The organism is Acetobacteraceae bacterium, from assembly GCA_004843165.1.
GTDB lineage: Bacteria > Pseudomonadota > Alphaproteobacteria > Acetobacterales > Acetobacteraceae.
The window spans coordinates 229189-286859 of sequence record CP039459.1 but is presented as its reverse complement, the minus strand read 5'-3'; the positions used below and the strand labels follow the sequence as shown (position 1 = coordinate 286859).

Annotated in this window: 52 protein-coding genes and 2 tRNA genes (2 of these 54 only partly in view); 36 read left to right on the top strand and 18 right to left on the bottom strand. The window is 42.4% G+C overall.

Translation table 11 applies throughout. The annotated features are described in order from the left end of the window. From pnp to FAI41_01400, 3 genes are all read left to right on the top strand, one after another. Positions 1 to 1133, top strand: partial view of a polyribonucleotide nucleotidyltransferase gene (gene pnp, locus FAI41_01410; protein QCE32350.1) — the 3' portion only. The gene continues 988 nt to the left of window position 1, outside the view; only the last 1133 of its 2121 coding nucleotides appear in the window; the start codon falls outside the window, past its left edge; the stop codon is at positions 1131 to 1133. Between the two features lie 34 nt (positions 1134 to 1167). Next, complete coding sequence (locus tag FAI41_01405; GenBank protein QCE32349.1) at positions 1168 to 2604, top strand: nitronate monooxygenase; 1437 nt, start codon at positions 1168 to 1170, stop codon at positions 2602 to 2604. A 143-nt stretch (positions 2605 to 2747) separates the two neighbouring features. After that, a complete protein-coding gene (locus tag FAI41_01400) occupies positions 2748 to 3116 on the top strand; it encodes a hypothetical protein (GenBank protein ID QCE32348.1) in 369 nt (122 codons plus the stop codon). A gap of 8 nt (positions 3117 to 3124) precedes the next feature. Here FAI41_01400 and FAI41_01395 read toward each other — a convergent pair whose 3' ends face one another. Next, positions 3125 to 4288, bottom strand: a complete 1164-nt coding sequence (locus tag FAI41_01395) for a coproporphyrinogen III oxidase (GenBank protein QCE33750.1) — start codon at positions 4286 to 4288, stop codon at positions 3125 to 3127. Further along, positions 4281 to 4955 (bottom strand): YggS family pyridoxal phosphate-dependent enzyme, encoded by a 675-nt coding sequence (locus FAI41_01390; protein ID QCE32347.1) that lies wholly within the window; start codon positions 4953 to 4955, stop codon positions 4281 to 4283. Before FAI41_01390 ends, FAI41_01395 begins: the two co-directional genes overlap by 8 nt. A 117-nt stretch (positions 4956 to 5072) precedes the next feature. Here FAI41_01390 and FAI41_01385 point away from each other — a divergent pair, with 117 nt between their 5' ends. The 3 genes from FAI41_01385 to FAI41_01375 all read left to right on the top strand — a co-directional run bounded on the left by FAI41_01385 (position 5073) and on the right by FAI41_01375 (position 10462). Further along, on the top strand, positions 5073 to 6368 hold the full coding sequence (locus FAI41_01385; GenBank protein ID QCE32346.1) for a methyltransferase domain-containing protein: 1296 nt from the start codon (positions 5073 to 5075) through the stop codon (positions 6366 to 6368). 176 nt (positions 6369 to 6544) lie between these two features. Next, the gene (locus FAI41_01380; protein ID QCE32345.1) at positions 6545 to 8863 is read left to right on the top strand and encodes an HlyD family secretion protein; all 2319 of its coding nucleotides are present in this window, start codon (positions 6545 to 6547) and stop codon (positions 8861 to 8863) included. Continuing rightward, a complete protein-coding gene (locus tag FAI41_01375) occupies positions 8864 to 10462 on the top strand; it encodes a DHA2 family efflux MFS transporter permease subunit (GenBank protein ID QCE32344.1) in 1599 nt (532 codons plus the stop codon). A 20-nt stretch (positions 10463 to 10482) separates the two neighbouring features. Here the strand turns inward: FAI41_01375 and FAI41_01370 are convergent, their stop codons facing one another. Beyond that, entirely contained in the window at positions 10483 to 11154 is a 672-nt protein-coding gene (locus FAI41_01370) for a TetR/AcrR family transcriptional regulator (protein QCE32343.1), read from the bottom strand. Between the two features lie 103 nt (positions 11155 to 11257). Here FAI41_01370 and FAI41_01365 point away from each other — a divergent pair, with 103 nt between their 5' ends. Beyond that, complete coding sequence (locus tag FAI41_01365) at positions 11258 to 13219, top strand: TolC family protein (GenBank protein ID QCE32342.1); 1962 nt, start codon at positions 11258 to 11260, stop codon at positions 13217 to 13219. 57 nt (positions 13220 to 13276) lie between these two features. Here the strand turns inward: FAI41_01365 and FAI41_01360 are convergent, their stop codons facing one another. The 5 genes from FAI41_01360 to ruvX form a co-directional block, all read right to left on the bottom strand. Then, entirely contained in the window at positions 13277 to 14227 is a 951-nt protein-coding gene (locus FAI41_01360) for a DUF2272 domain-containing protein (GenBank protein QCE32341.1), read from the bottom strand. 24 nt (positions 14228 to 14251) lie between these two features. Continuing rightward, positions 14252 to 15250 carry an aldo/keto reductase gene (locus tag FAI41_01355; GenBank protein ID QCE32340.1) on the bottom strand — a complete coding sequence of 333 codons (999 nt, stop codon included), beginning with the start codon at positions 15248 to 15250 and terminating at the stop codon, positions 14252 to 14254. Positions 15251 to 15353: 103 nt separating this feature from the next. Then, entirely contained in the window at positions 15354 to 16346 is a 993-nt protein-coding gene (locus tag FAI41_01350; GenBank protein QCE32339.1) for a cation transporter, read from the bottom strand. Between the two features lie 14 nt (positions 16347 to 16360). Next, the gene (locus FAI41_01345; GenBank protein QCE32338.1) at positions 16361 to 17389 is read right to left on the bottom strand and encodes a cation transporter; all 1029 of its coding nucleotides are present in this window, start codon (positions 17387 to 17389) and stop codon (positions 16361 to 16363) included. Positions 17390 to 17512: 123 nt separating this feature from the next. Beyond that, positions 17513 to 18019: a Holliday junction resolvase RuvX gene (gene ruvX / locus FAI41_01340; protein ID QCE32337.1), complete on the bottom strand. Its 507-nt coding sequence runs from the start codon at positions 18017 to 18019 to the stop codon at positions 17513 to 17515. A gap of 151 nt (positions 18020 to 18170) precedes the next feature. Between ruvX and gatC the strand changes: the two genes are divergently transcribed. The 13 genes from gatC to FAI41_01275 all read left to right on the top strand — a co-directional run bounded on the left by gatC (position 18171) and on the right by FAI41_01275 (position 30240). Continuing rightward, entirely contained in the window at positions 18171 to 18458 is a 288-nt protein-coding gene (gatC, locus tag FAI41_01335) for an Asp-tRNA(Asn)/Glu-tRNA(Gln) amidotransferase subunit GatC (GenBank protein QCE32336.1), read from the top strand. Next, positions 18455 to 19969 carry an Asp-tRNA(Asn)/Glu-tRNA(Gln) amidotransferase subunit GatA gene (gene gatA, locus FAI41_01330; protein ID QCE32335.1) on the top strand — a complete coding sequence of 505 codons (1515 nt, stop codon included), beginning with the start codon at positions 18455 to 18457 and terminating at the stop codon, positions 19967 to 19969. The genes gatC and gatA overlap by 4 nt, the downstream gene beginning before the upstream one ends. Continuing rightward, positions 19966 to 21426, top strand: coding sequence for an Asp-tRNA(Asn)/Glu-tRNA(Gln) amidotransferase subunit GatB (gene gatB, locus FAI41_01325; protein ID QCE32334.1), 1461 nt, complete (start codon positions 19966 to 19968; stop codon positions 21424 to 21426). Before gatA ends, gatB begins: the two co-directional genes overlap by 4 nt. Before the next feature lie 128 nt (positions 21427 to 21554). Next, positions 21555 to 21644, top strand: a tRNA-Ser gene (locus tag FAI41_01320). A 122-nt stretch (positions 21645 to 21766) separates the two neighbouring features. Next, a complete protein-coding gene (locus FAI41_01315; protein ID QCE32333.1) occupies positions 21767 to 21937 on the top strand; it encodes a DUF1737 domain-containing protein in 171 nt (56 codons plus the stop codon). Positions 21938 to 22142: 205 nt separating this feature from the next. After that, on the top strand, positions 22143 to 23612 hold the full coding sequence (locus FAI41_01310) for a hypothetical protein (protein ID QCE32332.1): 1470 nt from the start codon (positions 22143 to 22145) through the stop codon (positions 23610 to 23612). A gap of 2 nt (positions 23613 to 23614) precedes the next feature. Next, positions 23615 to 24622, top strand: coding sequence for a DUF4435 domain-containing protein (locus tag FAI41_01305; GenBank protein ID QCE32331.1), 1008 nt, complete (start codon positions 23615 to 23617; stop codon positions 24620 to 24622). A 493-nt stretch (positions 24623 to 25115) separates the two neighbouring features. Beyond that, positions 25116 to 25340 (top strand): hypothetical protein, encoded by a 225-nt coding sequence (locus tag FAI41_01300; protein QCE32330.1) that lies wholly within the window; start codon positions 25116 to 25118, stop codon positions 25338 to 25340. 35 nt (positions 25341 to 25375) lie between these two features. Further along, positions 25376 to 25591 carry a hypothetical protein gene (locus FAI41_01295; GenBank protein QCE32329.1) on the top strand — a complete coding sequence of 72 codons (216 nt, stop codon included), beginning with the start codon at positions 25376 to 25378 and terminating at the stop codon, positions 25589 to 25591. 189 nt (positions 25592 to 25780) lie between these two features. Further along, complete coding sequence (locus FAI41_01290) at positions 25781 to 27073, top strand: DEAD/DEAH box helicase (protein ID QCE32328.1); 1293 nt, start codon at positions 25781 to 25783, stop codon at positions 27071 to 27073. A 115-nt stretch (positions 27074 to 27188) separates the two neighbouring features. Continuing rightward, positions 27189 to 27401: a hypothetical protein gene (locus tag FAI41_01285; protein QCE32327.1), complete on the top strand. Its 213-nt coding sequence runs from the start codon at positions 27189 to 27191 to the stop codon at positions 27399 to 27401. Positions 27402 to 27466: 65 nt separating this feature from the next. Further along, on the top strand, positions 27467 to 29386 hold the full coding sequence (locus FAI41_01280) for an ABC-F family ATP-binding cassette domain-containing protein (GenBank protein ID QCE32326.1): 1920 nt from the start codon (positions 27467 to 27469) through the stop codon (positions 29384 to 29386). 17 nt (positions 29387 to 29403) lie between these two features. Next, positions 29404 to 30240 (top strand): hypothetical protein, encoded by an 837-nt coding sequence (locus tag FAI41_01275; protein QCE32325.1) that lies wholly within the window; start codon positions 29404 to 29406, stop codon positions 30238 to 30240. A 170-nt stretch (positions 30241 to 30410) separates the two neighbouring features. Here FAI41_01275 and FAI41_01270 read toward each other — a convergent pair. Beyond that, positions 30411 to 30499: transfer RNA gene (locus FAI41_01270), tRNA-Ser, on the bottom strand. A 172-nt stretch (positions 30500 to 30671) separates the two neighbouring features. Here FAI41_01270 and FAI41_01265 point away from each other — a divergent pair. Both FAI41_01265 and FAI41_01260 read left to right on the top strand, forming a co-directional pair. Beyond that, positions 30672 to 31694 carry a hypothetical protein gene (locus FAI41_01265; protein ID QCE32324.1) on the top strand — a complete coding sequence of 341 codons (1023 nt, stop codon included), beginning with the start codon at positions 30672 to 30674 and terminating at the stop codon, positions 31692 to 31694. Between the two features lie 90 nt (positions 31695 to 31784). Then, on the top strand, positions 31785 to 32225 hold the full coding sequence (locus FAI41_01260; protein QCE32323.1) for a hypothetical protein: 441 nt from the start codon (positions 31785 to 31787) through the stop codon (positions 32223 to 32225). A 64-nt stretch (positions 32226 to 32289) separates the two neighbouring features. On the opposite strand, the gene FAI41_01255 is transcribed toward FAI41_01260, so the two are convergent. Then, a complete protein-coding gene (locus tag FAI41_01255; protein QCE32322.1) occupies positions 32290 to 32874 on the bottom strand; it encodes a hypothetical protein in 585 nt (194 codons plus the stop codon). A gap of 125 nt (positions 32875 to 32999) precedes the next feature. Here FAI41_01255 and FAI41_01250 point away from each other — a divergent pair, with 125 nt between their 5' ends. The 7 genes from FAI41_01250 (at position 33000) to proP (FAI41_01220) (ending at position 40307) form a co-directional block, all read left to right on the top strand. Beyond that, a complete protein-coding gene (locus FAI41_01250) occupies positions 33000 to 33752 on the top strand; it encodes an HAD-IB family hydrolase (protein QCE32321.1) in 753 nt (250 codons plus the stop codon). A 6-nt stretch (positions 33753 to 33758) separates the two neighbouring features. Continuing rightward, positions 33759 to 34118 carry a hypothetical protein gene (locus FAI41_01245; protein QCE32320.1) on the top strand — a complete coding sequence of 120 codons (360 nt, stop codon included), beginning with the start codon at positions 33759 to 33761 and terminating at the stop codon, positions 34116 to 34118. Between the two features lie 56 nt (positions 34119 to 34174). Further along, positions 34175 to 35089: an SDR family NAD(P)-dependent oxidoreductase gene (locus FAI41_01240; protein QCE32319.1), complete on the top strand. Its 915-nt coding sequence runs from the start codon at positions 34175 to 34177 to the stop codon at positions 35087 to 35089. An 18-nt stretch (positions 35090 to 35107) separates the two neighbouring features. Continuing rightward, complete coding sequence (locus FAI41_01235) at positions 35108 to 36097, top strand: hypothetical protein (GenBank protein QCE32318.1); 990 nt, start codon at positions 35108 to 35110, stop codon at positions 36095 to 36097. A 42-nt stretch (positions 36098 to 36139) separates the two neighbouring features. After that, on the top strand, positions 36140 to 37009 hold the full coding sequence (locus FAI41_01230) for a hypothetical protein (protein ID QCE32317.1): 870 nt from the start codon (positions 36140 to 36142) through the stop codon (positions 37007 to 37009). A gap of 216 nt (positions 37010 to 37225) precedes the next feature. Next, positions 37226 to 38746: a glycine betaine/L-proline transporter ProP gene (gene proP / locus FAI41_01225; protein QCE32316.1), complete on the top strand. Its 1521-nt coding sequence runs from the start codon at positions 37226 to 37228 to the stop codon at positions 38744 to 38746. A gap of 46 nt (positions 38747 to 38792) precedes the next feature. Beyond that, positions 38793 to 40307, top strand: a complete 1515-nt coding sequence (gene proP / locus FAI41_01220; GenBank protein QCE32315.1) for a glycine betaine/L-proline transporter ProP — start codon at positions 38793 to 38795, stop codon at positions 40305 to 40307. 67 nt (positions 40308 to 40374) lie between these two features. Here the strand turns inward: proP (FAI41_01220) and FAI41_01215 are convergent, their stop codons facing one another. The 3 genes from FAI41_01215 to pyrF form a co-directional block, all read right to left on the bottom strand. Beyond that, positions 40375 to 40623: a hypothetical protein gene (locus tag FAI41_01215; GenBank protein ID QCE32314.1), complete on the bottom strand. Its 249-nt coding sequence runs from the start codon at positions 40621 to 40623 to the stop codon at positions 40375 to 40377. A 216-nt stretch (positions 40624 to 40839) separates the two neighbouring features. Continuing rightward, positions 40840 to 41361: a hypothetical protein gene (locus FAI41_01210; protein QCE32313.1), complete on the bottom strand. Its 522-nt coding sequence runs from the start codon at positions 41359 to 41361 to the stop codon at positions 40840 to 40842. Between the two features lie 76 nt (positions 41362 to 41437). Beyond that, positions 41438 to 42205 carry an orotidine-5'-phosphate decarboxylase gene (gene pyrF, locus FAI41_01205; GenBank protein QCE32312.1) on the bottom strand — a complete coding sequence of 256 codons (768 nt, stop codon included), beginning with the start codon at positions 42203 to 42205 and terminating at the stop codon, positions 41438 to 41440. A gap of 147 nt (positions 42206 to 42352) precedes the next feature. Here pyrF and FAI41_01200 point away from each other — a divergent pair, with 147 nt between their 5' ends. The 7 genes from FAI41_01200 to FAI41_01170 all read left to right on the top strand — a co-directional run bounded on the left by FAI41_01200 (position 42353) and on the right by FAI41_01170 (position 49931). Beyond that, on the top strand, positions 42353 to 44980 hold the full coding sequence (locus tag FAI41_01200) for a hypothetical protein (protein QCE32311.1): 2628 nt from the start codon (positions 42353 to 42355) through the stop codon (positions 44978 to 44980). A 1-nt stretch (position 44981) separates the two neighbouring features. Beyond that, positions 44982 to 45998, top strand: coding sequence for a 4-hydroxythreonine-4-phosphate dehydrogenase PdxA (gene pdxA, locus FAI41_01195; protein QCE32310.1), 1017 nt, complete (start codon positions 44982 to 44984; stop codon positions 45996 to 45998). A 5-nt stretch (positions 45999 to 46003) separates the two neighbouring features. Beyond that, positions 46004 to 46729: a pyridoxine 5'-phosphate synthase gene (locus FAI41_01190; protein QCE32309.1), complete on the top strand. Its 726-nt coding sequence runs from the start codon at positions 46004 to 46006 to the stop codon at positions 46727 to 46729. Between the two features lie 104 nt (positions 46730 to 46833). Beyond that, positions 46834 to 47058, top strand: a complete 225-nt coding sequence (locus FAI41_01185; protein ID QCE32308.1) for a DUF3126 family protein — start codon at positions 46834 to 46836, stop codon at positions 47056 to 47058. Positions 47059 to 47072: 14 nt separating this feature from the next. Further along, a complete protein-coding gene (locus tag FAI41_01180; GenBank protein ID QCE32307.1) occupies positions 47073 to 47837 on the top strand; it encodes a HesA/MoeB/ThiF family protein in 765 nt (254 codons plus the stop codon). A 24-nt stretch (positions 47838 to 47861) separates the two neighbouring features. Next, the gene (locus FAI41_01175) at positions 47862 to 48245 is read left to right on the top strand and encodes a hypothetical protein (GenBank protein QCE32306.1); all 384 of its coding nucleotides are present in this window, start codon (positions 47862 to 47864) and stop codon (positions 48243 to 48245) included. 33 nt (positions 48246 to 48278) lie between these two features. After that, complete coding sequence (locus tag FAI41_01170; GenBank protein QCE32305.1) at positions 48279 to 49931, top strand: hypothetical protein; 1653 nt, start codon at positions 48279 to 48281, stop codon at positions 49929 to 49931. A gap of 158 nt (positions 49932 to 50089) precedes the next feature. Here FAI41_01170 and FAI41_01165 read toward each other — a convergent pair whose 3' ends face one another. The 5 genes from FAI41_01165 to FAI41_01145 form a co-directional block, all read right to left on the bottom strand. Then, positions 50090 to 50743, bottom strand: a complete 654-nt coding sequence (locus FAI41_01165) for a glutathione S-transferase (protein QCE32304.1) — start codon at positions 50741 to 50743, stop codon at positions 50090 to 50092. Between the two features lie 55 nt (positions 50744 to 50798). Next, positions 50799 to 52598, bottom strand: coding sequence for an aminopeptidase P family protein (locus FAI41_01160; GenBank protein QCE32303.1), 1800 nt, complete (start codon positions 52596 to 52598; stop codon positions 50799 to 50801). Between the two features lie 130 nt (positions 52599 to 52728). Further along, positions 52729 to 54525 carry a DUF262 domain-containing protein gene (locus FAI41_01155; protein ID QCE32302.1) on the bottom strand — a complete coding sequence of 599 codons (1797 nt, stop codon included), beginning with the start codon at positions 54523 to 54525 and terminating at the stop codon, positions 52729 to 52731. A 65-nt stretch (positions 54526 to 54590) separates the two neighbouring features. Beyond that, positions 54591 to 55505 carry a 50S ribosomal protein L11 methyltransferase gene (locus FAI41_01150; protein QCE32301.1) on the bottom strand — a complete coding sequence of 305 codons (915 nt, stop codon included), beginning with the start codon at positions 55503 to 55505 and terminating at the stop codon, positions 54591 to 54593. Between the two features lie 24 nt (positions 55506 to 55529). Further along, on the bottom strand, positions 55530 to 57671 hold the 3' portion of the coding sequence (locus tag FAI41_01145; GenBank protein QCE32300.1) for a DNA helicase II. The gene runs 45 nt beyond the window's last position; only the last 2142 of its 2187 coding nucleotides appear in the window; the start codon falls outside the window, past its right edge; it ends in the stop codon at positions 55530 to 55532.

The following is a 57671-nucleotide window of genomic DNA, read 5'->3' as shown; positions in this document are numbered from 1 at the left end:
TTGGCACATTGCCACGCACACACGGTTCTGCACTCTTCACACGTGGAGAAACACAGGCTTTGGTCGTTGCAACCCTTGGGACAGCACAAGACGAGCAAATTATTGACGCATTGCCGGGCGAATATCGTTCACGCTTCATGCTTCATTATAATTTCCCTCCATATTCTGTCGGTGAATGTGGCCGCATGGGGTCCCCTGGACGTCGTGAAATTGGTCATGGTAAGCTTGCATGGCGTGCTTTGACCCGTCAGATTCCGTCAAAAGACGCTTTCCCATATACAATCCGTGTTGTTTCTGAAATTACGGAAAGTAATGGCTCCTCTTCCATGGCAACGGTTTGCGGCACTTCTTTAGCGCTTATGGATGCCGGTGTACCATTGGCAGAACCTGTTGCGGGGATTGCAATGGGGCTTATCAAAGAGGGCGATAAGTTTGTGGTTTTGACAGATATTCTTGGAGATGAAGATCATCTTGGGGATATGGATTTCAAAGTTGCAGGAACCAAAAACGGGATTACGGCGCTTCAGATGGATTTGAAAATCACCTCCATCACACCAGCAATTATGGAGCAGGCTTTAGCGCAAGCGAAAGACGGTCGCCTTCATATTCTCGGTGAAATGAGCAAAGCGCTCACAGCAGGTCGGAGTGAAGTTGCAGGCAATGCGCCACGCATCGTGACGATGACTGTGCCCCGTGATAAAATTCGTGATGTGATTGGCCAAGGTGGTAAAACGATCCGTGAAATCACAGAACAATCAGGTGCAAAAGTTGATATTTCTGATGATGGCACTGTCACAATTTCTGCGGGTGATGAGTCACAGGCAAATGCGGCAAAACAACGGATTGAAGCTTTGACTTCTGATCCTGAAGTTGGTCGGATTTATGATGGCAGCGTTGTTAAAACAACAGATTTTGGTGCCTTTGTGAATTTCTTAGGCCCAAAAGATGGTTTGGTGCATATTTCTGAACTTTCAACGCAACGTGTTGCGCGGACAACTGATATTGTCAAGCAAGGCGATAAGGTGAAGGTGAAGGTTATTGGTTTTGATGATCGTGGCAAAGTAAAGCTTTCTATGAAAGAAGTGCCACAGTCAGATGCTGAAAGCGCTCCCGCTTCAGATGTTCAAGACTAATTACTGATTTAATCCTCCCGGGTGTAACTTTCATATGAAAAAGCTAAACTCCCTTCGTTTATCAGGCATGGATTGTCTCCCTCTTATTGAGGGAGGCAAGGGTGTCTCTGTTTCTACAGGTATTTCTGCTGGAAAATGGGCAGAGGCCGGTGGTGTTGGAACAATGTCTGCAGTTAATGCAGATTCATATGATGATCAGGGGAATATTATTCCTCAGATTTACCGTTCCTCTACGAGAAGAGAGCGTCAGATAGAGCTTATTAATTACGCTATTAAAGGCGGAATTGCTCAGGCTGAAATTGCCCATGAGATTTCAGGGGGAAAAGCACCTGTTCATGCAAATTTCCTTTGGGAAATGGGCGGTGCGGAAGAGGTTATTGCGGGAATTTTGGAAGAGACAAAAGGTCTCATTCAAGGGATCACGTGCGGTGCAGGCATGCCTTACCGTCTTTCAGAAATTGCTTCCCGCTTTAATGTCTATTATTACCCAATTGTTTCTTCTGGGCGTGCTTTTAATGCGCTTTGGAAACGTTCTTTTTCAAAGCAAACAGAACTTCTCGGCGGTGTGGTCTATGAAGATCCATGGCGTGCAGGGGGGCATAACGGACTTTCCAATACAGAAAACCCGTTAAAGCCGGAAGACCCTTATCCACGTGTTTTAGAGCTTCGTAAGGTTTTAAATGCTTATGGACTGAATGATCTTCCGATCATTATGGCAGGTGGTGTTTGGAATCTTTCCGAATGGGAAGATTGGATTGACAATAAAGAACTTGGCCCTGTGGCTTTCCAATTTGGAACCCGTCCTTTATTGACCAAAGAAAGTCCTATTCCGGCGATTTGGAAAGAAAAACTCCGTCATTTGAAAAAAGGCGATGTTTTCCTAAACCGTTTCTCACCAACCGGATTTTATTCCTCTGCGGTGAATAATGCTTTTATCCAAGAGCTTCGTGGGCGTTCTGAACGTCAAGTGTCTTTTAAACGTCAGGAAGAGGGTGAGTTTACATCTTCTTTCGTTTTAGAGGGTGCAAGAAGTCGAGAGGTTTTTCTTCGTTCGGCAGATTTAGAAAAAGTTCTAAATTGGCAAAAGGAAGGCCATACGCAAGGGTTGCGGACACCTGATGCAACATTGGTTTTTGTTGCGCCAGAGCGTGCCGAAGAGATTTTAAAAGATCAAAATGCTTGCATGGGTTGCCTTTCGCAATGTCATTTCTCTGGTTGGAGCCAGAGAGCTGTTGTCGCTGGAAAACCGAGTGCATTACGTCCCGATCCACGCTCTTTCTGTATTCAAAAAACGCTTCAGACGGTTGCACATTTGCCTAATGTCGTGAATGCGGAAACAACTGATGCGATGGATCATAACTTAATGTTTGGCGGAACGAATGCTTGGCGTTTTGCTCAAGATCCTTTCTACGCCAATGGATTTATTCCAACGGTTAAGGAATTGATTGAAGCCATTCAAATCGGAAAATAATCCTTTTTAAAAGCGTATAGATTATAAAAAAGAGCCTGATTTTCAGGCTCTTTTTTATATTTCTCTTCAGAATTTCTATTGCCCCCCACCCCGAAAAAAGTAAACTGCAATAGGGGTGGGGGGTGTTATTTAGGAGTAGAATTATGTCAAATTTTTCTAAGATTAAAACAGTAATCAAAGAGATACTTAGAAAAAAAGCAAGGCGCAAAAAACAAATTACCTACACTGAGTTAAGTCAAGAGGTTGATAGGCGGACAGGAGAGTATATAGATCCTCATAGTCCGATTTTAGCTCGTATGTTAGGAGAAATTTCAACAGAAACATATAATCTAGGGCAAGGTATGTTATCAATTCTTGTTATCAGAAAAGATAACAGTTCTCCAGGAGACGGATTTTTTGAGCTGGCAGCAGAGTTAGGAGAAAACATTTCTAAGAAATCACCGGAAGATGATAAAACTAAGTTTGAAATAGAGCAGTTTTATCAGGTTTGTGATTTTTACAAATCAAAATAAATAACTCTTTAATCTCCCAACAATCCCCCTAAAATGGCATTGAGGCGTAATCTGCCTTGCATGGTGGGAGCAAGGTGTGTGTCGGAGAGTGTTAAAAATCCCTCTTCGATACAGGCTTTCAAAAATGGCTGGTTGAGATTTTCTAAAAGATTTTGTCCTGTACGTTCTAAAAATCGTTCAAAAGAAATCCCTTCACAAAGCCGGAGGCCTGTTAAAATAGCCTCTTCAATAATCTCTTCTTGGGTGAGGGTAAATTCTTCCTCAATCCCATTTCCTTTTTCTTGAATGTGTTCCATCCAAAATTTAGGCGCTTTAAGACAAGAGCTGGCAATGGTTTTGCCATTTTCTCGAAAACGTCCGTGCGCACCGGCCCCAACACCCATATAATCCTGATAATGCCAATAGGCTAGATTATGACGGCTTTCCTGACCTTTTTGGGCATAATTAGAAATTTCATACGGAAAGATCTGATGTTCTGCTAAAAGATTTTCCGTAAGTTCATACATTTCTGCCCCTTGCTCATCAGGGGGCAGAGAGATTTTTTTCTTTTTATAAAGGGCGGCGTAAGGTGTCCCAGATTCAATGGTGAGCTGATAAAGGGAAAGATGATTCGGCTTGAAAGAAAGGGCTTCTTTTAATTCCTTTTCCCAAGCCGAGACGCTTTGCCCTGAACGGGCATAAATCAGATCAAAAGAAACACGATCAAAAACGCTCCGTGCCATTTCCAAAGCCTGCAAAGCCTCTGAGACGCTATGTTCCCGGCCAAGCGTTTTTAAATCTGTAGGGTTAAGACTTTGAATACCGAGGGAAAGACGATTAACGCCAGCCTCATGGAAAGATTTAAATTTTTCTTTTTCAGAGCTGGTCGGATTTGCCTCTAACGTGATTTCAGGCATTTCCTCTTGATGCGGCAAGGCCGAAAGACTTAAAGAAATGAGTTTTTCGACAAGGGAAGGTTTCATTAAAGAAGGTGTTCCGCCACCGAAAAAGAGAGAGGAAATATGGGTATAACCGGCTAATTTTGCCCGTTTTAAAGTGTTTTTCAATTCTATAATGAGCGCCTCTCCCATCGCATCTGCGGAGAGGTTGCGCTGTATATGAGAGTTAAAATCGCAATAAGGGCATTTGGAAAGACAAAAAGGCCAGTGAAGATAAAGGGCAAGATTAGACAGGACGTGCTCCAAAAATAGCGGTTCCAACACGCACAAAGGTTGCGCCTGCTGCGATGGCAAGTTCAAAATCAGATGACATACCCATAGAAAGCTCTTTTAAGCCATGTCTTTTTGAAAATTCGGCAAGATGTTGAAAATAAGGCAAGGCAGGTTCGCCATGCGGCGGGATGCACATGAGGCCTTTGACTTTGTCGCCAAATAAAGATTGTGCATGTTCGATAAAATCGTCTGCTTCTTCGGGAGAAATACCAGATTTTTTTTGTTCATGGCCAATATTGATCTGCACAAATAAATCCGGAAGCTTGCCTGTTTTCTCAGAGGCTTTTTTCAAAGCTTTGCAAAGATTAGGCCGGTCAAGTGTGTGAATCGCATCGGCGAATTCACAGGCCATAACAGCTTTATTCGTTTGAAGCGGGCCAATGAGATGAATTTTTATGTCTGGATATTTTGGACGGAGAAAAAGAGATTTTTCCTGCGCCTCTTGAACATAATTTTCTCCAAAAATTCTTTGTCCGGCTTGTAAGGCTTCTTCCAGCGCTGAAATGGGATGAAATTTGCTGACAGCAATTAATTTCACCTTATGGGGATTACGCCCATTTTGTTCACAGGAGTGGCGGATTTTTGAGTGAATCTGTTCTAAATTTTGAGAGATGGAAAGAGGGGACATAAAGAATGAGGCATGCTTTAAAAATGAAAATGTTCTAAAATCCATTTTAGAGCAATTTCCTCTTAGCGGAAAATAAATAAGGTCCTAAAAATATTTATGTCAGATTTCAGACGCCCAATGATAAAAAAAAATCAAAATAAGCATTTTAAAAATAACAAACCAAAAACAACGCCTGATCCGGCACGGGATGCTGCTTGGAAGGCTTTAGGCTATATTCTGGGCGAACGTGAGCCTTTGGAACTCGCTTTAGAGAAAGCTTGCGCTGCGGACATGCTGCCACGAGATCGTTCCACAGCCCATTGGATGATTGCTGGAACTTTGCGTCATTTGGGTGTTTTAGAAGAAATTTTAAAAGAAAATCTGAAAAAAGAGCCGCCTTTTCCTGTTTTCCGTGCGCTGTTACTGGGCGCGGCGCAAATTCTCTTTTTAGACGTTCCGTCTTATGCGGCTGTTGGAAGCACCGTTGATCTTTTAAGGCGGCAGAGTTTTGTGCCTTTTACGGGGCTTGCCAACGCAATTTTGCGGAAAATTGTTCGAGAAGGGGAAAGCGTTCTAGAGACTCTGGATCAGCCCCGTTTAGACACCCCAGCTTGGCTTTGGAAATCATGGGGGAAAAGGGCAAGGGTGATTTCAGAGAGCTATTATGAAACAGCTCCTCTAGATATTACCCTCAAAGAAGGCGCAAAAGAGCCAGAAGGAGCAGAGCGCCTGCCAAATGGGAGTTATCGCTTCCCTGCAGGCACTTCTGTTACGGAAATTGAAGGTTTTGATGCAGGAAGTTTCTGGGTTCAGGATGCGGCGGCTTCAATGATTGCGCCCCTGCTGGGCGATGTTAAAGGGATGGAAGTGGCTGATATTTGTGCCGCTCCCGGGGGGAAAACGGCACAGCTTGCAGCTTCTGGTGCAAAAGTGATTGCTTTAGATAGGGATGCGCATCGTCTAGAGCGTTTAAAAGAAAATATGGAGCGCCTGCAATTAGAGGTGACTTGCGAACAGGCAGATGCGCTGGAATGGCAGCCGGATCATTTACTCGAGGCAATTTTATTGGATGCCCCTTGTTCGGCGACCGGAACGCTTCGACGTCATCCAGATGTTTTGCGTCTAAAAAGACAGCAGGACGTGCGTGCCTTAGCAGAGGGGCAGGCTCTTTTTATTGAGGCCGCTGGTAGAATACTGAAAAAAGGCGGAAAATTGCTTTATGCGGTATGTTCTCTGCAAGATGAAGAGGGGCCGCATCAAATTGAGGCTGCTTTAAAAAAAGGCGGTTGGAAACATATACCGTTTTCAAAGGAAGAGCTTTCTTTTTTGCCTGAGTCTTTAACAAAAGAAGGCTATTTTCGAACACATCCTGCGATGTGGCAGGAAAAAAAAGGGATAGATGGTTTTTTTGCCGCATTACTGATAAAAGAGTAAGGCTTTCCTTCTTTCTTACAAGAAGGAGTAAGTTGGGTGGGGAGCTTTACAGAAATAACGAAATGATTTGTCAGATAAATTGAAATAGACTTGCTCTATGACAATAAATAGGGCATTCCAAAATTCTGACCGATTGGTCATTTTTAAAAAACGCTGTTAGTTTTTTTGGAGTATTGATGGCGCAGGACGAAGATAAATCTGAAAAAAACAGCGGAGAGAATGCGCATCATTCCTCGGATTCACACAATATTTTCTCGCAGGAGAGCCTTTTGACGGAAGAACAAATTGCGCTCTCTAAGGCCTTAGAAGAAGTTGGTGAAGAAAACCAAGAGGCCAACAAAGCGAAGAAAAAACGTCGCTTTTTGATCATTGGTGTTTTATCTGCTGTTGCCATTTTCTTTTGGTGGTATCTTCATCGGAATGAGCAAGAGACAGATGATGCTTATACAACAGGACGTAAAGTTGCGATTGCACCGCATGTATCAGGTTATGTTTATGAGCTGTTAGTTAACGATAACCAGTTTGTGCATAAGGGTGATCCACTGATTCGCATTGATGGGCGGGATTACCTTACGCAGCTTCATAACGCACAAGCACAATTAGCACAGGCGCAAGCCAATTTTGAGGCGGCTGTTTTATCCGCCGAGGTCGCCCGTAAAAATTTCCCTGGACAGCTTATGTCTGCACAGGGAGAAGTTGCAGATGCGCAGGCCAATTTATTTAAAGCACAAACAGATTATGCCCGTCAGCATCGTGTTTTACGTGCAGCGACCAGTCAGTCTGATATTGATGCCTCTACGGCACAGTTGGAAAGCGCAGAGGCTAAAATGGCAGAGGCAAAAGGCCATTTAATTCAAGCCCAGCCTGTTCAAGCAAGAGTTAAGACATCCCAAAAGCAGGTATCGCAAGGGGAAGCTCAGATAAAATCAGCTTTAGCCGCTTTAGAAAAGGCGCAGCTTGATGTTGGCTGGCTCACAGTGCGTGCGCCTTGTGATGGTTGGATTTCTCAACGTTCTATCGAGCGGGGGAATTTTGTTCAGGCAGGACAGCATATTCTTTCCATCGTACCAAAAGAAGTTTGGATCGTTGCCAATTATAAAGAGACACAGCTTACCAAAATGCGTGTGGGACAAGAGGTGAGTATTCATGTGGATGCCTATCCAAATCTTTCTTTAGAAGGGCATGTTGATAGTTTTCAGATGGGGACGGGGGAGAGTTTCAGTACGTTCCCACCTGAAAACGCAACCGGTAACTTTGTGAAAGTTGTGCAGAGGGTGCCGGTTAAAATCTTGATTGATAAGGGTCTTAAAGAGGATCTTCCGCTTCCTTTGGGGCTGTCAGTAACGACACTTGTTGATGTTGGTTATGAGCCGATTGATCCGCCGAAGGTAAAGCCTCCAAAAGATGGTGCAGGAGATGGAAGTTTTAATCTTGAGACAATGGCAGAAAAGGCGTTTTCAGGAAAAAAATCCGATCAGATGGATAAGAAGTTTACGGGAACAAAAAATCTTGATCTCGCATCTCCTTCAGCCTCATCGCCGTTTGCCTCTACAGATCAAGATAAGGCGATGGATCAAACGCTTTCGTCTGTTGAAAAAGGAGAAGATCTTTCAAAACCTGTCTCTTCGATTGCGGATATTGCAGAGAAAGCGGGGAAAGAGGTGGTGCCCGGTCAAACCCTAAAAGATCAGGGAAATATCGGGAAAATCTTATCCAAAGCGATTCCTAAAGATCTTCCACCGCCGCCATCGCCTCCTAAAGCAAAGACAGTTTCTCAGGCTGCGGATAATTTACCTTCTTTGGGGGATATGGAAACGATTAAAAACAAAGCGCTCGCAAAACTTGCAGAATTAGGGGTTTCCAAAGAGGCTTTGCTGGATGGTTTTCAAGAGACGGAATCTTCTCTTGAAAGTAAAAATCATGATCCGCTACACTTAAAAGACCCGAATACGCAGGCCGCTTTGCAAAGAATGGCAAAAGAAGCTTTGGAAGGTGTTAAAACCTTGCCAATTTCGCCTGCAAAAAAAGCTGAAATTGAGAAAAAAGTGCAGGATATGGCAGAAACGAATGCCAAAGCATGGGGAATTTCGCCAGAGAGTAGAGCGCTTGTTAAAAATGCGATCAAACAAGCCACTTCGGGCGGAGACCGTAAATATGCAATTGATCCGGAGCTTGAAAAGGAATTGATTAAGGCCGCAACCAGTCGGGATGGCAAGCATCCAAGCCCCCATACTGGCCAAGAGGCAGAGGATACGGTCGCAGGAAAAGCCAATGCGGCTAGCCCTCCCGGCAGTTCGATAGAGAATAAACAAAACGGGCAGAATTATGGCATAGATTCGGAAAAATCAAATGATGATTTCCATATACCGGATCTTAAAGTCGAAAATGGCAAGCCGAATGAGACGCTTATACATGATAATGATTTTGATACAGGGAATGTAAAGACTGAGGGAAATGCACTGGGTGGAAATCCCTTAGGAGCAGGTATCCGCTAAATGGCTGAAACTTTGCAAGAAGCTGTGGATCAAACACAGGAAAAAAAGGCATGGAAGCCGAAATATAACCCTTGGCTTGTGGCTGTTATTGTGACCATGGCGGCCTTTATGGAGGTTTTAGATACAACGATTGTCAATGTTGCACTGCCGAACATCGCCGGGACGCTTGGTATTTCCTATAATGATGCGACATGGGCTTTGACATCATATCTTGTGGCTAATGGGATTGTTTTGACTATTTCAGGCTGGATGGCTCGGACAATCGGACGCAAAAAATATTTCTTAATCTGTTTGGCTGGTTTTACCCTTTGCTCATTATTGTGCGGTGTTTCCAGTTCTTTGGCGATGCTTGTTCTTTGCCGTTTGCTACAGGGATTTTTCGGTGGTGGGTTACAGCCTGTTCAGCAATCTATTATTTTAGATTCTTTTCCACCGGAAAAACGTGCGGCCGCCTTTAGTCTAACGGCGATTGCAACGATTGTTGCCCCGGTTCTTGGCCCCTTGTTAGGTGGTTGGCTGACGTATAATTACGCTTGGAAATGGATTTTCTTTATCAACGTTCCCTTTGGGATTATTACCTGTGTTTTGGTCGGAATTTTTGTGGAAGATCCGCCATGGGAAAAGCCTATCAAAAGCCAGATTGATATTATTGGGATTGCCTTGGTTTCTTTAGGGCTTGGCTGTTTGGAAATTATGGCTGACCGAGGGGAGGAGTTGGATTGGTTCGGATCTCATTTTATTGTGTTGATGGCCGTTATCGGCGTTTCCTGCACGGTTGGGGCAATCCTTTGGCTCTTACATGCTAAAAATCCATTATTGAATTTGGATGTTCTCAAAGATCGCAATTTTGCGGTCGGTACGGTCTTGGTAGGGGCAATGGGGGTTGTGCTTTATGCTGGCGCCATGCTTGTGCCCCAATTTGCGCAACAGATTATGGGATATACGGCAGAACGTGCGGGTATGATTATGGCGCCGGGCGGTGTTTTTGTGATTTTGCTCATTCCTATTGTCGGCATTTTTATGAAGCATGTTCAGCTTCGGTATCTCATTGCAACAGGATTTACGCTGGTTGCCTTTTCTTTTTATTTTTCGGCAAGACTCTATTCCGATACGAGTTTTACTTTTTTAGTGCTTTCTCGTGTTGTGCAGATTGCGCCGATGGCTTTTCTATTCGTGCCGATTTCAACCTTAGCTTTTGCGACTTTGCCCGATAGATTAAATGGCGATGCCTCGGCTATGTTCTCAATGGTTCGAAATTATTTAGGGAGTCAGGCGATTTCATACTCAGGGGCAGGTCTCGTAAATTGTCAGCAGACACACCAGAATGCGATGAGTGGGGATATGCAAACATGGCGGCCAGAGGTGCAGGATTATTTACGGAACGTGGCACAAACGGCGCACGATCAGGGTCTTCCTATAGCGGATGCACAGACTTTTGCAATGGCGAAGCTGTACCGGGAATTTATGGTGCAGGTCGCAATGCTTTCTTATAACAGCATGTTCCATGCTTTGGCACTGCTGTCATTGCTTATGGTGCCAATTTGTTTCGTGGCGTCTTCTATTAAAGGTGGTGGGCCAGCAAGGGGCGGCGCACATTGATAAATTTTTTTCGATTGAAATTAAGGCCGATAAATTTTCAAAAAACTGTTGGCTGTCAGTTGCGCAATTTTTTTAATTGCTTCGGGGCTTTGGTCAACGGAAAGCCCAAAATGAATATGCAAGAGAATTTTTGTTTGGCACATGGCAATAAATTGCTCTGCGGCGAGGTTGCTATCGGCGAGTTTCAAACTGCCTTTGCTGGCATAGGATTCAAACCAGTTTGCCAAGTTTTCCAAGACGGTGCTAAAGCCGTAACGCCAAAAGGTTTCCGCCAAAGAAGGAAAATGGATGGCTTCGGCAACGATAATGCGAAACAGCCCAATAGAGACAGGGGTTGCAAAAATATTAATCAAAGTTTCTGCCGCATGTTCGAGCGCTTCTTGCGGTGGGAGTTCTTTGTCTTGGAAAACTGTGTCCAAATTTTGCAAATGCTGCTTACTGCTTACGCAGAAAAAGGCCGAAAACAATTCCTCTTTATCTGTGAAATGGTTATAAAGCGTCCCTTTGGACACGCCGGCTTTGCGGGCGATGACAGACATCGAAGCGCCACCATAACCTTTTTCCAGAAAAACAAGTCCGGCATCTTGGATAATTTGGTCTCTTTTAGCATTTTTCCGAGCTTCACGTCCGCTTTTAGGAAAAGTGTTGTCCATCGGAGAATTAGAGTAAAAAAGAGGTTTGGCATTCGACATGTAGGAATTTATTCCATGAAAATGGGGGATTTTCTAAAGGGGCAATTAAAGATTAAACTGACCGAACGGATCGGTCACGTTGTTTATAGCAAGGAAGTTTTTTGTGCAGAATAAGAAAAAACAGCACAGCAGCAAATTTCTACTTAAAAGAACACAAAAACTCTCTGCTGGTGCAAGCATGTTCATCATCGGGGGCTGTACGCTCATTGGCCCGCATTATAAACAACCGGTGCCTTATACGCCTCCGAAATATCATACAGATAATAATAACGGAAAATCACCAGCACCTTTTAGTCAGATTGTTGAAAAACCCGGAAATCCGAATTGGTGGGAGGAGTTTAATGATCCCGAATTAACCTCTTTGGAAGTCCGTATTTCCACGATGCATCTTCCGCTGCTTCAGATGGCGGCAAATATTTCCGCCAGTCGTTCTGAAATGATGCTGGCAGGGGCAGAACGTTTCCCAATGTTAGGGGTTCAGGGATCTTATAAGGCAACCCAGCCAAGCTCAAAAGAGTTGGGACAATATATTAATGCAGTTGGTAAAAATACATGGCCAGGCGTTATTTCCGACTTACCATCAGGTGCCCAACAGGCATTGCAACAGACCTCTCAGCAATTTGGTCTAGATCCTAATTCACTTTATAAAGACTACGCAAAAAATACAAAAGTGCCGCTCCTGAATATGTGGAGCTACGGTATTGATGCCACCTATGAGTTTGATTTTTGGGGGCGTTTGGCACGTCAATATAAGGCGGCACAAGCGCAAGCATCGGCAATTCAATGGCGTCAGCGTACGATCTTGATCGCTGCTCAGGCGGACATGGCGCAATATTACCTAAAATTGCGGGGCGATCAGTTGGCTCTGGCTGTCTTGAAAAAAAATTATGATACGTTGCAAATGATGATTAATCTGGCGGAGGAACGGCAGAATAGCGGTTTGGCTTCGGAATCAGAGGTGGATGCACTCAAGGCAAATGCCCATACGATCACTTTGCATCAGCATGATTTGGCCTTACGGACAAATAAAATGCAAAATGCGATTGCTTTGCTTTTAGGATTGCCCCCACATGCTTTGGATGCTGAATTAGGTTTTCATCCCGCTATTCCAAGCCTGCCGGCAGAAGTACCGGTCGGCATCCCAAGTGAGCTATGTCACCGCCGTCCCGATATTGGCGAGGCGGAGGATATGCTCAGAGCGTCCATCGAAGAGACAGGGATGGCTGAGGCGGACTTTTATCCGAAAGTTACGATTGATGCGTCTTTTGGGATGAGTACCTTGTCTTTTAATTCTTTGGCAAATTGGTCAGGAAGCACATGGAGCATCGGGCCAACCATCCAAATTCCGATTTTCCAAGGTGGGCGTTTATATGGGCAGTTACAGCTTAAAAAGGCACAGCAGCGTGCCGCCGCCATCAATTACCGCTCTGTTGTGATGAAAGCATGGCAGGAAGTAGATAATGCTTTTAAAGCCTATCGGGAGACACAGTTTCAAACCTCCGCCGCTTTGGCTTCTGCCGAAGAAAAGGGAAAACAGCGTGATTTGGCCGTTAATGCGTATGCCAATGGTTTGATTACCTATTTAGATGCGTTGAAAATGCAGGCGGATGCAGAAAATAATGAGCTTCAAGCTGTTAATACGTTGGATGCCTTAGCTGAAGGGATTGCAAAACTTTTCAATGCGCTTGGCGGTGGCTGGGAAGAAATTTTACCGAATAAAGGTGGTAAAAAAGAGATGCTCGGGGCGATGCGTGTTCAAGGAGCCTCTCTGACGGTTGCCGGGATGACAGATAACTCCCATCATAAGATTCGTCTCTATAAGGGGGGCAAACGTGTGCCGCCGCCTTGGTTTAAACCGCCATCTCCAGAGGAGATGGACAAGCTGGAGCGTCAAGGCAGTGAATTGGGAACAAGGCTTGGGCTTTATCCGGCGACACCGCCGACAGGAGAGCCTCCAAAATCAAATCCGCAGCAGGAGGAATTTTCAATCAAAAAATCCATTTCTGAAAGCGGTGGGGATATCCCTGATCCTGCGAGTTGTCTGGATGGAACTTGCGGAAAATAAAAGAAAGGCTAGGGGAGATTTTGTTTTTGATAATCTCCCCTTATATTTTAACCTTTTTTAAGGATTAAGGTCGGGTAAAGGATCTTTATTCTGTAGGTAGTGCGGTGCAAGGATGACGCACCAAGGGAAACGGGGATCAAGGCTTTTGCCTGTTTGGTCGGCAACAAAGCCACCACGATCAACGGGAACGTGGGTTAGCGCCACTTGATCCTCAACATTTCCGCCAATGGTTTCAATTTGCCTCCCGAAAGGACTGCCTAAAATTTTACCAGAGGTGACAATCGCACAATGGGCAGGAAAAAACGCCGCTGTTGGCAGACTAAAAAAATTAATATTTCGGGCAGAGCCTCTTCCGGTACAGAGAATATCTCCTTTTCGGGGTGCGTAAGTTGCCGGATTTTTTGCCCGTAATCCATGTGGCGCTATGGCTTTTGCCGCATTGATATAGGTGGCGTGGTTCGGCGCATAGACAAAATGGTTGCCAGCGCCTGCGACACGCATGACATAAGAAATGAAAGCGGCAGACCATGCATGCTGGCCGTCTTCCTTCGGTTTGAAGATTTCACCATTTTCAATGCTGAGACCTGTCCACCAGGCCTCTTTTCCGTAGAGAGGCTGGCCGATCCACCAATATTCGCCAATCCTCTGCCAGAGTCCGGCTTGGCGTTCGGGCTTATTGCGTGGGGGAAGATCGGAAATTTCTCTTGTTTGTCTGGGGTCAATATCAACAGTCACTTGTCCAAAAAGTCGCCATTCCCGCTGTGCAATCGCAACAACATCCTCTCGGTTAAAAGGGGTTATAGATCTTGCAGCATAAGCCGGAACACGAGGGTTATAGGCCGTTATCTCCTCATCCCCATTGGGATGGGTTTGGACAGATGTCGGTATTTCCGATTTAAAATGCGGATGCATACAGGCAGAAAGCGAAAAAAGGAGAGCTGAAATCAGCCCCCCTTTTAAAATCCATGTATGTTTTGAGTTTTTGAGATTTAAACGAAATTCAGACATGGATTTCCCCACCCAATTCTCCTGTTAGGCTTGACGTTCCGGTGGTGCCATAAAGGTAGGCTCTATCGGATCTGGTGTATTTCTTGCAAGAATATCGTTAATTTTTTGATAATCTTCTGACGTTAGAGACCAATCCAGTGCATCTCGAATATTCGTGACTTGTTCCGGTTTACGTGCCCCCCAAAGTGCAATTGTCGGCCCAAGATCCAGAACCCAGCGAATGGCAAGGGAAAGAAGAGATTTGCCTTTTTCATCCGCTAAAGTTTGAAGCTCTTTGATGGCTTTTAAATAATGTTCAAAGCGAGGTGCTTGAAATTTAGGATCTGATTTACGCAAATCATCCCCTGAAAAGACAGAATCTGCCGTAATTTTACCGCTAAGAAGACCGCGGCATAGCGGGCCATAAGCCAGCAAAGCCATGTCATTTTCTTTGACGAAAGGAAGTGTGTTTTTCTCAGTGGCCCGTTCAAAAATATTGAGCGGATCTTGAGAGGTGGAAAGCGGTGCTGCCTGCTGAAAGATTTTCATCTGCGCTGCGGAATAGTTGCTCACACCTAAGGATAAAATTTTGCCTTCTTGACGAAGTTTTGCGAGTTCTTCCGCTGTTTCTTCGATCGGGGTATTGTGATCCGGCCAATGGACTTGTGCAAGCGCAATGGTTTCAACACCAAGTCTTTTAAGAGAATCTTCAATGCCTTGACGAATGGTTGCCGGGCGAGAGTCACGATAGACTTTGCCATTATCCCAGCTTAATCCAACTTTGGTAGCGATGAAAGGCTTGTTACTGAGCATTGCAATCGCTTTGCCAACAACTTCCTCAGAATGACCAAAGCCGTAAACAGGGGCGGTATCAATGAGGTTAATACCGTTATTAACGGCATCATGAATGGTTTTAATCGCAAGATCATCGTCAGAGCCTCCCCACATCCATCCGCCAATGGCCCAAGTTCCTAGGGCGATGCGTAAAACAGAAGAAGGAAGTCCGCCAATTTGAATTTCATTATTTGTAAAGGCTTCGGCCATGGGAATAATCCTTTTTATGAAGAGCGTTTTATCGAGGGAATAAATTTTAAATCTTCCCTTAAAGGGTAACGCATTTCATAGGGATGCGTCCAATTTTTCTCTCTTATTTTGAAGTCTTTTTTTGATAGCAGCAGCAATTTTTTGATTTTTGGCAAATGGCTTGCGCACTCATGGCATCGGCGCCTTTTTCCAGAAGGGCTTGGCTGTCTGGTTCAAGATAGATATAGACTGAAATATAGCCCATTTCCGCTTTGAGGGCATTTTCAATGCGACTGCAAATATCATAAGCCTGCCAGACAGGCATTTCATCCGGCACGGCGAGATGAAATTCAGTGAAGAGATCTTTACCGGCACGCCGCATCCTTAAATCATGGGCTTTTGCTTGTCCGCAGGCATTTTTCAAAATGATTTTATTTATTTTTTCTTGCTCTTCTTCTGGAAGTGCCTGATCCATGAGGGGGTGGGTGGCGTGCCAAAACATTTTTCCGCCCATGATGAGGACATTGACCCCAATCAATAGGGAGAGAACAGCATCTAAACGATCCCAGCCTGTTAAGGGGATGAGCATCACGCCAATCACCAGACCAATACTTGCCCAAATATCGGAAATCATATGGTTCCCGGTAGAGAGCAGGGCGGGCGAATGATTTTTGCGACCCCAACGGACGAGAATCAGTCCCCAAATGAGATTAATAAGACCAGCACCACCATTGAGGGCCGCGCCAAGATGTGGCGTATCAAGCTTAATCGGGTGAAACCATTCAAAAAAGGCTAAGATTCCGATAATAATCCCTGTGATAAAAACAAGCAGAGATTCAATAATGGCAAAAATCGCCTCGGCTTTGGCATGGCCATAAGGGTGATTTTCATCTGGCGGAAGGGCAGCTAATTTTACAGCCCAGATTGCCCCGATAGCGGCGGCGACATTCGCCAAGGTTTCCAGCGCATCTGAAAAAAGCGCCGTGGATCCTGTAAAGAACCAGGCACTTGTTTTGATTAGCAAGACCAGAAGACTGACAGGCAGACAAATCATTGCAAATTTAATGGCTTGTCCGCTTTGTGCGTCATAATCTGTCGGTGTCTGGGAATGCGGCATTTCAGAGAGATCGCTTAGCAGGCATGGGGGGCAGATTCGATCTGGAAAGTTGCGTGAGTGATTTTATAGCGTGCTTTTAAAATTTCTCCGGCCTGTAGGCGAAGCTGATCACTTTTGGCGAGATCATTAATCACTAAATGAACGGTTAAGGCTGTTTCTGTTGTGCTGATTGGCCAAATATGGAGATGGTGAATATCTATAATGCCAGAAAGGCTTTTGAGGGTTTCTGGAATCTCACTGGGATTGATATTCGTGGGGGCAGCATCCAAGGCTAAATTGATGGATTCAGAGAGCATTCGCCAGCTTGCCAGAATAATCATAATTGAAATAATGAGGGAAGTGAGAGGATCGAGGAAGAAAAAGCCTGTCCAAGCCACAAGCAGTCCACTGATAACAACACCAATGGCGAGCACAGCATCGGAAGCCATATGCAAAAAGGCCCCTCGCATATTGAGGTCATCTTTAGACCCCTTCATCAAGAGCAAGGCCGCAATCCCATTGACAAAAATACCGCCTGCCGCAACAGCACTCGCAGAAAGCCCCTGAACGGCAACAGGATGCAAAAGACAGATAATGCTTTCCCAGATGATTCCACCTGTTACCACTAAAAGGAGACCCGCATTGGCTACAGAGGCTAAAATCGTTGCCCGTTTCATCCCATAGCTGAAACGTTCTGTTGGTTTGCGTTTGGAAAGAGCATGACCGAGCCAAGCAGCTGCTAAAGCTAAAATATCGGAAAAATTGTGACACGCATCGGCGAGAAGCGCCAAAGCATTTGTTTTAATTCCCCATAAAACCTCAAAAGCGACATATAAGAGATTAAGAAGCATTGCTAAGCCGATGGCCTTGCCAAACTGACTTGGTACATGGTGGTGATGCCCATGCCCATGCCCATGCCCATGCCCATGCCCATGCCCATGCCCATGCCCATGATCGTGCGTGTGTGAATGGGGGGAATCATGATGGTCATGATGATGGTTGTGCTGTTTTTTCTGCTCTGAACTACCGGAGCAATGGGAAGGATCGCAGGAAAAAAATGTCATAAATAAGGCCGTTGCGCGTTAAGCAGAAAGCAGGGGTGAGGCAGGCTTTCATTTGAAAAATTTTAGCACTCACACGTGCATTAAGGGAATGATTATAGCGTAAAAAAAGAAAGCATAAAATTTTCAGTATATATCAAAAGAGGTACATGGTGGACGTGCCGCATCCAGCCAGCCTTGAAGCTGATAAGAGGCCGCCATTTTATCGACGACAGCGCTACGTTTTTTGCGGCTAATATCCACCTCTTCAATTAAAAAGCGATTAACAACGGAAGAGGAAAAACGTTCATCCCAAAAGGTAATGGGGAGATTTAACGCATCGGCAATCATATGTCCCCAATCTCTTGCAGATTGCGCAGAACTGCCTTCGCTGCCATTCATTTCAAGCGGAAGACCAACTAAAATAGCGCAAATCTCTTCGCCCTTAATTATTTTTTGAATTTCTGGAAGCATCTCCTTGAGGCGACCACGCTTGATGGTGCCCGCAGGGCTGGCAATACTGCGTCCAAGGTCGGAAAGCGCAATCCCAATCCGTACTTTACCGGGATCTATCCCAAGTATTCTGCCTTGTTTGGGTAAAAGTTTTGAGAATTCCTGAGGAGGTAAATTGCAATTTTTGGAATTGGATGTCATCGTTTTGTAAAAAATAGGGATAAAATTAAGATATAACAGGTAAAGTTATAACTTGATATGTTATTAGGGTAGGATGACAAAAATACCTAGTGCATAGAGCTAAAACCTATGCAAGTTAGTTTATAAGAAATTTTTAGGAGATATGTCGTTTATGTCTTTCGATATCACGACCATCACGCGTGTGGCAAAGCTTGCGCATATACGTTTAAAACCTGCTGAACAGGAAAATCTTGGGCGGGATATCAGTAATATTTTGACATGGGTTAATCAGCTGTCTGAAGTTGATGTCGAAGGGGTTGCGCCAATGACAAATGCAGGTGTCGGACAAGACCGCCTGCGTGAAGACAAAGTGACGGATGGAAACTGCGTTAAAGACGTTCTCAGCAATGCACCAGATGCTGCTGGGCCTTATTTTACCGTTCCGAAAGTAGTAGAATGACCGATACAAAAAATAATCTCTTTGATTTATCCTTAGCAGAGGCACGGGATGCGCTTACCGCACGAAAAATCTCTGCTGTAGAGCTCACAGATTCTTATATCAGTGCCATTGAAGATCTCAATCCACGCCTCAATGCTTATTTGGCAACCAATTTTGAGGAGGCACGCCAAGTAGCAAAGCAGTCCGATGAGATTCTTGCCAAAGGCGAGGGGAAGGCTTTAACCGGTATTCCGCTCGGTATTAAGGATCTTTTTGTGACAAAAAATCTCAAGACAACGGCAGGAAGTTTGATGCTTGAGAATTTTGTGCCACCTTATGAAAGCACTGTTTCCGCTAAATTACGTCAAGATGGTGCTGTGGTGCTGGGTAAACTCAACATGGATGAGTTTGCGATGGGATCAGGCAATTTAACTTCTGCTTTTGGCGGGGTTGAAAATCCGTGGAAACGTAAAGATTCCGATGCCAAATTGGTACCGGGTGGGTCTTCTGGCGGTTCCTCAGCAGCAATTGCCGCCGGGCTTGCACTTGGTGCAACCGGGAGTGATACCGGTGGCTCAATCCGTCAGCCATCTGCTTTCTGTGGTATTGCAGGGATTAAACCAACTTACGGACGTTGCTCACGTTTTGGAATGGTTGCTTTTTCAAGCTCTCTAGATCAGGCAGGGCCTATGGCACGTAATCTTCGTGATTGTGCCATCATGCTTAAATCCATGTCAGGACATGATCCAAAGGATTCCACAAGCTCTGTTCAATCCGTACCCGATTTTGAAGCGGCTCTAAAAAGAGGTGTGAAAGGGCTTAAAGTGGGTATTCCGAAAGAATATCGCCATAAAGACCTACCAAAAGAGATGCTGGCACAATGGGATCTAGGGGCACAGCAGCTTAAAGATGCCGGCGCTGAAATCGTGGAAGTTTCGCTTCCTCATACAGATTACGGATTGCCAACTTATTATATTGTCGCCTTAGCAGAGGCCTCCTCAAATCTTTCCAGATATGATGGTGTTCGCTACGGTAAGCGTGTTTCCGGCCATAGCCTTGATGAACTCTATGAAGAAACCAGAGATGCTGGTTTTGGGGAAGAGGTTAAACGCCGTATTCTCTTAGGGACTTATGTGCTTTCTGCAGAGCAATATGATGCCTATTATTTGCAGGCGCAAAAAGTCCGCAGCCGAATTCGTGAAGATTTCGTCAATGTCTTTAAAAAAGTTGATGTTTTATTGGCGCCAACAGCGCCAAGCGGTGCCTTTGCTTGGGATCAAGAGCCGGCAGATCCAATTCAGCGCTATCTCAACGACATCTTTACGGTTCCTGCAAGTTTAGCAGGTGTTCCCGCACTTTCCTTGCCTTCCGGTTTTGACCATCTGGGTGTTCCATTGGGACTTCAGCTAATTGGTAATTTCTTTGATGAGGAAAGCATTCTAGCCGCTGGCGGCGCTCTCGAAAGTGCTATCGGCTTTAACAAGCGTCCAACGCTTTGGGCTGGCAATAGAAAAATGGGAGCTTCAGCATGAGTGAGTGGATTTTAAAAGGACAAACAGGGGATTGGGAAATCGTTGTTGGGCTTGAAGTCCATGCCCAGATCGTCAGTAAATCAAAGCTATTTTCTGGGGCTTCTGCCACTTATGGTGCCGCACCCAATGAAAATGTCAGCCTGGTTGATGCTGCCTTTCCGGGGGTTCTGCCTGTCTTAAACGAAGAGTGCGTTGCGCAAGCTGTGCGTACAGGATTGGCTTTGAAGGCGGAAATTAACAAATTCAGTCAGTTCGACCGCAAGAATTATTTTTACGCTGACTTGCCGCAGGGCTATCAGATTTCTCAATTCTTCCATCCTATCGTTGGGAAGGGCATGCTCACCGTTGAAATGTCAGACGGTACAGAAAGAGAAATTGGGATTACCCGTCTGCATCTGGAACAGGATGCCGGGAAATCTTTACATGACCAAGATCCGACAAAATCTTATATTGATTTAAATCGTGCCGGTGTTGGTCTTATGGAAATTGTGAGTGAGCCGGACATTCGCTCTCCTGAAGCGGCAGGGGCATATGTGCGTAAACTTAGACAGATTTTACGTTACACAGGTTCCTGTGATGGCAATATGGAAGAGGGCTCCATGCGTGCAGACGTGAACGTCTCTGTTCGTCCTGTCGGCGAAAAAGGCTATCGGACACGTTGCGAAATTAAAAACGTCAACTCTATTCGTTTTGTGATGCAGGCGGTTGAGGTCGAGGCGAAACGTCAGGTTGAGGCTTGGGAAGCAGGAAAAACTGTGGATCAGGAAACAAGATTGTTTGATTCGGCTAAAGGGGAAACACGTTCCCTGAGAACAAAGGAAAATGCGCAAGATTACCGTTATTTCCCAGATCCTGATTTGCTGCCTGTTCGCATTTCAGATGAATATATCGAGAAATTGCGCCAGGGCTTGCCGGAACTTCCGGATGAAAAGCGTGCCCGTCTTGAAAAAGATTACGGTATTAATGCTTATGAATCCGGTATTTTGACAATGGAATCAGGGACAGCAGATTTCTATGAAGCCGTTGCAAAAGGTAGAGATCCTCGCTTGGCCGTGAACTGGGTGCTGGGTGATTTCTTTGCTGGCTTGAACCGTACCGGTAAAAGCCTTGAAAACAGTCCGGTTTCAGCAGGGGCGCTCAATAAGCTCTTGGGCTTGATCGAGGATAAAACCATTAACGGCAAGATTGCGAAAGAAGTCCTTGAGGATATGATTGAAACAGGCGAAGACCCTGAAAAAATCATTGATAAAAAGGGCTTGCGTCAGGTCACGGACACAGGTGCGATTCTTAAAGAATGTGAAGCTGTCGTTGCCGAGAACGAAGATAAAGTAGCGGAATATAAATCCGGTAAGGATCGCCTATTCGGATTCTTTGTCGGACAGGTGATGAAACGGATGCGTGGTAAAGCAAATCCGGCTGTTGTGAACGAGGAACTGCATAAAATTTTAGATAAATAAATTTTTTTAGCATTTTCTTTTAAAGAAAGCGGAGGAATGATTTGACGCCTCCGCTTTTTACCCTTAAAACCAGTGACAACAGCGAATGCAGAGAATCTTAAAAATGATTCTCCTGTAAAAAAGAATATGGAGGGGTGGCCGAGAGGCTGAAGGCGCCGGTTTGCTAAACCGGTATAGGGGAAACTCTATCGTGGGTTCGAATCCCATCCCCTCCGCCATATTCTTACTGTATCCCCATTTCCCAAAAATATAAAAATTTTAATTACAGAAGATGATTCTTTGTCGGATTTTGTACGATCAAGTTTCTAAAACTGTACTTAAAAAATGAGGCATTAAAATCATGAGTGAATACACGATCCTACATGACACAGATTATGAAGACCTGAGCGATACCGTCAATCAATGTATGGCAGACGGCTTCCGTCCGCACGGCTCTTTGGTTGTTGTCATGGATAAACAGGGCACCCCCCATTTCCACCAGCCAATGGTGAAATACACCGAAGACGAATAAGAAATAAAATTTTCTTATGCTAGAAAGAAGGCTCATTCTCCAAAAGAGAGAGCCTTTTTCTATAATTTAGTCCATAAAAATTACATTTTACTGAAATAATTTTTAGAAATGAGATTTTTGGCTTTATGTTGTAAATTATTCTGCTTTACTTATGACTACAAGAGATCAGTTGTTTATAAATGCACTAATAATTTCGAGGTAAAAAATGACCAGCAAAAAAGAAAATTCTTTTCTAATTAAAGAATTTGAAATCCAAAATTTGTTTGGTTCTCATTCATTAAAGCTTAGTATGAAAAGAGGCTTAACTGCATTTATTGCTGAGAATGGGGTAGGAAAAACAACGGCATTAATTGCTTTGCATGGCTTGTTAACGCAAAATTTAGATCTTTTACGAGGCATCCCAGCAGAAAAACTTACTTTAACTTTGTCAAAAGGAGATGCTTTTATTTATCCGTTACTGACTTCATCTGAATGGCAAGTTCTTCAAGAAATTCAAGGGATATTTAAATGTACTTTTTGTGAGGCAAAAGATCTTTTACTGGACTTTTTAAAAGGTGAAAGAGAGGCCGTTGAAATTATTCAACGTTTTAGGCGACGTAAGAGAAGTTGGGAGCTGCCATTAAGAGAAATACGTACATACCTAAAGAATTCTGTTATTGCTAGAATTTCAGAAGTTAAAAACACAAGACGTTCTTTAAAAGAGCAACAGCAAAAGACTTTGTATGATTTAAATGAAAAACTAGAAGGGTGGGACGTTCTGTTTTTTCCAACTTTTCGCTGCATTGAGGCGGGGAAGCATGGGGGGGAAGGGATAGATTTTGGAGAGATCTTGGATGAAGAGGAGGAATGGGGCAATGAGATTGAATGTAAATATAATCGTGAATTACGGAATTTAACGCATTACTCTTTGGAAGGTATTAAAGACGACTTAAAACAACTTAACTCGAGAGTTGTTAGACTAACTAATTCTGCCTATAGAGATGCGACAGAAAAATTAGTAGGTTATGTTTTCTTGGATAAACGAAAAGCTACGTGTCTTAAAAATAATTCAGCGCATCCTACTAAAAAAATTAAGAATGTTTTGAGCATATTAGGTCTTTTTGACGAAGAAGATTTGAATTCTATTATTAAAAACCTGTCTGTTTCGTCAGGAAAAACAGAGGGAAATGATACCAAAAAAGAGCTAGTGGATTTTTTTATTTCAAGTCTATTTGAGGGATTGGGTGTGATAGATAACATTCAAGAGCGTTTGCGCGGTTTTTGTACAACCTTAAATGAGTATTTTGATGGTAAAGAATTATACTTAGATTCAAGAACACTAGAGGTAACACTACAGTCGAGAAATAAAAGAGTACTTGATTGGGAGAGTTTGTCTTCAGGAGAAAAGCAAATTACAGGAATTTTAGGAAAACTCTGGTCAAGAAATTCCTATCAAAGGAGGAGTGTTTTGTTACCTAGATTGCTACAAGAAGAGGAATCAAGAACAAATAAAAACTTAATAGTTTTAGTTGATGAGCCCGAATTATCATTAGGGATTAAGTGGCAGAACCGTTTTCTTCAGGATATTATGAAGGCTCCAAACTGTCAGCAATTGATTGTAACGACACATTCGCCCTCTATTGTTAAAAATTTAGGGCCGAATGAGACGCAACCTGTAAGATCTCCAAGAGTTTAAAAATGACACGAGATGAAAAAAGAAAGCTTGATGACTTCAAAGCAGAGGGTGCCTTCTATTCTCCTGCAGTTTTAAAAACAAATTTTCGTACTCGACAGAGTATTCTTAGCTTGAAGGTAGAGTGCGGTAAGAATGTTCCTATTCTTTTTATAGAAGGGCCGGACGATATTGCTGTTTATGAAGATTTTATAAGTAAGTTACAAAAGAGGAAATTTGAGTTTTACATATGTGGAAACAAGAAGACTGTAATTGAATTGTACGAATTCTTTAGGGAAGAAGACTTTATTGGCGCTATTGTTGATCGAGACTATCACGAGAAAAAAGATCTTCCTGATGATCCAACTTTTTATATTTTGCCTTATTATAGCATTGAAAATCTTGGAGCAAATGTAGAGCTTATTGATAAATATATGTGTAAAGCTACACACTCTATTTACACTGATGTTGAGAAAAAAAATGCTGAACATCAGGCTCTATCACCTATAATACGAAAAAATATAATAAACTTGTATAATCAAGGGCTAGAACTTTTTAGGGAAGAATATCATAAGGTTCATTTACTTGGATATTATTATAGGAAAGATCCAATATATAAGAAAAAAGACGTCAATCTTCCCAGCGAGATGAAGAATATTAATAAATTAGGCATTGTTGATAAAAAACTAGTTTTTCAGAAAAAAGAAGTTTCTGATTTTTTTGTTATCCCTGATAATCAGCAATTCGAGCTTAAAATAGATGAAGACTTGAAATCTGCTGAGGAGAACTACTCAGAAGAGTTTAATCGCCTAGACTATAAAAGAGACTGGAGAGGTAAGATCATTTTTCACTTCGCTCAAGAATTTATTAAGTATATGAGGTGTTGTAAAAAAGATGGAAACTATCCTTTTTCTAACTCAGGAAAATTAAAGATACTGGAACTGACCTTGGCAACAGCTTCGCCTTATATGCCAATACCAGAGGGTTTCACCGACTTTTGTAATGCTGTTCTTAGTAAGTGCAAGGCTGTGTAATTCCAATATCAATATCTCCCTTGTTCCTATCCAGTTTCTATGATTAAACTGGTGGATAAAAAAATCTCCAAAAATGGTGCTTTGTCGCTTGTTGGATCCTTTCGTCCTCCATACTTTTGTCGCTAGGGGTTTTTCATCTTTCTAAAGCGATTACAGGGGAGAGGGCAGAATTTGTCAAAGTGACGCCTGTTATATGGCAGGAGATACAGACTCCACGGCAGGTTTACGGGGATTTATTTCACGATATTCAGGTTAATTAGATTTATCCTGGCTAAAAGGATTTTCTGGATGCAGAGTCGAACGAAGATCCACAAAAAATTCTTAGCCTTTATCATTAGTAGAAAAATAACCCCCATTTTTTTCTGAAAAATTTTACATATCAGCATTTTAAGCACGCTACGATACATCGGGCGCATCCGCCAAAAGGCCAGCCTTTGGACGAATCCATTTTTGCGTCAGCCTGTTTATACGAAAAAGGGGAGTTCGCCTCTTTATGCCTAATCCCTATGTGGTGCCGGGAGGACGTTTTCTTGAGGGCTATTATTGGAACATTCATTTTATCATGCTGGCCTTACGTCTTTCCGATCAGGGGAAGCTCGCCGATGGGATGTTAGATAATTTCGTTTATCAAATTGAGACTTATGGCTATATTCCAAATGCTAAACACTCTTATTATCTTTTTATCTTTCACGTTCCTAAACATCATTTTTTGCTTTGATTCTGAAATAGGCACAGCGCTCAAAAGGCGATCGCATTTATACAAAATATCTGCCAACGCTTAAAAAATATGCTTATTGGATGTCTCATGGGGCGGAGAATTTAAAGAATGTGCAGGCCAGCCGTTACGTTGTGTGGATGAAAGATGGCTCGCTTTTAAATCGTTACTGGGACGAGCGTAGCGAACAGCATGAGGAATCCTATTTGCAGGGTCTCAATATGGCGAGGAAAATACCAGATCGACCTGCGTAGGATGTTGGGCGTAATTTTTAATCGCATCTCTAAAAAGAAATTCTCATCTTTTTTCAGAATCGTTTGAAAAAATGGGGGATTATGCTTCTTTTTAGAAGCTTCTTGCCTTTATTTGAAAAGAGACTAAAATGGTCTTATTTTAGATAAGTATATCTCATTTCTTTATTTTTTAAGTGATTGTGTAAGCAAGTGACAGATTTTGACACCTTTGGCTTTGCAGTGCCTCTTCGCCAAGCGATTGAAGCCACTGGATACAAAACCCCAACCCCCATCCAAGAACAGGCTATTCCAAAAATTTTAGAAGGGCGTGATGTTTTGGGGCTTGCCCAGACAGGCACAGGAAAGACAGCCTCTTTTGGCTTGCCAATCCTGCAATTTATTGTGCAAAAACCAACCGCCTATAAGGCTTGGGGTTTTCGGGCACTGATTTTGGCACCAACCCGTGAGTTGGCCTCTCAGATTGCCGATAATATCGGGGATTTTTCCCGTTTTATTAAGGGTTTCCGTATTGCGACCGTTTTTGGTGGTGTCGGACAGGGCCGTCAGGTTGATAATTTGCGTAAGGGCGTTGATGTGCTGGTCGCAACGACAGGTCGTCTGCTTGATCTTGCAAATCAAGGCTATGTTGATTTTTCTGCAACGGAATTTCTGGTTCTTGATGAGGCAGACCGAATGCTAGATATGGGCTTTATTCACGATATTCGTAATATTGCTGCAAAATTGCCGAATAAATGCCAGACAATGCTCTTTTCTGCGACTTTCCCAGATAATATTCGCTCTCTTTCAAATACGCTTCTTTCTGATCCTGTTCAAGTTCAGGTTGTTCCACAACAGACCTCAATTGAGCGTATTGAGCAGAAAATTCTTTTTTTAGAGGAGAAGGATAAGAAAGAAGCTCTTCTTTATCTTTTGAAAAAAGAAAATAAAAAACCGCGCTGTGTTGTCGTCTTTACGTTAATGAAGCATGAAGCGAACAAAATTGCTGCTTTTTTACAGGAAAATGGTATTGAGGCTGCGGCACTTCATGGAAATAAATCTCAATCTGCAAGGGAAAAAGCCATGAGCGGTTTCCGCTCTGGAAATGTTGAGGTGCTGGTTGCTACCGATATTGCGGCACGTGGGATTGACGTTGAGGATGTTTCCTTAGTTGTTAATTATGACTTGCCAAATATTCCGGAATCTTATGTTCATCGGATTGGACGTGGGGGACGTGCCGGCCGTCATGGCTCTGCTTATTCCTTCTGCACACCAGAACAGCGTGCATGGCTTAAAAATATTGAAAAGACGGTTAAGTTGGAAATTCCTGTCGATCTTGAGCAGCCTTTCCATTCCGAGGCGGCGCAGTGGTCAACAATGTCAGCTCCTGTACTTGGGAAAAAACGTGGCGGCAGCGGTGGACGTCGTGGCTCGAATACAGGAAATCGAAAATCTTTTTCCTCTAAAAAGCCAACACGTGCGAAACAATCTCGTTCACGCACTTGATTTAAGGGCGTGAGGAAAGGGTGCGTTACGATTGATCCAAACAATCTCCTGTCACCTTATGGTAAAATTTCCTAAGGTACGTTATTCCCTTATGATAGATTAAGGGAATAACAATATGAATTTTGGAGAGCTGATCGGAATTTGTTTGACCATTGGCGGTGCAGTTTTTGCGCTCAGCCAATTGGTTGATGAGCAATATCCCTTTGCAGGGGGTATTGCTGCCGTTGGCTTGATGCTGTCGGGTTTGGTGCTGTATTATTTTTCGCTCAAAGCCCACGAGCATGCCTTAGCGCTCGCTTTCCATTTTCTGCGCGTCTCTTTTGTCTGAAATGCGCAATATTATTTCAAAATAATTCTCTATTTTAAAAATCCTTCGATAAGAAAAGATTCATTATGAGTATTTTAAACGTTACTAATCTCAGCCTTCGTATGGGAAATCGTAATTTACTCGATAATGCATCGGTGACGATTGATGCCGGGCATAAGATTGGCCTTGTGGGTAAAAATGGTGCTGGAAAATCAACTTTTCTCAACGTGATCTCAGGGGATATTTCCCCGGATGGCGGCTCGGTCACGCTTGCAAACCGTGTCAGCATGGGGCGGGTGAAACAGGAAACCCCTTCAGGCCCGACAAGTGTTTTAGATATCGTATTGGAGGCGGATACGGAACGTGCGAGCCTTTTAGAAGAGATGCAGATCTTAGAGCAAAAAGACCCTTCTTCTGTGCGTCTTGCCGATATTCATGAGCGTTTAAATGCGATTGATGCTTATTCCGCTCCGGCACGAGCGGCGATTATTCTTTCCGGTTTAGGTTTTGATGAGCAGGCACAAGCCCGTCCGATTTCTGATTTTTCAGGTGGCTGGCGGATGCGTGTCAGCCTCGCAGGTGTTCTTTTTACAGAACCTGATTTTCTTTTACTGGATGAGCCGACAAACCATTTAGATATGGAAGCCGCTTTGTGGCTTGAATCTTGGCTAAAGAAATATTCAGGGACGGTTTTACTTGTCAGCCATGACCGTGATTTCTTAGATAATGTCACAGATTCCATTTTGCATTTAGACAAGGGAAAGCTTTCCTTAACCCCGGGCGGTTTTAGCCGTTTTCTCAGAATTAAAACAGAACAAGCTCTCCAGCAAAATAGAGCCGCTGAACGTGTCGCAAAACAGCGTCAGCACATGGAAGCATTTGTTGCACGTTTTCGTGCAAAAGCCACGAAGGCACGTCAGGCGCAATCCCGTTTGAAAGCTTTAGCACGCTTGCCGGAAATTGATTCGGTGATTGAGGAAACCCCTGTCCAATTTGATTTTCCTTCTCCGGGGGAAGTACCGCCGCCAATGCTCAAATTAGAAGAGGTGACCATTGGCTATGGCGATAAACCTATTTTAAGCAATCTCTCTATGCGGATTGATATGGGGGATCGTATCGCCCTTTTAGGACGGAATGGGGAAGGAAAATCCACTTTTGCAAAATTGCTGGCAGGAGATTTGAAACCGCTGTCAGGGGTGATGGATCATTCTTCCCGATTAGAAGTCGGATATTTTGCCCAGCATCAGCAAGAGGCGTTGATTTTAAAAGATACGCCTTTGGACCATATGTTAAGGGTTCTTGAAGATGCAAATATCACAACGGCAAGGGCACAATTAGCCCGTTTTGGACTTGATGTGCATCGGGCGGATACGCAGGTCGGTCAACTTTCTGGCGGCGAGAAGGCACGCCTTCTCTTAGCATTGGCCACACGGAATGCGCCGCATCTTTTAATCTTGGATGAGCCGACAAACCATTTAGATATTGATGCCAGAGATAGTCTTATCCGTGCCTTGATGGCGTTTGAAGGCACTGTCTTATTGATTAGCCATGATAGCTATCTGGTCGAGGCCGTGGCCGATCAAATTCTTGTTGCAGCAAACGGCACTGTGAGCGAATTTGACGGAACAATGGAGGAATATCGCCGTTCTTTGGAGCAGGCCAGTATTTCTAAAAAAAAAGAAAAAGAAGAGGTTCCTGAAACCAAGCAGGAAAAAATTACCCAAGCCAGAGAGGTGAGGGAGAATCGCAAGGAGCTGACACGCTTGCTTGCGCCGCTTAAAAAAGAAATCCGCTCTATTGAAGCGATGCTGGATAAATTGCGTCAGGATCAAAAAAGAATCGAAACGAAATTGGCAGATCCTGCGCTTTATGATTCGGGGAATACGTCCAAAATGGCCACCTTCAATACAGAACTTGCGGCTGTGAATAAACAAATCGAATCTTTAGAAGAAAAATGGCTCTTTAAGCAGGAAGAACTCGAAGGCAAAACAGCCGAAATTCCCTAAAAGTTAGGGGCATAGTTATGATGGATAAGTTCATAGATTCTATAAAACAGTTTTTATCGAGTCCTTTAACTTTGGCATCTATAAGCTTGGTGGCTTCATTCATTGGGCTCTTTGCGCCCACAGATACGCTGTATTACAGTATTATTTCAAAAGGAATTTTAGGAATTTGTGCTGTTTTAACTATGGGCTGCGCTTGGGCAAGCAATTCTCTTAAGAGTGAATTCTTAGAAGAAAAATTTAAGCGGCATTTACTTTCTCCAGAGAGATGGAAAAGTTCAAATGACGTAAATAAAAACGTTGACTATTATGATCCAGATTCGGATTTCTCTATTTGTTATGATTCAAATGCACAAGTTGTTGATCCAGAGTTTGATTTAGAGTGGGTACGTGGAGAATTTGGCTACCATTACCCTATAAATGGTGGCGCTTCTTGGGTCGCTTTAATGCATAAAAATTATATTATTGATACTTTTGCTTATATTGTTTTTGATGGATCTAAAAAAAGCTGTATTGCTCCTGATTATGCATTAATGAAGGGGGGTGGGCGTATCTACTTTTATGTTGAAAATAGTTTAGGTTATTTACTTCATAAATATTATGTAAAAAAGCAGGAGAGGGATTACTCAAAGAATCTTATGGTTTGCTCTGATTTTTCGGAAACAGACTTTAGGAAGTTTGATATTCCAGTTTTTTTGAATGACAAAGAAAAGCTGAAGTTTCTTAAAAAATATCCGTGCAATTTTGAAAATTTTGAATTTTTAGTAGCGACAGGAAGTAGAAAAAAACAAAATGAACTTTTTTACGAAAATATAAAAAGATTTCAGAAATTCATAAAAAAATATAGAAAAAGGTAGCTTAGATGCGGCCTTTTGTTATTTTAGCATTCTACCGATGGCTGTAGTTAAAATATTTGCAGAGGCGGTTTGTATTTTAGGCGAATCAAATCACAGGATGATTCGATCTAGCAAAAAATATGTTTTAAGATTTCTAACTTTTGAGGAATGCTCCACAAAAGGAAGCAAAATGGCGGAGAGGGCGGGATTCGAACCCGCGGTACGCATAACGCACACACGCTTTCCAAGCGTGCGCCTTAAGCCGCTCGGCCACCTCTCCGTTTCTGTGTTTATACCCATATCACTCTGCTTTTATGGTGGGCAAGAGAAAAGTTTGTGTTAGATAGAATAAAATTGAATTTTTTCTGTTTTCGGCGCATTTTTGACCGAAATAAATAGAATATGAGGCGTTTTTCATCAAAATGCCTTTAGTGTATGAGGATCGAGGAGCTATGAAAAACTCAAAACAGAAGATGAAACGCTTTACAGCGAATCTTCTTGGTGCATCAGCGCTATTTTTAACAGGCACGGGGGCGGCCTATGCATTACCAGCTTCCTTAGATGCACATACAGCCTTGGCGACGAATAGTTTTACGTTAAAAAGTAAATCAGGAGAGGTTTATTCACAGGCTGCGGATGTTCCTGTAAATTTCGAGGCCTATACAGAAGCCCTCGCAGGAAATCAGCATACTGCAGAAAAACTGCTTAAAAAGTTAAAGAAAAAAGTCTCTATTGCGAACGCTAAAATTGAGACACGTCTTGGCGGAAAGCATATCGTGCTACGTTCTAAGGCCTGCCATTATAATTTGCGTTTGACAGGCACGAAAGTAACGGAAAAAGGCCTGGTTTCCACTTATCAAATCGCAAAAAACCTTCCTAAAAAATGCGGGGCGGATTCGCCGATCCGTGCCACAGAGACGATTACCCTCAAAGCACGTTTAATCAACACCTCAAAAGGAATCTATCAGCTTCCCGTGCAGGCGGATGGCAGTGCCGTTTCCGCTGTTTTGGCAACATTAGCGCCGAGTGATGGTAATGATGCAGGGCTTTTTGGATATAACTATTTTATTAAATATGCGAATGGTAGCTCTTTAAATTGGAGCTCTGCCGGCGTGATGAGCAATAAGCTCGCACTGGGAAAATCACATACAACCGTTTCTTATTTGATTGCAGAAGCTGTCGGGCAGGGGGCGTTGAATCTTTCTCAGGCCAATATTCATTTGGGTTCCCCTTCGCTTGAAGCGCCAACACTTAAAGTCATGGCACCAAAACCATGTAATTATCAAATGTTTTTAGATAAGCCGTCTGTACACCATAAGAAAAATTCTCTGAGCGTTGATTTTGAAGCGCCAAGGCTTTCTGCCTCATGTCTTAAAGGAAAAAATCCTTTGTCTGTTACCATGACAATCGAGCCTTTAAATATTGATCCGGATGGCACAAATAAAATGGTTGTCGAAAAACGGGATGTGAAATAATTCTCCCTGAGAAAAGGAGGCTCTTGCTTTTCTGTTTGGTATCGGAAGGAAGAGTCTCTTTTGAGAAGCTTGTATAGAGGGGTAAATACGGTGTTAAAAAAAGATTTTAAGAAGTTTGCTCTTTGTCTTTCAGCTGTTTTTCTCTTTTCAACAGATTTCCTTTTGCCGGTTTCTGCTGAGATGGCGGGCGTAGGCGCTGCACCTAAAGAGCAATCTTTGGAACATCCTCAAGATGAGATTAATGTCCACGCAGAGCGCAATGATAAAAACTGTCCGATTACCATTCATCAGGGGAAGATTTTAGGAGCTTCTCATGGCACACATACAAAATATCTTCCTTCTGTGAATATTCCTTATCGGGAAAATTTTACATTTTTTTCTGTTGCTGATGGTGAAAAGACATATCTTGTCCGTCGGCAGGGCAGTTTGCATGTTAAAGATTTCGTGGGTGTGATTGTTTCTGCCCCTTGCCGAGAGAGCGTTGCAGAAGTGGTAAAAATTGGAGAACTTTCCTCTGCAAACACAGATTAAGGTGCCGTAAGAAGAGAGGAATGGCATAAAATGCTCTCTCGGGCAGATATATCAGTTCTTAATTTTATGTAGATTTTTCTTCAGCGCTCAATTTATCATTATTATCGGAAGATTTGATGTCTTCTTCTGAGAATGGGAGGGCAGAGACGATGCTGTTTTGCATTTGATGCTGTTGTGTATAAGCGCTCATAGCTATTTTTGCCTCTGAGGGTGTCAACAGCATTTCATAGGGGCAGTTGGAGAGTTCAGGGACATTGATAAGTTCAAAAGAGAGATTATAGCCAACATTCCCACGGAAATAGGCTGTAACTGTTTTCCCTGGCTTGAGGTCAAAAGTCTTTCCTTCTTGTTTTTGGCATGCGCTTTTTGTGTTTTCTATTTTTCTGTTTTTGATGAGTTTGCCGCTGATAGGATGATCTTTCGGGGAGGAAAGGCCAATAATTTCCCCTGTTACGAGCGTATTGGAAGGTCTTGAAGCCACGTAACGGACGATATAAGAGGCCAGGCCAATAAAAAGCAAAGCGATAAAAATACCGCCAACAATCCAAATCCCATCCTGTAAGGTTTCTTTTTCATATTGATTTTTACGAAGTGCCGCCTCTGTAGAAGGGGCTGGCGGGTAGGAAGCAGATTGAGAATTTGTTGCCATTGCTTTGCGTCATTCTAAAAAAGAGACGATAAAAATGAGAGATAGAATCTTTTCTATGTCCATCATCGGAAATAAGAAATATATTCTATAACATAGATTGATATATAATTTCTCTATGAGAGTGTATGGCTACTTTATGCTTTTATAAAGAGATAAATATAACCCCTTTTATTCTCTTAAGCTTAGGATTCATGACTTCTTTACATTCTTCTCCCTTGCATAAAACTATTTTTTTTGATTTTGACGGTACCTTATCCAGAGGGGATAGCGGTTGGCGTTTTCTTTTGTTTTGCCTGCGTCTGAGAAATATTCCACGTATTCTTTTATGCCTTTTATGGGTATTAAAAGAATTTTTTTTAGGAAAAATGGATAAAAATAAATTTAAAGAATGCTGTTTTGGCAGTGTCTTTAAAGGGCGCTCTTTAAAGGAGATTTTTTATCTTGGAGAGCGTTTTGTGGAGAATCGCCTTCAGGGGAATGTTTTGCTTGTTGAAACAATGCAGCGCTTGGAAAAGCATAAGGCTCAAGGGGATCGTTGTATTCTTGTGAGCGCAAGTCTTGGAGAATATTTACAGTTCTGGGCGGCTAAAAATGGTTTTGAAACCGTCATAGCAACCCGTTTAGAAGTTGGGTTGGATGGACGTGCCACAGGAAGGTTCAAAGGTAAAAACTGCTATGGATCTCAAAAAGTGGTACGTATTTTAAATTATCTTAAAGAAGAGAAATTTCCTAAAAATTCAGTGGCTTACGGCAACAGCAAAGGGGATTTTGAAATGTTGCAGGCGACTTTGGAACAAGATGGAAAGAGTTGGTTTGTTTTGCCAAATGGTAAAGTTCAGTCTTGGAAAGAGCTTTCAAGAAAAAATTTGAAGGGATAAAAGGCGATGAGACAGGTAAAATTTTTAAAGAAAATGACCATTTTAGGCGTGTCTTCTCTTTTGTTGGCAGGATGTTTCCATCATAAAGAAGTAGATCCAAATTTAGTGGATATGAAAAAACCAAGTAAGGCACATCTTGAAGCGTTAAAAGAAAGTGGTGCATTACCACCACCGCCAGAATTACCCTCTCCACAAAGCTATAATTCAAAAAGTCAGTGGGCGCAGGGGAGCTATGCTGGAAGTGGAGAAGTATCGGGGCAAGCACAAAATTCAGGAAATGCCCAGTATAATCCACCACCAGCTGCTTTAGAGCAGGGAAATACGCCTGGAGATACAGAAGACGGTAACGATGTCGATAATATGTAATTCTCTTTAAAATGAGATCCGTTATAGATTTTTAGAAAAAGGGTGAAGTAAGAGCGATGTATCATATTCCTGACCAATCAGGCCGCCGTTTTGTGATTACGGGCGCAAATAGCGGCACGGGTAAAGAGGCAACAAGACGTTTGGCTGAGGCCGGTGCAGAAATTATTATGGCGGTTCGCAATCTTACCTTTGGTGAGATTGCAAAAGAGGACATTTTGCGCCAATTTCCTAGGGCGAAGCTTGAGGTCAGGCATATTGATCTTGCGGATTTAAAAACAGTTGAGAGTTTTTCAGAAAATTTAAAGTCTGATGGTAGGGGCTTAGATGTTCTTATCAATAATGCTGCGGTTATGAGTCCGCCTAAGCGCTACACGACCAAAGATAATTTTGAATTGCAATTTGGCACGAATTATTTAGGTCCTTTTGCGTTGACCAATCATCTTGTGCCGCTTTTACTAAAATCTTCAAAATCTCCCCGTGTTACGACAATGGCGAGTTGTGCTGCGATTATTGGTTTTTTGCTTGGTATGTCTGATTTACAGTCAGAGAAACTTTATTTACCGTTTTTGGCTTATGCACGTTCCAAACTTGCAGACCTTCATATGGCCAATCAGCTTGCAAAAATTTCGGCAGAAAAAGGCTGGAATCTGCTTTCCAATGCCGCACATCCGGGATGTACAAGAACACGCTTGATGATTACAGGCCCTAATATGGGGACGAATAAAACAACACCGTCATGGGTATTTAAATTTATTCCGGCAATGAATCCGGATAAAGGGGCATTGCCATTGATTCAGGCTGCAACGGATCCTAATGCACGTCCAGGAAGTTACTATGGGCCACGCTGGCTGCTTATCGGTAAAAATGGTCGTGTTAAAAAACCAGAATCCTACCGTTGGACAGATGGTGAGAAATTGTGGAAAAAAGCAGAGAAATTAACAGGCGTTTCCTTCGCTGACGAATTATTATAATTGTACGAAGAGCTCCCAATGAAAAATCTATTAAAAACGACACTTGCTTTATCTGCCCTTTTTTCTTTGGGTGGGTGCAGTAGTATGATTCATAATTATTTTGCGGATAATATGGTGGCGTTTTTGCATGGGCAAGGGAGTGATTCTGATGCAACAGCTTGGAAGGATCAGGGAGTGCCTTATGATGAATATTGCTATTATAAGGAGCATCATTTAGCGGTAACGGATTATATGGATCTACTCGATAGCGGTTTGAAAGACGATCAGATTCATCAATGGTGCGATCATCATTATTCTCCAGATCTTATGCGTCAGTTTTCTGATACGGGTATCCATACACCACATGAGCTTAAAATATGGATTGAGAAATTAGGCCTGCCGCAATCTGCTTTTGTTGGTGCGGCTTCATCTGTGGATCGTGAAGTTCAAGTGTTAAATGCGCCGGATGTTTCCGCCATTAAAATATTGATGCGGGCGGTTAATTCAAGAGATGTTTCTGCTGAAGATATAAGAGAGGTTAATTTAGCCTATCCTTCTGAATGGCGTGAGACAGATAAAACCATTGGGACAGCCAGTTTAATGGTTGAAAAAGGGTTAGATGTTTCCGAGGCACGCACTAAATATACCGATGAGACAGAACGTAAAAAATGGGAAGAGGAAGAGGAAGAGTGGGGAAAGGCAACTTTGCAGAAATGTCATGGTGTTCCGACAATTCTTGCTGAAAAAAATCTTGAAGACCCCTTAGCCCTTGTGGGGCATTGTTATGTCTTTCCGCCAGTTCTGCCAGAAAGATGGGGAATGTCTTTAAAAGAGATTAATCCACGAGAAGCGATTTTAGTGCCAAAGAAATTTATGCGTCCGGAAACCTCGCCAATCTTTTTGCATGGTAATGTTAATTTGGAATATTATCGTACGACACTGGTTTTTGGTGAAAAGCCAAAACTATATGAAAATAGCAGTGGCTTGCGGCGGGTTGGCGCAAATTTTGAAGTTATGGCGCATTATTAAGTCTTATGATCTCTTTATTTTCCCAACGGAATGCGCCTTAGTATGAAGAAATTTTTTTCCTCTTTTTTCTGTTCACTGGTTTTTAGTACTGCGTTGTCTTTCTCGCTGAATGGAACGGCGTGCGCAGCATCTCTCGCAGAATCAGGTTGGGATGAGGCCGGAAAATTTGGAGTGGATGAGGCCAAAGAGACTTTTGAAAAAACGTATGGAGAGCATAAAACGACAGGACAGGTCGGTTTTAATGAAGAAGAAGCCGCAGAAGAGGCTGGGATTGCACCTGGAAAAAATAAATTACCTTGGGAAGAAGCCGAAAGTGAGTCTGAAGAAGAGAATGAGAATAATCCAGAGTTGGAGAAAAAAGCTCTTTCAGATGGATATGGCTTAGGGACTGTTCCTGCTTTTGGGGTGGCGGATATCGCTTTGAAAGGAAATTCAGGGGTAGAAAGGCTTCGGAAATTAAGATTAAAAGAAGAGCAGCATAAAGAAGAGGAAGAACGTTTAAAGGAGAAATCAGCAAAGATTGATTATGATCCGATGGCGCAGCGTTTGACATCGGAGGAAAAGGCTGAGTTTCTAGCGCTAACACGGAAAATGAATGCGCAAATTCTTGAACAATGCAAAAAAGACGGCAGGTCACCGGCACGGTGCGTACTTTTTACAACCACGCCCCCCAAAGATGTCATGCGCCATTTGATGAAAATGCCCTTAAAAGAGCTGTTTGCTTGGTCTTTGCAGGCACGTGAAAATTTTGATCCTTTTAAAAATGCTGCTGGTTCTATTCTTTTAAGCGCTGCTGGAACGGAATTACAGGAAAGAGGCTGGTGCTGGGAGGCAGATTATTCCCCACAAAAAGAACATCGTTTTGTCCGTTGTGACGCAGAAGATTTAGAATCTAATTCATTAGGACATTAATAAATTTTAATAGTGTGATTACTTTGAATTTTTCTAGTTAATTTATAATAAAAAAATATTTTGTAAGTAAGAAAATATTTTTTGTAAGTATTTTGTAAGTAATATTATGTTTTTTTAAGTTGGGTTTTATTTGTCAAAAATTGACTTTCCACGAGAAAACTGCTTACTTATATCGTTCTATTGCTAATAGCTTTTAAAAAATAACTAAGGATCTCCATGAGGTTACGAAAAAAAACAGTCCCCTTAAAATTAAGTGATGTCACGATTATTGATGACAAAAAACTTCACAAAGCGATTACGGCCGCTGCTTTGGGGAATGCTCTGGAATGGTTTGATTTCGGGGTTTATGGGTATCTTGTGACGGTTCTTGGTGCTGTTTTCTTTCCAGCAGCCAGTCCGAGCATACAGCTAATTGCTGCATTGGCGACCTTTTCTGTGCCGTTTTTAATTCGTCCGCTTGGAGGAATGTTTTTTGGTGTTTTGGGGGATAAATACGGTCGTCAAAAGATTTTAGCCCTAACGGTTATTTTAATGACCTTTAGTACTTTTTGTATTGGACTTATTCCGTCTTACGCAACGATTGGCGTACTTGCACCGATTGCGCTCTTGGTTTGTAAGATGGTTCAAGGCTTTTCCGTTGGTGGCGAATATACAGGTGCATCTATCTTTATTGCGGAATATTCTCCAGATCGCCGAAGAGGCCTTATGGGAAGTTTCCTTGATTTTGGTTCTATTTTAGGCTTTGTGCTTGGGGCTGGGGTTGTCGAAATTTTGACAGGTCTTGTGGGGCAGCAGGGCTTGATGGACTGGGGATGGCGTTTGCCGTTTTTCCTTGCTTTGCCTTTAGGTTTTGTCGGGATTTATTTGCGAAATGCTTTGGAGGAAACACCAACATTTCAACAGCATGTCAAAGGCTTAGACAAGGTAGATCGTCAAGCACTTGAAGAGGGGCCTAGTGTTCCCTTGAAGAATATTGCTGTTAAATATTGGCGCAGTTTGCTGGTTGCTGTTGGTCTCGTGATCGTGTGCAACGTTACCTATTATATTTTGCTGACATATTTACCGAGTTATCTTGAGCATAATTTAGGTTATAGTTCGAGCAAAGGCGTTCTTATTATCATTGTCATTATGATTGGCATGCTATTTGTTCAGCCATTGGTTGGGTTTTTAAGTGATAAAATAGGCAGACGTCCTTTTATTTGCGCAGGAAGCTTGGGTGCGCTTTGCTTTGCTATTCTGGCCTTTAAGTTGATTGGTTCGCATGTTGAAGCGGCGCTTTTCCTTGGTCTATTTATTTTAGCTATTATTTTGAACTGTTTTATTGGGGTTATGGCTTCCATTTTGCCGGCGCTTTTCCCTACGGAAGTGCGCTATAGTGCGCTTGCAATTTCATTTAATATTTCTGTGATTGTTGCTGGTTTAACCCCAACTATTTTAGCTTGGCTCATTCAGGTAACAGGTAATCTTATGATGCCGGCTTATTATTTGATGGGGGTTGGGGCACTTGGGCTTGTGACAGCTTTCTTTATGAAGGAAACAGCAAATAAACCTTTGCGTGGCGCATCGCCTGCTGCTTCTGATCTTGAAGAAGCAAGAGAAATTTTAGATGAGCATCATGAAACGCTTGCCCAAAAGATTGAAACGCTTGATGGGGTTATTAGTGATCTCGAAAAGACACTTTCTGAAAGTAAAAAAGAGCGCCAAAGATTTATTGATCAGCATCCGCATATTAACTGACGAGAGGATGTCTATTTCCTGTCCTTGAGGAGAGTGAGTTTATAAAATGGATAAACGTGTCACGCCATTAAAATTAGACGATGTCACCATCATTGAAGATAAGAAATTATATCAAGCTATTATTGCCGCGGCGTTAGGCAATGCCTTGGAATGGTTTGATTTCGGGGTTTATGGGTATCTTGTCACGGTTTTGGGAAAGGTTTTCTTTCCCACTGCCAGTCACGGTATCCAGTTAATTGCGACCTTGGCAACTTTCTCCGTTCCTTTTTTAATTCGTCCATTAGGGGGATTCTTTTTTAGTGCCCTTGGGGATAAATACGGGCGTCAGAAAATTCTGGCGTTGACGGTTATTCTCATGACGGTGAGTACTTTTTGTATTGGCCTTATTCCCTCTTATGCAACGATTGGCTTTTTTGCGCCGATTGCTTTGCTGTTATGCAAAATGGCCCAGGGTTTTTCTGTTGGGGGAGAATATGCTGGCGCAACCGTTTTCGTTTCGGAATATTCTCCAGATCGGAAACGTGGCTTTATGGCCAGCTTCCTTGATTTTGGTTCTATTCTAGGCTTTCTTTTTGGGGCAAGTATTGTTGAGCTTATCACCGTTACGCTTGGCTCGGACACTCTAGAATCGTGGGGATGGCGTATTCCCTTTTTCCTTGCGCTTCCTTTAGGACTCGTTGGGATTTATCTGCGTCATGCCTTAGAGGAAACCCCGACTTTTCAGCAACATTCTGAAAAGCAGGAAACAAAAGAAAAGGCAGGAAATAAAGAAAACGAATCAACGACTTTCTTTACAATCGTTTCCAAATATTGGCGCGGTCTTTTGCTCTGTATTGGTTTGGTCATTGCCTGCAATGTGCAGGAATATGTTCTTTGGACATATTTACCGAGTTATCTTGAACATAATCTTGGTTACAGTGCGAGCATGGGACTTTTCATCATCCTTGTTGTGATGATCGGCATGTTGTTTGTGCAACCTGTCGTGGGATTTTTAAGTGATCGTGTAGGACGGCGTCCCTTTATTTTTATTGGGACATTGGGGCTTATGTCCTTATCCATTCTGGCATTTCATTTGATTGGTTCCGGTGTTAGAACGTCACTCTTTGCGGGGCTGTTAATTCTTGCTGTCCTTTTAAATTGTATCATGGGGGTAACAGCTTCTATTTTGCCGGCATTATTTCCAACGCAGGTGCGTTACCGTGCTTTGGCCAGTGCTTTTAATATTTCTGTCGTTATCGCAGGTTTAACACCAACAATTGTGGCTTGGCTGGTGCAATCCACAGGTAATCTTATGATGCCGGCTTATTACTTGATGGGAATTGGGGCAATTGGTTTTGTTACGGCCTTATTTCTCAAAGAAACGGCGAACAAACCTTTGCGGGGTGCACGTCCTGCCGCTTCAGATATTGAAGAGGCAAAAGAATTATTGCATGAGCATCATGATACATTAGAACAACGTGTTTCTGATTTGGATGAAAAGATTTTGCAGCTCAAAGAGCAGGTGAAGGATCTGGAGCAAAAGCGTCAAAGTCTCATTGACCAGCATCCTCATTTAAATTGATCTAATTTAAGAAACAAAAAAAGCACTGTAAAAATTTTACAGTGCTTTTTTTAGAAAATTTTTTTCTTTAGGAAGCGGATGGGGGAGTATTTTCCTGTGTTTGTGCCGCTTGTTGTTTTTTTAATTGTTGCTGTTGGTCATATTGCATTTTTGCGCCCTGCTCTGTGTCCGCATAAGGCTGTTCTTGATTGCCGGTTCCCATCATTCTGGAAATTCCTTCTTGTTCGTTTTCACTGGTGCATCCAGCAAGAAGTCCGACACTGAGCAGGCAGGCGACGCCAGCTAAGGGAAGAATATTGCAAAGTTTAAATTTCATGATTGTTTCCCCATGAAGCGACAGAAGATAAAAAGTGAATGAAATCTATCTGTCTCATTTTTAAATAATGTGCAGCCTGCACAAAGAACTTCTTAAAAGCTTACTTGAGAAACTTCTCAGAGATAAGCCCTCAAAATGGCTTTGTAGAGATAAAAAAAGAGAGCTGTATTAAAACAACTATCTTTTAAGAATTCCTTCAGAAAGGATTAAACAAAATTATGCTTGCGTCTCGTTTGAGAGGCGTACCACTTCTTTCTGAAGATGTTTGATTCTTTCAGATTGAATAATTTCCTGCTTGATTAACCATTGTAAGACACTCCCAATTTGAGAGGGGGTGAGGTTTTTTGTCGCTGTGAGCATTTCTAGCTCTTCGAACATTTCTTTCTCTGTTTTGGCACTTTTTGCTTGAATTTGTGCCGCAGTTAGTTCTCTTCTTGCCTCTGACTCTGCTTTTTCTTTGAGTTTTGCCAACTCTTCTTCAAGACGTTTTTTTTCTTCAGCTGCTTTTTCAGCCGCAAGCTCCTCTTCTGTTTTTTCTACAGATGCTTCTTCCTCTTCGGAAGAGGAGTCTTTTTTTGAAATGATTTCTTCAGGCTCTGATGGGGCCTTAAGGTAAGAGGCGCTAGAGAGTTTAGAGCGATCGGTAGAGGCGGCAGAATCCGTAACCTGTTTTTCTAGATGTGGATGAGCCTTTAGGCTTTCAGCTGGTTTAGAAGAAAAAGGATCTATTTCAGTCATTCTATATTCGCTCATTTCATAAAAGTTGTTGCGTATCTTAATACATTATCTGCTTTTTGGGGAGAGTTTCGTGAAATCAGGCTATTTTTGAGACATTTAAAAGTTCTTCATGAATCTTTTTTGCTGCCATTGCGGGATCATCTGCCTCTGTAATAGGCCGGCCAACAACAATCCAATCGGCGCCTTCTTTAGCTGCTTCGGCAGGTGTCATTGTGCGTTTTTGATCGTGCGTGTCATTGCCGAGGGGACGAATGCCGGGAGTAACGAGAACGGGTTTTTTTCCGAGTTCTTGGCGGAGCCGGGAAAGCTCATGCCCAGAACATACAAGACCGTCTGCCCCGGCTTCAATCGCTAAATTCCCCAATAAGACGGCTTGATCCAGTGGAGAAAGGGGGACACCTGTTTGCGAAAGTGCTTGAGCAGAAAAACTTGTTAAAACGGTTACGGCGAGCAAAATAGGTGGCGCAACTTGATTTTCTAGAGCACCCTCCAAGAGGCCTTCTTTGGCTGCCTTGACCATCTCAGCACCGCCTGAAGCGTGAATTGTTACCATAGTCGGGCGATAGCGCATGAGGGATTTCATGCCTTTTTTCACGGTTGCTGGAATATCGTAGAGCTTTAAATCCATAAAGATAGGAAGAATCTGCTCAATTTCTTTTGTTTTTTCTAGACCAGCACCATAACAATACTCCATGCCTGTTTTGAGCATATCTGTATAAGGGTGAATGGCTTTGGCAATATTTTCTGCTTTTTCCAAAGAGGGCGTATCTAGGGCGACAATCAGGCCTGTACGGTTAGGCAAGCGGAGAGCAGGATTGGCAAGGGTAGAATTTGAGTTCGTCATTTGGTTTTTCATAATAAAAGAAATTTTATAAATATCTGGGCATTCGGCGGAATTTATATCCCTAACGGTCTATTTTATAGCGTTCAATGATTTTTAAGTATATCTTTTAGAGTGTTTTTTCCGGAGCAAATTTTTATAAAGAACGGAATGAAATTTAAAAAAAGAATTATGGCCATGTCTTTATCCAGTTTTGAAATCCTTCCGGAATTTTCCAAGTCCGAATTTGAAAATTTCAAAAAAGCCAGAAAACAGCCTTTAAGCTGGGCTTTCTTAGATTTCTCTTGGCGTCGTCATCGGTATGGTAAACGTATTCCTCAAAAAAAAGGTCGGGATCGTTTCCTTTGGCTTAAGCGAGGCTGGGAGAGCGGGCAGGCGCCTAATTTATTTTTCGACCCTGCTTTTTATGCCACAAAATTTTCGACAAATAACTCTTTTGAGAACCAAACTCCCTTGGAGTTTTATTTGCTCAATGGGCTTTCAGGAGATGCACCACATTGGCTTTTTTCCGAAAAAGAATATTTGCGTTTTAATAAAGGGCTTTCAAAAGAGCATTTTACCTTTGATCTATCAGAATTTGTGCGCCTTTCTAGCGAAGAGGGAAGTTTATTCTTAAATTTCTATGATCATTTCTGTCTTGAAGGGGACAAAAATGCTTATAGACCTCATCGTTTTTTTTCACCTTCTTTGTTTTTGAAAAATTTAGAGGAAAAATCTTTAGCACTTCCTGAGGGGATGGGGGCTTGGCAGTTTTTTCTCAGTCATTTTGAAGATGAGGTGGGTTTCCTTAGAACCTCTTGGTATTTTGATCCGCAATGGTATCTGCAAACCTATCCAGAAGTTTCTGAAGAAATTGAAAAAAAGAAATTCAGTTCGCCGCTTCATCATTATTTAACGAATGAAACACCTTCTGAATTTAATCCCTTACCGTATTTTTCTGAGGCAGAATATCTTTCGCATCACCCTGATATTCAGGGGGCGATTGAAAACGGTCATTTTAGAAATGCGTACGATCATTTCCTTTGCTGCGGGCAAGCAGAGGGAAGAACTTTTTTAACGGATAAAAACGGTTATCCAAGAAATATTTTTCATTTTATTGAAAAAACGCCTGAGGCAGAAGCTGAAATGAAAGCCTTAGAAGCGGATGATTTTTTTTCGCTTTATGTTGCTTATCAATCGCTTGGAAAAGATTTAGAAGATCTGCCAAAGCCTTCTAAAGAGGATCATATCTCTCCCAAAGATTCCCTACAGGATTCCGGGCAGATTATGCGTCTCTCACAGGCACGCCAAGAGGCGCTTTTTACGGTGTTAAGCCGTTCTCCCTTACAAATTTTTACACAAAGTTGGTCAGAAACAATACATACTCAAGCACCTTATTTAAGTGTGGTTTTGTTTTCGCATGGGGATTATGCGGCGTTAATTAGCTCGATTGAGAGTCTCTCTCCCATTTTACAGCAAGGGACAGAGCTTCTTATTGTGACTTCCGGGAATGCAAAAGAGGCAGAAACTGTCCGCACTCTGGTAAAAGGTGAGATACATTTTTGCCATCTTCTTAAAACAGAAGAGATTTTAAATTTTTGGCAGAAGGCGCTTGATACGCTTAGAGGCGGGGTGACCTTATGGTTGGAGGCAGGTGTCCGTTTAAGGAGTGAAAATCTCAAAATGATGATTCCCCGTCTTGAAAATCAAGAATTTTCTGCCATCGGGGGGATTGTTAAAGAAGGTATTAGCTATTCGTGGGGCGGAAACGTCGCCATTGACGGTACTTTAGTCTCTCAGACGATTATGCCAGAAAAAAGGGATGACCTTTTCCAAGGGGAGGTGGAGATAGATTTGCCGGCTTCTGGAATGTTGCTTTTTGATGTTTCGGCAGTTAAAGCAATTTGGCAAAAAATTGCAGGATCTCAAAAGGTTAAAGACCGTATTGTTTGGACAGGACTTTCGGATTTTGAATCACTGGCGTTGAGTTTACGGGAAAACGCAAAAAAAATTCTTTTTTCTCCGAGCTTTCTTGCGTATGCGGAGGGGAAACTTTCCTTTCCAACGAGAGAAAGTCATCTTGCACGTTGGCGGCGAAAGATGTTTCCAAATCTTCTTCTTTCTGAAAAATCTGAAAAGATTACCTTTGTTGTACAGACATTGCCTGACATAGCGTGTGATCCAGATGCGGAAAAGTTTCTCTGTGAGATAAAATCTTTGATGAAAGCAGGCTTTTCTGTTCATCTGCTCGCATTAGAAAAACAAAAAACCGATATTTTAGAGCGTTTTCTTCATTTTGGTTCAAAATTAAGTTGGGAGGAATCTCCCAAAGATCGGGATTTATCGCTTTTAAAATATTTAGAAAATTCCGATTTAATTTGGATCGTGGGGCTTGAGCCCGTTAAAATTTTCTTAGCATTCTGGCAGGCGCATCTTGGCGAAGCACACGCACTGAGTTCCTGTTTATTAGATCTTCGCTTTGAGACAGATTTAGCGCATTGGGATAAAGAGATTTTTGCTCAGATCGTGAAAAATCCCTTACTCGATACTGTTGCTCTTAAAAAAGAGGGGCAAATGCCGATCTTAGATAAATTTCCTGAATTAGAGCAGATCTTTCTTTCTCTTCCGCAGAGAGAGGGAGAGAAGGCTGAATCTATTGAAATTGAAAAATTACGTTTTATCTTCGATCACTCACGTCAGGAAATTTTAGAGCATGAAGTTGAAAAAGATGGATTTTCGGAATTGAAAAGACAAAAAAGAGAGGCCCCACGTCGTCCTTTGAAATTGTTGGAAGATTAAAATGCGTGATTTAAAATCATCTCTTTTGGCGATGACAATGGGAGACCCAGCAGGCATAGGGCCCGAAATTATTTTTAAAATATGGGCGGCAAGGAAAGCATGGAAAATACCGAAATTTCTGGTTTTTGGTGATCCAGATATTTTTGAGAAAGCGGGTAAGGTAAAGGTGATTCAAACGCCGCAGGAAGCATTGGAATTTTTTGATGAGGCTTTGCCTATTTTTCCAATAAAATGCCAAAACTTACCAAAAGCTGGAAAGCCCGACATTGCAAATGCGGCTGCCGTAATTGAATCCATTCGCATTGCTGTTCAATGGTGCCAAGAGGAAAAACTCGCTGGCATCGTGACGGCACCGATTTCAAAAGATATTTTAGCAAAAGGCGGGTTTTCTTTTCCCGGCCATACAGAATATCTGGCGCATTTATGTGGCTTTTCAGGAGAAGAGATCATGATGCTGGCATGTCCGGAACTCAAAGTCGTTTTGGCAACAGTACATGTCTCTCTTCAACGGGCATTAAAAGAATTAACGAAAGAACGCATTATAGAAACAGCTCGGCGAACAGATAAGGCACTGAAACAAGATTTCGGTTTAAAAAGTCCCCATATTGCCGTAGCAGGTCTCAATCCTCATGCTGGCGAAAATGGAAGAATGGGGAAAGAAGAGAGTGATTTTATTACACCAGCAATTATCGCTCTACAGGCAGAAGGGATCAATGTCACAGGGCCTTATCCACCCGATACACTTTTTACAAAGAAAATGCGGGAAAAATATGATGCGGCCCTTTGCATGTATCATGACCAAGGGCTGATACCGCTTAAAACTTTAGCGATGGAAAGAGGTGTGAATATCACCTTAGGGTTGCCGATTGTTAGAACCTCTCCCGATCACGGTACTGCCTTTGATATTGCCTGTGATTTAGGAAAATTGTCTCAAAGTCTTGCCTCAGAGGAAAGTTTGCGCTGGGCATTGATTGAAGCGGAAAAAATCGCTTTAGCCCGCCAGAAAGAAAAAGAGTAAAAAGAATGACAGAAAAATTGAGATTAGGAATCAATATTGACCATTCAGCAACTTTAAGAAATGCGAGAGGCGGAAGTTGGCCAGATCCGGTATTGCTCGCAAAAGAGGCTGTTAAAGGCGGGGCTGATTCGATTACGGCGCATTTGAGAGAAGACCGAAGACATATTCGGGATGATGATATAAAGCGCTTGAGAGCGTTAGCCACGCCTTTAAATTTTGAAATGGCGGCAACGCAAGAAATGCTCGCTATTGCTTTGGAGCTCAAACCTTTTGCCGTTTGTCTTGTGCCGGAAAGACGCGAGGAACTCACAACGGAAGGCGGATTAAATACTTTTCAGGAGGCACTTCCTGAATTTATTTCCCACTTGAAAAAAGCAGAGATTAGAACTTCTTTATTTGTCGATCCTGATTGTAATCAACTTGAACAAGCCGCTAAAATAGGCGCAGATGCGGTTGAATTGCATACAGGTGCCTATGCAGAGGCATCTTCGGAAGATGTCTTAAAATATGAACTTTCCCGACTTCAAAAAGGGGCCGCTTTTGCTAAAGGAAAAGCCTTGGAAGTGCATGCAGGTCATGGACTTACTTATGAAAATGTCGGCGATGTGGGGGCAATTAAAGAGATTTCAGAATTAAATATTGGCCATTATCTTATTGGAGAAGCCTTATTTACAGGACTTTCAAAAGCGGTTTCAAAAATGCAAATTTATATGAATAAGAAACGTGGATAAAGGTTAAAAAAGGATTAAATTTTTTAAAGAAAGCAAAGATTTCTTTGAAAAAAGCTGATATGTTTCAGCCCGAACAGAGATTTTTATTTTGAACAGGATATTTTATGGCTGATTTTACGCAATCAGAGATCTCAAGACTTGAAGCCGGTTTGCAGAAACTTCTTAAATCCCCCGATATTCGTATTCCGCCAGTTGCCCGCAAAGGGGTGAGTGTTGAAGTTTTGGTCGGGGATGAAACCATTGGCACCGTCTATAAAGACGAGGAAGATGGCGAAGTTTCCTATGCCGTAAATATTACTTTGCTTCAAGAAGATCTCCCAGAAGCGTAATTTTAGGAATTTTTATGCTGACGCCAGAAAAGCTGGAACGCTATTCCAGACAAATTCTTTTGCCTGCCATTGGTGCAGTGGGGCAGCAGCGTCTTAGCGAACTGAAAATTCTTCTTGTCGGCGCAGGGGGGCTTGGTGCCCCCTTGCTTCCACAACTTGTTGGCGCAGGGTTCGGTCAGATTTTTCTGATAGATCCCGATCGGATTGAACTCGGGAATCTACCGAGACAGACGCTTTACCGTACCTCAGATATTGGCAAATTTAAGGCGGAAGTTTCTGCCGAATGTGCAAAGGCGCTTAATCCCGAAACCATTGTCACGCCGATTTGTGAATATCTAAGCTCTGGTAACGCCGAAGAGATCATTTCAAAAGTCGATATTATTGCCGATGGATGTGATGATCCCAAAACAAGAGGTTTGGTTTCCGATATATGTCGAAAACTGAAAAAGCCCTTGATTAGTGGTGCTGTGCAAGGAACTTGGGGACAGTGGGCAAGTTTTCCTTATCATAAAAATAATGAAATTGCGTGTTATCGTTGCCTCTATCCTGATTTGGAAAACATGCAGGCTGGCGGCTGTGCACTGGCCGGTGTTGTCGGCAGTGTCTGTGCAACCATTGCCGGCATGATGGGAACAGAGATTTTCAGAATGGCTTTGGAGTGGCAAGGTTATGCGGATGAACCTCGCCTCTATATGTGGGATGCAATGGAACGGCATTTAAGAAAAGTTCGGATTGCACCGCATCAAAATTGTCCACATTATGGGCAAAAATCTACGTAGCTTTTCAATATTTGAGGCGGCTTTATGACAAATGTAACTTCTTTTCCACCTCTGTTTATTTTGCTTGCAAGCGATGATCATAATCGGGCGCATGTTGCTTTTTCTTTGAGTTTGGCTGCTTTGGCGCTAGGCCGAGAAGTCACGCTATTTGCCGGCGGAAAATCTGTTCGTCTTTTAGGAAAATTAAGAGCAGATTGTGAAAGCGAATGTTGTCCAGAAGGAAGCGGCGTTCTTTGCCTTGATAAATTGATTGAGGAAAGCGTAGGACTTGGGGCAAGATTAATTGCCTGTGAAACAGGGCTTTTCCAAACAAATTTAAAAGAAACAGACTTGATCGAAGGGGTGCAAGTTGGCGGAATGGTTGGGCTTTTAGCAGAAGTCGGTTCAGAAAATATGATGGTCTTTTAAATTCATTCTTTATCTATAAAGTGAATTGGAAATATGAAAGAGACCCTTAAAAATGTTATTTTTGAAAATGAACTCGCTGAATTTTATTTAAATTCAATTACGGACAGGCAAAGTGTTACAGGGCAGATCACAATTACTAAAAATGGTGAAATCACAGCCATTTTGACAGATCTTCCCCTTTTTTTTCAGAAAGCGCTTCAATCCGCACAAGAAATTTCAGGAAAATTACGTAAACTCCCGCAAATCTGGGGAAAAATTTTAAAAACAGGCCAGCCTTTTTATCTCTATCATCCAGCACTTCTTTCCACTTCAGAAGATTTGGAAGCAAATGACGGTTTAGGGGATTTTGATGTCTTCTGGCAGATTTTAGAAATAGATGCTGCTGTCTTCTTCGATTATGCAAAGAAAAAGACGCATTATCTGCTCGGCTATGCGCCACCGTCACTGCCATATGATTTAAATATCACCTCTTTTATATGGGATTTAGATGATTTTAGAGCGTGGCTCGGTGCTTTTGTACGGTGTCGTTACCAGCCTGATCTCACTTTACAAAAAGACCTTAAAGAAACGGCCGGTGATCGTATTTCCCTGATTGCCGATGGCGAACTCGCTTTTGTTCCGTATGAATTTAAAAGCGAAATAAAAGAATATCGAACCGCATTAGGTAAAATTAAGGTGAGCCGAAATTGCACTTTGGGGGAGACCAGTCTTTTCCAAACGGAAGGGCGGATTAAAACCAGCGGCTTTTTACAGATTACGCCTCATAGAAATTATAATGTACAAGAAGCAGGGACTTTATATTCCGGGATTGAAAGCTTTTTTCGCACATTCGTTTCAAGAGATCAGCAAATACCTTATCCGGAATTGCGGTTAAGTAATGGCCTTCATGCCCGTTTAATCGTACCAAGAATGGCGATAAGACCGCAAAAGACGCAATCTCCGTCTATCTATAAAAATATTTTTCCCTTTAATCAGATGAAGGCGGAATTTGGAGATTACCTTACCCATTATTTAGAAAAATCTAAGATTATCCAGTCAGGCTATTCTGTTTATGTCAAAGATGCCTATTCCCTTGAAAAAAATGAGGCGGCCTTTTTCTTTCTTGCAGCTTCCTTGGAGCATCTCGTTAATCTTTTGCTACATGAAAATTTCACAACAGCGTCTGTTTTACTGTCTGCAATGGAAAAAATTATCGCTTCGTTGGAGGAGGATATTGAGAGTTTAAAAAATTCTCATACTGATATGGCGCTAAAAAATAGTTTGAGAGATTCAAAGGGTAATCTGGAACATATCAAGAAGCAGATTCTAAGCAATGAAAATGCCTCTTTGGAAAAATCCCTCCAGCGGCTGTATTTTAAGAATAGATTATGGCTGGCTATTCAATTCTTGGAATGTGATTTTTCTTGGAAAGAGATACGAAATTTCACGAATGAATTTACATCTTTAAGAAATTACCTCGCCCATCAGGCAAGTATCTTTGAAATCGGGAAGGGTACCTCTGCGGCGATGCGCCTTCTTCCTATTTTGTCAGCGACACGAATGCTGACTTGCGCCATTATTATGAAATCTGTTGGTTTTAAAAAAGAAATGATAACAGCTGCTCTTCAATCCGGCGAATTCACACCGGAAAGAAGCGCCATAACCCCATCCTGCTCTTTTGCTGAATTGTTTAGGTTTGACAGATAGGGAAATCAATAAATATTTTTAAAAGCAACAGAGATTTTTGGGAAAGATAAAGCTGATTTAGAGAGAATATTATCCGTATTAAAAGAGTAAAAAGCTATTTATAAAACCGCCCCATTTTCAGAAGGAAACGAGGCAGTTTTGTTTTAAGAAATAGATAGTTATTCTCTAATTTTTTCTAAAGTCTTTTGCCATGCCGGACGGGAGAGAACACGTCCAAGGTAAGTTTTGATGGCAGGGTAATCTTCAAGATTTGGAAGTAATCTAATACCGGGGAAGACATCCCGTAAGCCCATAAAGCGCAAAGGGAAAGCAATCATAATATCGGCGGCGCTGAAATTATTGCCAGCGATATAATCTTGTTTTGACAAAATATCTTCCAAGAGACCAAGGATCAGATGATATTCATTTTTGAGAAGCCCTTCTAAAGCAGGTGATCTGGCCTGTGTCATCTGTGTGAGAAGGTCTGTTATGGGGGCTGTCATCAGAGTAGATTCCGCAGCGAACATCCAATGTGTATAAGCAGGGAATTCAGGCGCTTTCACATCAGGACGTAAGGAAGCGCCATCAGACGTCTTAGCGCCGTATTTTTCAAGTATCCACGTTACAATCGCACCAGATTCCGAAAGCTTTACATCGCCATCCTCAATAAAAGGTACCCGACCAAGCGGTGTAAGCGCTTTGAGTTTATCAGGGGCACGATGGGTTTGCGGATCACGCTTAAAAGAAACGAGGCGGTAATCTAGTCCCATTTCTTCCGCAAGCCAGACAATACGTTCAGAGCGGGAATGTTCAAGATGGTAAATGGTCAACATTTCTTATTTCCTTGGAAGAGCAGACGATTGTGTCGCTTCTTATTATATATACCGATTAGAGAGGGGTGTGCAGTTCTTTAATCGGCGTACAAGCTTCTTTTAACCATTCAAGGGTATCGCCTTCCAAAAGGGGAGAGAGGTATTTAAGGGTTTCGGCATGATACTGGTTCAGCCAACCGAGTTCCTCTTTATTTAAAAGCGTTGGATCAATGAGGTCTTGATCAATCGGTACAAAGGTCAGGGTTTCAAATTTTAAATGATTTTTCCCATTTCTTCCGATCCCATCTTTGACAGCGAGAATGAGATTTTCAATACGGATACCGTAATGACCGATTTCATAATAGCCCGGCTCATTGGAGATAATCATGCCGGCCTCAATGCCAACAGGGCGAGGTGCTGGCGAAATGGAATGCGGTCCTTCATGCACAGAGAGATAGCTCCCAACGCCGTGGCCTGTGCCGTGATCGTAATCAAGGCCGCCTTCCCATAAGGGCGCTCTGGCCAACGTATCAAGGCGATAGCCAGGGAGACCAGAAGGGAAACGTGCTTTAGAAAGCGCAATATTACCCTTCAAAACCCGTGTAAAAGCTTCTTTTAGCTCTTTTGGTGCTTCTGCTGGGCCGCTCCAGATTGTTCGGGTGCAATCGGTAGTCCCAAAAGGATATTGTCCACCGCTATCAACCAGATACATCTGATTTTTATTTAAAATCGCCGCAGTGTCTTTTTTGGCATGATAATGAGGCAGTGCCGCATTTTTGCCGACAGCGGAAATCGTTCCAAAGCTCAAAGCCTGACATTCAGGGGCAGAAAGGCGAATATTATCTAATTTATCCGCCAGTTCAACTTCGCTCAAATCCGCACCGTTATTTTTTTTCACAAAGGAGAGAAATTTAACGAGCGAGGCGCCATCTATACGCTGTGCTTTTTTATGGCCTGCAATTTCCAGATCATTTTTAATGGCTCTTGGAAGCAGAAGTGGATTTTCCCCCTCAATTGCTTTGGCACTTGCTTTTTCAATCTGTGATTTTAAAAAGACAGGGGTTTCCGCAGGGCAAAAACGGATTTTCTTGTCTTTTAAAAGAGTAAGATTTTCAGAAATTTTATCTGCCGGAAAGAGTTTGATCTTATCATCTTCCAGCGTGCCTTTAAGGCGTGTGGGATCAATAAAAAATTCTGCCTCGCCATTTTGGTGAAAGAGGGCATAGCCCAAAGCAATTGGTAAACATTCTAAATCACTGGCTCGAAGATTGAGCGCCCAAGCAATGGCAGAGGCATCTGTTGCTAAAAAAGCATCTTCTTTTTGACTTTTTAAAAAGGAGCCTAAAGCGAGACGTTTTTCAAAGCTAGTCTGTCCTGTAAATTCGATAGGGTGCGTTTTAACTTCCGTAGCAGGCGGTACAGGGCGGTCTGTCCAAATCTCATCAATAAGATTTTTTTCAACAGGCACCATTTCTAGTCCTGCTTTTTCCCATTTTTTAAGGGAAGGAAGCGTCAGGATGCGTGGATCATACGCAACTTTGTCACCTGTTCTAAGGAGAGATTTCAGCCAATTTTGCGGCGGGTTTTCAACAATATGTTTGCCTTGCCAATTTGGAAAAATTTCTGTTTTTAATTGTTCGGTATAGCGTCCGTCAGAAAAAACGCAGGCATCCTCTAGGGTAATGACGGCCAGTCCAGCACTGCCGGAGAAATTACTGATATAGGCAATACGCTCTGCGGATTCAGGGATATATTCCCCCAAAAATTCATCGTCATGCGGCTGAATAAAGGCCGTAATCCCTTGTTCTTTCATGAGATTGCGGAGCGCTCTCAGCCTTTGTTCAGAAGTTTTTTTATCGGGGGAAGATGTCATCATAAACCTCTAAATTAGGAAATCATTGTTTAGGCATATTAATTTTCTTTAAGGCTAAGGGATAAAAGGAATAAAAAAAAGGCAGGATAGGAAATTCTTCTGCCTTTTTAAAATTTTTCTGTTTTAGGTGATTTTAGCCTCGAAAGAGTTCCTCCCACACAAAATCAATTAAGGCCTTTTCTCGGTTATTAATGGCTTTTGCCTGCCATTTGTCATTTTCAATAAATTCATCAAGTTTGTAATAGGAAATAAATTCCCGAAACCCCATCTTTTTATCTGAAATTTTTGTTAGTGCAGCTTCATTACCATATTTTGCATTGATGCTATGCCTTACAATTGCAAGATTTCCAAAACGATGCAGGTGTTTATATTCATTCCTGATAGGATCACCGTTATCATCTTCGCCGATTTTTTTATTTAACCACGATTTTTCAGCAGCATCCTTTGGGTTTTGGGAAATAATATGATCTAGGGTGAATTTTCCCCCTCGCTTTGCATCAGAATTAAAATTTACCCATTCGATACGGGCAAGATTGCCGCCATTTTGTCGTCGCAAGTAATTTTCATAGCGCCAAAGAATATAGTAACCAGCAGGTTTATTCTCTTGATAGAATGTTTCACTTGTTAAGGCGTTTTGCAGTTGATCGGAAAAGTTTTCCTTATATTTTCTTAATTTATTTGCACACTGTTCTGCATGTCCTTTTTCATATTTAAAGGCATGCGTGCGCAGTTCTGCCTCACCTGTATTGCTTTTCGGTGTATGGATAAAGGCAATATTTAATTCTGCACTGGCCTGCGTAACTGTTTTTAAAGCTTCAAAACCATCTAAGCGTTGAATTTTCAGAAAGAGAGGCCAAAAATAATAAAGTTTTTTTTGGGCAATAAAATGGCAAGCTAGATCATCATTTTCTTTGCGATACTTTAAAATATCACGACAGGCGACATAAGCTTGACGTAATTCTTTGTTAAAATGTGTTATGCCTTCAAGAACATCTTTGCCATTTTGTTTAAGATTTTTGAAATGATAACGAATGGCGTGCTGGATATGTTGCCAGTATTTAGAACGGTTCTTTTCATATTCTTTAGGTAAAAGATGACCGTCCTCATCAGCGGTTAGATCATTTTTATAACCGATGAGGAAATGTGAAAGAATGGCATCTTCTTCAAGCCCATCTGTTTCAGCAGTGATTTCTTCTAGCAGAAGATTGATTTCTGCAAAATTTTTATAAATTTGATCAATGATTTTTTTTGAGTTTTCGTCGCCTTTCATATAGGCCATTCGCATGAGGGAGGCTTTTAATTTCTCTAATTCCGTCAATCCTTTGCCACGGTCATTTTGGAGTTCAAAAATACGTGCAGCGGATTCTTTGGATGGAATGCAATGCGGCCAAATTTCAGCCTTTAAAAGCGCATTGGTGAGTTTTTGGATTCTTGTTTTATCTTCAATCGCCCCGAGCCATTGATTAAAATATTTTTTTGCTTGTTCTAAATTTTTTTTAGCTGGTGTGTCTGCTTTTGGCATTTTTCCGTTAGTAATCAATCTCTGAAAAAAAGCATCGTCTGTTTGCTCTGCGGCAATACCAAAAGGTTTTTGAAGTCTTAAACGGGGATTATGGTTTTCGGTTGTTAAAATTTTCTCTAGGATTTCTGCGTTTTTAGGGTATTCCGCTTTCAGCAGAAGATGAGCTGAAGCAAAAAAGAGCATTGCCGTTGTTAAGCGTTGCTGCCCATCAATAATATCGGAAGTGGTTTGTCGAAAACCTTCTGATTTTGGTTTTTGCGGTGCGTAGAGAATGGCACCATAAAAATAAGGATCATCGAGATTGGCCTCAATTTGATTTTCTAGATCTTCACGGAAATTTTGAAGCTGTTTTAAACCCCACGCATAAGAGCGCTGATAGAAGGGAATTTCAAATTCCCATTCATTCAAAAGTTGCTCCAGTGTCCAGCGTTTAGAATTTTTATTCTGTTCTGTTCATAAAAATATCCTTGTAATTAAAAATTCTTTTTTAAAAGCAGGATCGTCCAGCCATTATCATCCAATCTTTTTTCCAAGGAGAGCCCTGCTTTATCATAAGCCGATAAAACTTCGTCTGCCTGAACAGCTAAAAGTCCTGCTAAAATGGCATAGCCCCCTTTGGCCAAAGCTTTTGAGAGGTCTTGTGCCATTTCACAAAGAGGACCAGCCAGAATATTGGCAAAGATCAATTTGTAAGGCGCATTTTTCAGCGCATGTTCTCCCTGCCAACCGTCAGCCTGATAGGCAGTGATGAGGTGAGTTATCTGATTGCGATCGGCGTTTTCTTTTGTGACACGAACGGCATCGTCTTCGATATCAATACCGAGAACAGGATGCTGCCATAATTTTGCCGCAGCCATTGCCAAGATTCCAGATCCACAGCCCATATCTAAAATATTGCCGTCAAATGTTTCTGGATAGTCTCTGGCAATTTCCTCAAGGGCTTGGAGACAGCCTTTTGTCGTTTCATGCTGACCGGAACCAAAGGCAATGCCGGCATCTAAATAAAGATTGATTCGCTCGGGATGTTCTGGTTTTTCGCCGAGCAAATGACTGCCATTGATGCAGAATTTTTGACCAGCAAGGAGGGGCGGAAATTCCTGTGCGACTTTTTCCAGCCAGCCTTTTTGCGGGACATATTCAATGAAAATATCAGGCGTACAACCTGTCAGAAAGCTGGCAAGATCAAGGGCGGAATCAAGCTCTTCTTGTTTTTCACCGGGGATTTTAATGCCCTCAACTTTCCAAGTGAGATTTTTTTCATCCACTTCAAAAATACTCACAGCCAAGCAGTTTGGCTGTAAGGCTTTTTCAAAAATAGGCGCATCTTTTTCATGCACGGTGAAAGAGATATTTTCTAAAAAACCTTCTGGGATTTCTGAATGGGGCATAATTTATTCCAAATAATAGAGGCTTTATTTTAAGGTCACGTAATCAGCCATGAGGCAGCGTGTTTGGCCATCATCAAAAGTGATTGTTAATTGATTGCCGTTGGCTTCGACGATCACACCCTCACCAAATTTACGGTGAGAAACATCCATACCAATTTTAAAAGTTGTTTGTGCTTCTGTAGATGTTGATGCTGGGCGGAAAAAGAAAGATTTATTTTGTGAGCGTGCGGATTGAAAGCCATAAGCATTTTCTTTCGGTGTCACGCTCGTTGTAAAATCAATCGGGATCTCCCGAACAAAACGTGAAGGGATACAATCCTGCCATGTCCCGTAGACTCGCCGTCTGGCAGCATGAGTAACAATCGCTGTTTTTCGTGCCCGTGTGAGCGCTACATAGGCAAGGCGCCTTTCTTCTTCAAGCGCTTCTGTGCCTCTCTCATCTAGCGAACGCTGAGAAGGAAAAATCCCTTCCTCCCAGCCGGGTAAAAAGACGAGATCAAACTCTAGACCTTTTGCCGCATGAATGGTCATAATGCTGACATATTCATCTTCGGCTTTGAGCGCATCAACGTCCATGACAAGGGCAATATGTTCTAAAAAATCATTGAGAGAAGGGAACTCTTCAATCGCTCGCAAAAGCTCTTGGATATTGTCTAATCTTCCCTGGACATCAGGTGTTGTTTGCGTTTTCCAATAATCAATATAGCCACTGGCTTCCAAAAGCCATTGGATGACTTCGCCATGTGTATCATTTTCGAGGCGATTGCGTCCTTCGTCCATCATTTCGATGAACGCAATGAGCGGGAGACCTTTTTTCCCTTTTAAGAGGCCATTTTGATATTGCGCCGCAAGTGCATTTTGCAAAGAAATCTGTTGTTCCTGCGCTTCTAGACGTAATTTTCCAACAGCAACATTGCCCATTCCTCTACGGGGTAGATTGATAATCCGTTCAAAGGCGAGATCGTCTGCAGGTTGAACAAGGGTGCGGATATAGGCAATGCAATCACGAATTTCGGCACGTTCGTAAAATCCCTGACCGCTAATGATACGATAGGGAATATTTTGGCGGATAAAAGAATCCTCAAAAGATCGTGCCTGAAAGCTTGCACGGATCAGGAGCGCCATTTCTCGAAAAGAGGTTTTTTTTCGGTGCGCTTTTAAAATATCTTCGGCAATGAGATCTGCCTCTTGATTTGAATCTTCTGCAGAAATGATTTTGATTAAATCATCTTTTTTTTCTTGCTGAGGCAATCCAGAGCAAAGTTCTTTTCCAAGGCGGCCTTGGTTATGGGAAATTAACCCGGAGGCTGCACTTAAGATCGTTGGGGTTGATCGGTAATTTCTTTCCAAGCGGATAATATTTGCGCCCGGAAAATCTTTTTGAAAACGTAGAATATTGGTGACATCTGCGCCACGCCAAGAATAGATGGACTGGTCATCATCTCCGACACAGGCAATATTCGGCTGCGTTTTATCGTCTCTTCGGGAGAGAAGACGAAGCCAAAGATACTGAATCGCATTTGTATCTTGATATTCATCCACCATAATATAGCGAAAACGTTTTTGATACTCAGCCAAAATATCAGGATATTTAATAAAAATTTCTGTAATATGTAGCATGAGATCGCCAAAATCACAGGCATTTAAGGCAATTAAACGCTCTTGGTAACGTTGATAAAGCGCAGAAAGCGTATGTTCACCAACTTTGACTTCATCTGTTGCACGTAATTTACGGTAGGTAAGCGCTTTGTCTTTCCAGAGCTGAATTTCATTCAGAGCCTTTTGCGGCGCAAGCACTTTAGGATTCATCCCCAGATCGGCCATGAGCTGTTTAATCAGCCGAATCTGATCGTCACTGTCTAAAATGAGGAAATCACGTTCTAGCCCAACAAGGGGGGCATGTTGTCTCAACATACGAACGCAAAGAGAGTGAAATGTGCCGAGCCAAAGCCCCTCTACAGGACGGTCAAGAATTTTACCGATACGTTCACGCATTTCACGTGCGGCCTTATTGGTAAAAGTCACAGCAAGAATTTGGGAAGGGTAGGCTTTGCCACTTAAAAGAAGATGTGCAAAACGTGTCGTTAAAACGCTGGTTTTTCCGGTACCTGCACCCGCTAAAATAAGAAGGGAACCTTCAGTCTGTTCAACGGCGGCCCTTTGCTC

What these genes read in the sequence shown, in the direction of transcription:
- pdxA (QCE32310.1), top strand. Translation starts at nt 44,982, where the DNA reads ATGCGTGATTTAAAATCATCTCTTTTGGCGATGACAATGGGAGACCCA.
- FAI41_01350 (QCE32339.1), bottom strand. Translation starts at nt 16,346, where the DNA reads ATGCCGCATTCCCAGACACCGACAGATTATGACGCACAAAGCGGACAA.
- FAI41_01390 (QCE32347.1), bottom strand. Translation starts at nt 4,955, where the DNA reads ATGTCCCCTCTTTCCATCTCTCAAAATTTAGAACAGATTCACTCAAAA.
- FAI41_01400 (QCE32348.1), top strand. Translation starts at nt 2,748, where the DNA reads ATGTCAAATTTTTCTAAGATTAAAACAGTAATCAAAGAGATACTTAGA.
- FAI41_01305 (QCE32331.1), top strand. Translation starts at nt 23,615, where the DNA reads ATGACACGAGATGAAAAAAGAAAGCTTGATGACTTCAAAGCAGAGGGT.
- FAI41_01245 (QCE32320.1), top strand. Translation starts at nt 33,759, where the DNA reads ATGAGACAGGTAAAATTTTTAAAGAAAATGACCATTTTAGGCGTGTCT.
- FAI41_01375 (QCE32344.1), top strand. Translation starts at nt 8,864, where the DNA reads ATGGCTGAAACTTTGCAAGAAGCTGTGGATCAAACACAGGAAAAAAAG.
- FAI41_01160 (QCE32303.1), bottom strand. Translation starts at nt 52,598, where the DNA reads ATGATGACATCTTCCCCCGATAAAAAAACTTCTGAACAAAGGCTGAGA.
- FAI41_01285 (QCE32327.1), top strand. Translation starts at nt 27,189, where the DNA reads ATGAATTTTGGAGAGCTGATCGGAATTTGTTTGACCATTGGCGGTGCA.
- FAI41_01315 (QCE32333.1), top strand. Translation starts at nt 21,767, where the DNA reads ATGAGTGAATACACGATCCTACATGACACAGATTATGAAGACCTGAGC.
- ruvX (QCE32337.1), bottom strand. Translation starts at nt 18,019, where the DNA reads ATGACATCCAATTCCAAAAATTGCAATTTACCTCCTCAGGAATTCTCA.
- gatC (QCE32336.1), top strand. Translation starts at nt 18,171, where the DNA reads ATGTCTTTCGATATCACGACCATCACGCGTGTGGCAAAGCTTGCGCAT.
- proP (QCE32315.1), top strand. Translation starts at nt 38,793, where the DNA reads ATGGATAAACGTGTCACGCCATTAAAATTAGACGATGTCACCATCATT.
- FAI41_01380 (QCE32345.1), top strand. Translation starts at nt 6,545, where the DNA reads ATGGCGCAGGACGAAGATAAATCTGAAAAAAACAGCGGAGAGAATGCG.
- FAI41_01210 (QCE32313.1), bottom strand. Translation starts at nt 41,361, where the DNA reads ATGACTGAAATAGATCCTTTTTCTTCTAAACCAGCTGAAAGCCTAAAG.
- FAI41_01235 (QCE32318.1), top strand. Translation starts at nt 35,108, where the DNA reads ATGAAAAATCTATTAAAAACGACACTTGCTTTATCTGCCCTTTTTTCT.
- FAI41_01265 (QCE32324.1), top strand. Translation starts at nt 30,672, where the DNA reads ATGAAAAACTCAAAACAGAAGATGAAACGCTTTACAGCGAATCTTCTT.
- FAI41_01345 (QCE32338.1), bottom strand. Translation starts at nt 17,389, where the DNA reads ATGACATTTTTTTCCTGCGATCCTTCCCATTGCTCCGGTAGTTCAGAG.
- FAI41_01230 (QCE32317.1), top strand. Translation starts at nt 36,140, where the DNA reads ATGAAGAAATTTTTTTCCTCTTTTTTCTGTTCACTGGTTTTTAGTACT.
- proP (QCE32316.1), top strand. Translation starts at nt 37,226, where the DNA reads ATGAGGTTACGAAAAAAAACAGTCCCCTTAAAATTAAGTGATGTCACG.
- FAI41_01310 (QCE32332.1), top strand. Translation starts at nt 22,143, where the DNA reads ATGACCAGCAAAAAAGAAAATTCTTTTCTAATTAAAGAATTTGAAATC.
- FAI41_01190 (QCE32309.1), top strand. Translation starts at nt 46,004, where the DNA reads ATGACAGAAAAATTGAGATTAGGAATCAATATTGACCATTCAGCAACT.
- FAI41_01360 (QCE32341.1), bottom strand. Translation starts at nt 14,227, where the DNA reads ATGTCTGAATTTCGTTTAAATCTCAAAAACTCAAAACATACATGGATT.
- FAI41_01405 (QCE32349.1), top strand. Translation starts at nt 1,168, where the DNA reads ATGAAAAAGCTAAACTCCCTTCGTTTATCAGGCATGGATTGTCTCCCT.
- gatB (QCE32334.1), top strand. Translation starts at nt 19,966, where the DNA reads ATGAGTGAGTGGATTTTAAAAGGACAAACAGGGGATTGGGAAATCGTT.
- FAI41_01275 (QCE32325.1), top strand. Translation starts at nt 29,404, where the DNA reads ATGATGGATAAGTTCATAGATTCTATAAAACAGTTTTTATCGAGTCCT.
- FAI41_01150 (QCE32301.1), bottom strand. Translation starts at nt 55,505, where the DNA reads ATGCCCCATTCAGAAATCCCAGAAGGTTTTTTAGAAAATATCTCTTTC.
- FAI41_01280 (QCE32326.1), top strand. Translation starts at nt 27,467, where the DNA reads ATGAGTATTTTAAACGTTACTAATCTCAGCCTTCGTATGGGAAATCGT.
- FAI41_01180 (QCE32307.1), top strand. Translation starts at nt 47,073, where the DNA reads ATGCTGACGCCAGAAAAGCTGGAACGCTATTCCAGACAAATTCTTTTG.
- FAI41_01300 (QCE32330.1), top strand. Translation starts at nt 25,116, where the DNA reads ATGCCTAATCCCTATGTGGTGCCGGGAGGACGTTTTCTTGAGGGCTAT.
- FAI41_01385 (QCE32346.1), top strand. Translation starts at nt 5,073, where the DNA reads ATGATAAAAAAAAATCAAAATAAGCATTTTAAAAATAACAAACCAAAA.
- pyrF (QCE32312.1), bottom strand. Translation starts at nt 42,205, where the DNA reads ATGACGAACTCAAATTCTACCCTTGCCAATCCTGCTCTCCGCTTGCCT.
- FAI41_01200 (QCE32311.1), top strand. Translation starts at nt 42,353, where the DNA reads ATGAAATTTAAAAAAAGAATTATGGCCATGTCTTTATCCAGTTTTGAA.
- FAI41_01355 (QCE32340.1), bottom strand. Translation starts at nt 15,250, where the DNA reads ATGGCCGAAGCCTTTACAAATAATGAAATTCAAATTGGCGGACTTCCT.
- FAI41_01250 (QCE32321.1), top strand. Translation starts at nt 33,000, where the DNA reads ATGGCTACTTTATGCTTTTATAAAGAGATAAATATAACCCCTTTTATT.
- FAI41_01170 (QCE32305.1), top strand. Translation starts at nt 48,279, where the DNA reads ATGAAAGAGACCCTTAAAAATGTTATTTTTGAAAATGAACTCGCTGAA.
- FAI41_01185 (QCE32308.1), top strand. Translation starts at nt 46,834, where the DNA reads ATGGCTGATTTTACGCAATCAGAGATCTCAAGACTTGAAGCCGGTTTG.
- FAI41_01370 (QCE32343.1), bottom strand. Translation starts at nt 11,154, where the DNA reads ATGTCGAATGCCAAACCTCTTTTTTACTCTAATTCTCCGATGGACAAC.
- gatA (QCE32335.1), top strand. Translation starts at nt 18,455, where the DNA reads ATGACCGATACAAAAAATAATCTCTTTGATTTATCCTTAGCAGAGGCA.
- FAI41_01215 (QCE32314.1), bottom strand. Translation starts at nt 40,623, where the DNA reads ATGAAATTTAAACTTTGCAATATTCTTCCCTTAGCTGGCGTCGCCTGC.
- FAI41_01240 (QCE32319.1), top strand. Translation starts at nt 34,175, where the DNA reads ATGTATCATATTCCTGACCAATCAGGCCGCCGTTTTGTGATTACGGGC.
- FAI41_01175 (QCE32306.1), top strand. Translation starts at nt 47,862, where the DNA reads ATGACAAATGTAACTTCTTTTCCACCTCTGTTTATTTTGCTTGCAAGC.
- FAI41_01255 (QCE32322.1), bottom strand. Translation starts at nt 32,874, where the DNA reads ATGGCAACAAATTCTCAATCTGCTTCCTACCCGCCAGCCCCTTCTACA.
- FAI41_01165 (QCE32304.1), bottom strand. Translation starts at nt 50,743, where the DNA reads ATGTTGACCATTTACCATCTTGAACATTCCCGCTCTGAACGTATTGTC.